The organism is Exiguobacterium sp. s192, from assembly GCF_018618795.1.
In the GTDB taxonomy this organism is placed as follows: Bacteria; Bacillota; Bacilli; order Exiguobacteriales; family Exiguobacteriaceae; genus Exiguobacterium_A; species Exiguobacterium_A undae.
In genome coordinates this window covers 1-57671 of sequence record NZ_JACSMS010000002.1, presented here as the reverse complement: position 1 = coordinate 57671, position 57671 = coordinate 1, and the positions used below count along the sequence as shown (strand labels likewise).

Sequence of the window (57671 nt, the reverse complement as noted above, 5' to 3'; positions counted from 1 at the left end):
GACGGAAATCAATCGTTCCGATTGGGAAACGTTTTTTGTGAATGACATCAAACTTCGGTGATTTCCCGAAATTCCAATCCCAGTTCCCGTAACGTTCTGCTGAAATCGCATGCACTTTCGCCCAGTCTTCTTCCGTCAAAACATAACGTTCCATTTCTTTTTCTTCATAAATCGAAGCCAACAGATGTTCAACAAACTCATCCATTGTCAACGGTTCTGTCAAAAATTCCGAGATGTTTGCGACACGGCTACGGACGGATTTGATTCCTTTTGAACGCATTTTTTCTTCACTGACGACAAGAGCATTGACGACTTCTTCAATGTTTGAATCGAGCATCAATGTGCCGTGGCTGAACATTCGACCCTTCGTCGTAAACTGGGCGTTTCCGCTGATTTTCCGTGTCCCGACATGAATGTCGTTCCGACCTGATAATTCTGCTTCGACTCCGAGTTTATGCAGTGCTTGAACAACCGGTTCCGTGAATTTTTTGTAATTGTTGAAGGAGTCCCCATCATCTTTCGTCAAGAAACTGAAATTCAAGTTCCCCAGATCATGATACACGGCCCCACCGCCCGACAGACGGCGGACGACATGGATCCCGTTCTCTTCGACATACTTTAAGTTTACTTCTTCACTCGTGTTTTGATTCTTCCCGACAATGATCGATGGACCATTGATGTAAAACAGGAAATAATCCTCTTCGCTGACGTTCAGGTTGTTTAAAATGAAATCCTCTACAGCAAGATTAATCCGTGCATCGTGAATTTCTGGATGGAAAATGAATTTCATAAGTTTCATGTTCTCCTTTTACAATCAAATTTAGTTGCAGCCGTCTACACCACAGGCATCACCTTCGGCAACGATTTCTACTTTTTGTTCCTGTTGGACTCGTTCCAATACTTGACTGAATGCCTCTACCGGTTGCGCACCTGAAATCGCATACTTCCGGTCAAATACAAAGAATGGTACACCAGTGACACCTAGTTCACGAGCCATGTCTTCTTCTTGGCGAACTTCATCAGAAGACTCGTCAGATGCGAGAAATGCCTCGACGGTTGCTGTCTCCAGTCCAGCTTCGGTCGCAATCCGCGTCAAAATCGAATCATCATTTAAATTTTCACCGTTCATGAAATAGGCTTGGAACAATCCTTCTGATACCTCATCCATTTTATCATGTTTTTTAGCGAGTTGAGTCAGGCGGTGAGCTTTAAATGTGTTTGCCGGAATGACACGATCCATTTCGTATGCCAGACCATCAGTCTTCGCAGAATCGACGACTCCTTGTGACATTGATCGTGCTTGTTCAACGGATGTTCCGTACTTCGCCGCTAAAATTTCATACAGCCCCATCGTCGGTGTTTCAGGTGCTGCCGGATCAAGCTCAAAACTTTTGAATTCTACTTCGACGTTCGTTGCACCATTTGCCTCAATCGCCTTTTCCAAACGTTTTTTACCGATATAACAAAACGGACATGCGTAATCTGACCAAACTTCTACTTTCATTCTGTTCCATCTCCTTTTAAGTGAGTGTCATGTACATTTAGCATAATCGCCCGGGCAGCCGCTTGCAATGAATCTGATTTCCGGCAACAACAAAAACTCCTTCACCCGAAAGCGAAGGAGTTTTTGTACAAAGAATCATTTTATTCTGTGACGAGCGCGTGTGCCGCATCCTCAATTTCAATGTCGAGTTCTTTTGTATATTCTGCTGTTTGAGCTGACGTCCAGTTCAAATGACGTGCCATTTCTTTGATGGCTGCTTCTTTATGCTGACGTGCCCAAGCAATATCAAAGAAGACTGCGCCCGTCCGACGGATGAAGAAGTCGATTGGACGTGCGACCATCTCGTGATCGATTCCGTAATGAAGCTGCGCATAGACATCACGCGGCAGTTCCGTTTCTGCTGCATCATATTCCGCTGCATAGGCAAGAACATTCGGTAAGTTCGAGCCGTAGCGTTTAGCGAGGAACAAAACTTCCTCCGAAGTTAAACCGTTAGCCGGTGCTTGCGCTTTGAGGAATTTCGCGAATCCGGTCGCTCCTCCGACATGTCCACCTGAAATCGGCATGTTTTTTGTCGAACAACGGGCATATGCCACATTGTTTTCTTGTTTCAAGAGTTTTGCGACGAGATCAACGACGTGCTCGCCCATTTTGCGGTAACCTGTCAGTTTCCCGCCGGCAATCGTAATCAAGCCTGATTCAGACTGCCATACTTCGTCTTTCCGTGAAATTTCTGATGGGTCTTTCCCCTGTTCGTAAATCAACGGACGAACACCGGCCCAACTCGATTCAACATCTTCTGCTGTCACTTTGACGTCCGGGAACATGTAGTGAATCGCATCCAGTACGTATTCTTGATCTTCCACCGTGAACTTCGGATGTGATGTATCTTTGTCGAAGAATGTATCTGTTGTCCCGACATAGGCTTTTCCGTCACGCGGGATTGCAAAGATCATCCGACCGTCCGGTGTATCGAAGTAGACGGCTTGTTTTAACGGGAATTTCGATTGATCGATGACGACGTGAACCCCTTTTGTCAGACGAAGCTGTTTTCCGACTTTCGAGCCGTCTTTTTCGCGCAACTCATCGACCCATGGACCTGTTGCATTGACGACTTTTTTCGCACGAATTTCGTGGACGTCGCCCGTCTCAAGATCCGTCACGCGCATCCCGACGACTTTACCCGCTTCATAAAGAATCTCTTCGGCTTTCGTATAGTTAATGACGCGGGCACCGTGCGCGACCGCTTCTTTCATGACTTCGATCGTCAGACGGGCATCATCTGTCCGGTATTCGACGTAGTAACCGCCGCCTTTAAGACCGTCTTGTTTCACGAGTGGTTCTTTTGCAAGCGTCTCTTTTGACGATAACATCGAACGCCGCTCAGAGCGTTTGACTCCGGCTAAGAAGTCATAGACACGTAAACCGATTGACGTACTGAACGGTCCGAACGTACCGCCTTTGTGCATCGGTAACAACATCCATTCCGGTGTCGTGACGTGTGGTCCGTTCTCATAAACGATGGCACGCTCTTTCCCGACCTCGGCGACCATTTGGATTTCAAATTGTTTCAAGTAACGCAAACCACCATGCACCAATTTCGTTGAACGACTTGACGTTCCGGCTGCGAAGTCCTGCATTTCAACGAGTCCAATTTTCATGCCACGTGACGCGGCATCAAGTGCGATTCCAGCTCCTGTGATCCCTCCACCTACTACAAGTAGATCCAGTTCTTCACGCGTTAATCGATTGTAGACCTCTGCACGGTTTTTGCTTGAAAATGATTGGTTTGCCATGAATAGTTCCTCCTGTTTGGGTTCGAAAAAAAAGAGACCACAACAAACAGGCTGACGGTGTCAACTGTTGCTGTGGTCTCTCCATATTCTCCGACCGGTTTATTAACTTGTCCTTACTATAACATATCTCACATTACTTGAACAACATTGCCGCCTGTACCGCTTTTTTCCATCCGCCGTAGAGTGCTTCACTCTCTTGTTCAGCCATGTCCATCTCAAAACGGCGATCCATCTGCCACTGCGCGGCAATCTGTTCTTGATTTTCAAAGAAGCCGACAGCAAGACCTGCAAGGTAAGCCGCTCCGAGCGCTGTCGTCTCATTGATTTCCGGACGTTCGACCGGTGCTTGAATGATATCACTTTGGAATTGCATGAGGAAATCATTTTTGACAGCACCACCGTCGACACGTAAAGCAGACATCTCAATTCCAGAATCCTGTTCCATCGCCGTCAAGACATCACGTGTCTGATAGGCGAGGGATTCAAGCGTCGCTCGAATGAAGTGCTCTTTTTCGGTTCCGCGCGTCAGACCAAAGACCGCTCCACGGACATCCGAATCCCAGTACGGTGTACCAAGACCAACGAATGCCGGTACGACATACACGCCATCCGAAGATGTCACACGCGTCGCGTAGGCTTCTGTTTCTTTCGCATCGTTGATGAGACGAAGACCGTCACGCAACCATTGAATCGCTGAACCGGCAACAAAGATACTGCCTTCGAGGGCGTATTGGACTTTCCCGTCGATTCCCCAAGCGATTGTCGTCAATAATCCGTGTTCAGACGTCACGGCTTTGTCACCTGTATTGAGCAACATGAAACAACCTGTTCCATACGTGTTTTTGGCCATGCCTTGTTCGAAACAGGCTTGTCCGAATAAAGCCGCCTGCTGATCGCCTGCTGCGCCTGCGATCGGCACAGATTCACCAAAGAAATGATACCCGGCTGTCTGCGCATACACTTCAGACGATGGACGGACTTCCGGAAGCATCGCTTTCGGCACGTCGAGAATGTCCAGTAATTCTTCGTCCCATTTGAGTTCATGAATGTTATACATTAACGTCCGGCTGGCATTGGAGTAGTCTGTGACGTGGGCTTCCCCACCCGACAGTTTCCAAATCAACCACGTATCAATCGTTCCAAAAAGAAGTTCCCCGCGTTCAGCTCGCTCACGTGAACCTTCGACGTGATCAAGGATCCATTTTACTTTCGTACCGGAGAAATACGCATCAATCAACAGTCCCGTTTTCGAACGGAACAGTTCTGCATGCCCGGCCTGGCGCAACTCTTCACAAATTTCAGCGGTTTGTCTCGATTGCCAGACAACTGCATTATGAATCGGTTTTCCTGTCTCTTTCTCCCAGACGACAGCCGTTTCACGTTGGTTTGTGATTCCGATCCCGGCGATTTGTGTCGCCTTGACGTTTGCTTCCGTTAAACACGTCGCAACTACAGCAAGGACACTGCCCCAAATCTCATTGGCGTTGTGTTCGACCCAACCCGGTTTTGGAAAATACTGCGTAAACTCACGTTGTGCCGAATGAACGATTTCCCCGGAGCGATTGAATAAAATCGCCCGTGTACTGGTTGTTCCTTGATCTAGTGACAAAATGTAGTTCTCCATCTCTTCCCCATCCTTTGTATCTAGTAAGTTAAGCTTAAGCTGACTTCGACTTCACTGACGTTGATTTGTTCGGACGAACACCGAACTTATAGCATAAACCTAATATGACAATCGTCACAAGTCCGACGACCACAAATGCCGGTGTATCTTTTCCGGAGAAGACCGAACGGTAAAACAATCCGCCAAGACTTCCGCCAAGGACCGGACCAAGAACCGGAATCCAAGCGTAACGCCAATTAGATGATCCTTTTCCGGCAATCGGTAAGAGGAAATGGGCAATCCGTGGACCAAGGTCACGCGCCGGATTCATCGCATATCCTGTCGTACCGCCAAATGACATCCCAAGACTGACAATCAAGAAACCGACGATCAATGGATTTAAACCGTCCGAAAACGTATTGGCACCAATCGATAAAATCCCGACAACAAGTAAAAATGTCGCAATCAATTCACTCATCACGTTCGCAAACGTATGCGGAATCGCTGGTGAAGTCGCAAAGACGCCCAGTTTCGCCGCTGGATCTTTTGTTTCCGCCCAGTGCGGTAAGTAATGCACAAAGACAATGCTCGCTCCTACAATACCGCCTAGCACTTGCGCGATCACATATCCTGGTACATCTCCCCAGGCAAATGATCCGTCAAAGGCAAGTCCAAGCGTAACGGCCGGGTTAAGATGCGCCCCACTGAACTGTCCGACTGCATACACGGATAAAGCGACCGCAAATCCCCAAGCAAAGGTAATGACGATCCATCCTGCATCTTTCGCATAGGATTTAGATAACGTCACACCTGCTCCAACGCCGTTACCGAGTGCAACAAGCAGTGCTGTTCCTAAAAATTCTGCTAGTACTGGTGACATATGTTCTTCCCCCTTTGTATGTGAAAAAAGCAACAAAAAAAGAGATTCGCGCCTCGGCTTTTTGAATGATCTCAAAAAGCATGAAAGCGTGAATCTCCGATTTCTCCGTCACTTCGTATCAACTTGTTTTCACTATAACAATCGATGAAAACGCTGTCAAACGATTTATGTGATTTTTATCATAGCGTTTTCATTTGTTTGGTTCAAAGTATTTCCACAACTCTTTATTGGATGTCGTGATACTTGAGGCCCCTGCTGCGATCGCTTGCTCCACTTCCTCGACCGTATCAATCAAACCACCGGCAAACACCAATTTCCCGGTTTTTCGTTTGACCTCTTCGATATACTTCGGCATCAGTCCGGGTAAGACTTCGATGTAGTCGGGTTGGGTTCGCTCCATCAAATGGTAACTTTTTTCTAACGAACTCGAATCGAGCAAGAACATCCGTTGCATCGTTTTGACTTTCTTTTGGCGCGCCTTCAGGATGACACTCGCTTTCGTCGAAATGACACCGTACGGCTTCAGTTCTTGACAGACGTATTCCGTCGCGAATTCATCATTTTTTAACCCTTGAACTAAATCCATGTGCAAAAACATTTTTTTATCATAACGGTGAGCCAATTCATACACCGCCTTGAGCCGGGACACATGCATTTCTAGTAATACCCCGTACTCATACGGACTTTTCAGCATTTTCTCAAAGTCTTCTAACTTTCTGACAGACGGCAAAATCTTTTGACCAAAGTACGTCATCTTTTGTCCCCATTTCTTTGATTTGTTCTTAGTATGTCGTTTTTCCACCCGGTTTCGCAATTGTTCTTTTCATGAAAACAAATGAAAGGAACAACTAAAATAGGGTATAGCTTAACGATACAGCTTTGAAATGGAGGTGAGACGTACAGGTCCAGGACCTGTGCCTCGTATGACTCAACAAAAACGCATCATCATTTATTTATTTTCGATTTTGATCAACGCCCTCGGAAACAGCTTTATGGTCACCGCTGCAATCGGCAGTGCGCCATGGACATCCGCCAGTGAGGCGTTGGCCCGCATCTCCCCTTTAACCGTCGGACTCGCCATCGTCGCCTTACATGTCTTGGCACTCGGGAGTGCACTACTCCTTGGCAGTCGGTTTAGCTGGTGGACGATTCTCCTGAGTTTTTCACTCGTCGTTCTGTTTGGTACGGCGATTGATTTCTTTTTATCGATCCACCAACTGCTCTATATCCCGGAAACACTTTGGACACGGCTTCTCTATATGGCAATCGGCATGCCGTTGATTTCACTCGGCTTGGCACTCTACTTACAGATCGGGTTCGTATTGATGCCGCCCGATTACTTGATGAAGTCCCTGATCAGCCGGTTTAAAAGCACATCCATCGGAGCGACCGTCAGCCTGGCGATTCCCTTTCTGATTGCGAGTATTTTGTCGCTCGTTGAACGGGAACTGATTGGAATCGGTGTCGGAACGTTCGTGTTCTTATTGCTGAACGGTCCGCTGATTGAATTTTTCCAAAAAACATTTCCGATTTCCCGTCGTGTCAGATGACGGAAAAAAATCCTGTCTCCGCCGTGGGTTCACGATGGAGACAGGATTTTTTTAAAGATACGATTTTTTTTGGAAGATCAGAATTGAGCCGCCGAATAAAACTAAGATGTGCGCCAGGACGAAGATGACGGAAAACGTCAATGTCGTCCCCATTGTTTCTGCCACACCAAATTCTGCAGCATTCTGGAAATACATCGACCAGTCCAAATGCATGAAGACAATCCATTTTGCGATTTCCGGCTTGAACGCCAGCAACAGGCTCCCGACAATCGAAGTAAAGAACTGGGCAAGAACGGTAAACCCGATGATCATTCCGACGGAGCGGAAGACAAGCGAGAAGAACAACGTCATGAAAATCGTGAAGATCGGATTGACGAGTGCCAAGATCGTGTCGCGCAACTGGAGGGATTCACCCGCTTCAGAAAATGCGAACGAGGCAGCATACGTAATCAAGGCGATAAAGATAAATTGACCGAGCATGATCAAAATCGAAAACAGTAATTTCGAGAAGTAAATCGTCATCCGCGAATACGGACTCATCAGCAGATGTTTCATCGTATCATAGCGGACCTCATTCCCGACCGTCTCCGCCGTGAAGACGATCGTGATGATACCGAGCAACCCAAACAGAACTGCTGAAACCATTGTGTAATATGAACTTTGAGTCAAATCAAAATCATTTGTTTTCGCGATAATCACGATTCCAATGGCGATGACGGCGTATAATGCCAATACGATTTTCGATTTTTTCATCGTCCACCATTTCATCCATTCATTTTGTATGAGCGAAAGCATGTGAATCCCCCTCTTTTTTCGTCACTTGTAAGAATTGTTCTTCGAGTGTCAGACGCTTGACTGTCAGTTCATGCAAATCAGCAATCGGCACGACTAACCGGGCAATCGCCGGTGTGTCACTTTCAGGTGCCGTAATGACGATACTGTCATTCCAGCGTTCTGCCGGGTAATTCGCGACCCGCAACGCCTCGATGACGTCCAGGATATTCGTTTCCGGAACACGGATCAAGATTTTGGCCCCTGTTTCGTTTCGGACGGATTCGACCGATTTGATGACACCTTGATCGATGATGGCGTAACGGTCGCTGATTTGTTCCATCTCACCTAACATGTGGCTGGAGATCAAAATGGCGATATCCTGTTCCCGCGCCATTTTCCGGAGGTATTCACGCAGTTCCGCGATGCCTGCCGGATCAAGACCATTCGTCGGCTCATCCAGAATCAGAACACGCGGGTTATGTAACAAAGCCCTTGCAATCCCGAGTCGTTGTTTCATTCCTAGTGAGTATTCACCGACTTTTTTAGACAACTTTCCTTCCAGTCCAACGAGTTGCGCCAGTGCCTCGTAATCGACCTGAGCCAAACCCGGTATCAGGTTTTTTGCCTGGACGAGGTTTTGTTTTCCTGTCATGTACGGATAAAATGCTGGATTTTCGACAATTGCCCCAATCTGTGTCAAGGCTTTGGACCGCTCTTGCACGACGTCAAACCCGTTAACTGTGACCGTTCCTGCGTCCTGTTCCAGCAGTCCGGTGATGATCCGGATCGTCGTCGTCTTCCCGGCCCCGTTCGGTCCTAGAAATCCAAAAACTTCTCCCGGCGACACTTCAAAACTGACATCCTTTAAGATTTGTTCTTTGCCCAGACGTTTTGAGATATTTTCAATTTTCAGCATCCTGTTTCCTCCTCTTGCTGTTCTTCTTGTTCTAGTGTACGTGATTCAAACTAAAAAAGTTCCGATTCTTACAATTATGTAATCCGTTTCCAATTCAAGCTTTTTATGTTTTGATTAAACTCAAAACCAACAGCAGGTCATATGGTAAAATAATGAGGAAGATCCTACCTACCTCATTTTTGAATTGGAGTTTACTACATGCAGAAGTTGTCTATTCGTTTTGATGTTTTACTGGCTTTACTGATTGCGGTTCTCTTTTTTATCATGACACTCTGTTTAACCTTTCTTATCAGCCATCTGGCGACGGATCGTTTAAAGAAGGAAGTCGGGATGACTTTATCCGCCACGGCTTATCAATTGTCCGATAAACTGGATCATTACATGTGGTCGCGCACAGCTGAAGTCAACGTCTTGCGGACGCTGCCGACGATTCAAGAACAGCGTGATCTCAATGCGACACGTGATACCCTCGAACAACTGCAAAAACAAATTCCCGACTTTTCTTGGATTGGTGTGATCGGTCCCGACGGTCAGGTACTTGCTTCAACCGGGAAAATCTTAGAAGGGCAATCGATCAAAGAACGACCTGTTTTTCAAGAAGCCCAAGACAAACCGTTCATCGGTGACGTCCATGATGCCGTTTTACTCGCAAAACTGCTTCCGAATCCGAGTGGTGAACCGTTACAATTCGTTGATATCAGTACTCCCTTGGTTTCAAACGGCAAGAAAAGTGGTGTCCTTGCGACTCACCTCAGCTTTGAATGGGCCAAGGAAATCGAACAAAGTTTCCAGAGTTCAACGGCTCAAATCAAAGATGTTGAGTTTTTTATCGTCAGCCAACAAAGCCGGACCGTCTTGCTAGGCCCAGCACAGTGGCGCGGTAAAACGTTACCCGCCGCCTGGTTATCCGGGAAACAGACGGGATATCGCGTCTCGACATGGGGTGACGGACAAGAATACCTCACCGGTTCGACTCAAAGTAAAGGCTATAAAAATTATGATGGACTCGGCTGGACCATCCTCGTCCGCCAACCGAGTCACGTCGCTTTTTCAGATGCCAGTGCCTTGAGAGACTACATTTTAATTGCGGGTTTGATCGCTTCTCTCGTCACTGCAGTCATCGGTTGGTTTGTCGCAAGGTTATTGACGCGTCCTTTAAAACAAATCACTCAAGCTGCGAAAGAAATGCAACGGGATCCGTCCAAATCGATTCCGTCCCACACAGGCATTCGGGAAATTGAAGTCTTGTCTGTCGCCCTGCGTCAGTTGACGGCAAAACTTACTCATACCGAACAGGAGAAAACGACATACGAGTCACTCGCCTTGCATGATGCGCTGACCGGATTGCCGAATCGAAACGGTTTATCCGACTATCTAGAGGAATTGACCGTTAAAAATCATACCCAAACGTACTTGTATCTGGATCTCGACGGATTTAAAGCCGTCAATGACCAGTACGGTCATGCGATGGGTGATCTTTTATTAATTGAAGTCGCTGATCGTCTTCGAAGTTCCTTACACTACAAAGGCATCACGGCACGGCTCGGAGGAGATGAATTTTTGATCGTCCTTAATGACCCTCTCTCCATCGAAGACGTGGAACAGTATGCGACAAGCCTCATTCATTCACTCTCCACGCCTTATCTCTTACATCAACAAGTTCTGTACATCGGGGCAAGTATCGGGATTTCCGTCCGTTCGCCTGAAGAATCGATGGAACAAGCCATGCATCATGCGGATATCGCCTTATATGACTCAAAAAAACAGGGCAAAGGACGCTTGACCTTTTATCGTTCCGAATTGCCATTGACAAGACAGAACGTTCTCCGTAATGTGAACGAATAGAAGAACAACACCCAACTACTTACAACGAGGAGCTGACAGCATGAATCAGTGGACACGCGAAGCACGTTACCGCCCGCTTTCCGATCTCGCACCGGAAGTGTATCAACTCATGAAGGAAGAAGTCCGGACATCGCCTTGGCGTTTTTCTTTCCATATCCAACCACCAACCGGTTTGTTAAATGATCCAAACGGTTTTGTTTATCATAACGGCACGTATCATCTCTTTTATCAATGGTTCCCTCTTGGACCCGTTCACGGGTTAAAGTATTGGTACCACATGACATCAAAAGATTTAGTGCATTGGTTTGATGAAGGAGCCGCATTGATTCCAAACGATGATCCGGATTCACACGGCGCCTATTCCGGAAGTGGTTTCATCAAAAATGACCAAGTCCATATCATGTACACCGGCAATAAACGGGATGCGGAGTGGAATCGGCATACAAGTCAAATCGTCGGACACCTTCGTTCGGATGGTCGGATTGAAAAACATCTGCCACCGGCGATTCCGACTGTCCCGGATGGCTATACGGAACATTTCCGGGATCCAAAAGTATTTCAACATCAGGATGTGTGGTACTGCATCATCGGTGCTCAGCGTACTGATTTGACAGGTTGTACAGTCGTGTACCGATCGGAAGACGCTGAACACTGGACATGGATCGGCGAGCTGGATACGCGTTATGATCAGTTTGGTTACATGTGGGAGTGTCCCGACTACTTTGAACTGGACGGGAAAGGGGTATTGTTGTTCAGTCCGCAAGGGATTGAACCACAGGGAGACCGTTATCAAAACATCTTCCAGTCCGGTTACTTGATTGGTGACCCGCTTAACCTTCCGGACGTCACGTTCCAACACGATGATTTCGTCGAACTGGACTTTGGGTTTGACTTTTATGCGCCGCAGACGACACTTGCCGCAGACGGTCGCCGGATTCTCGTTGGCTGGATGGGGTTACCGGACATTGCTTATCCGAGTGACCGGTTCAACTGGGCACATGGCTTAACCTTGCCGCGCGAACTGACACTTGAAAATCAGCAATTGCGTCAAAAACCGGTGCAGGAATTGACCGCGTTACGAAAAGAAACGCTGTACGCGCAAGAGCTGACACTCGAACACCACATCATGCCGGCACAGGCTGAGACGTTCGAACTGGAACTGTCGCACTTGCAGCTGTCATCCGATCAATTGGAATTAAAGGTTCGCGCCAGTGACCAAGAAGAAACGATTCTCCGCTACGAAGCAGAGACGAAACGGTTTACAATTGATCGGTCAAAGTCCGGAGCAGAAGTTCCAGCGGTCGAATTTGGTACGAGCCGTTCCATCACATTGGCTGAACCGTTGCACACGTTACGTCTGTTCGTCGATCGATCCTCCATCGAAGTGTTCCTAAACGACGGGGAAGCGGTTGCCTCATCCCGTATCTTCCCGAAATCGACCAGTCAGGGCATCGTTTTGACAGGTGATGCGACGGCACACCTCGCCATCTATACGCTTTGATCTAAAGTACGATGCGTGGTCTGCTCACAAAAAAAGCACAATTCCTCGCAAATGCTCAGCTGAGGAATGTGCTTTTTTACTGTGGTGTCGTTTCTTTCTGTAAATCAAATGCTAAAATGTGTTGTTCTCCGATGGGTCCCATGACAGATTGTAACGTATCCACATAACCGGTTTTAAAGTATAAAGATTTCGCCGCGATATTTTTTTTATTGACGGCCAGTGTAATCGCCGTCACTTCCGGAAAGTGTGCCTGCACAAAGGCCGGTAACTGCATCATCGCTTCTTTCGCATATCCTTGTTTTTGGTGCCGGGCGTCAATCGAAAAGGCACGCAACAGCACACTGCGTTCATCTGTCCGGTGTGTCTTCGGAGGATTGAGATGGAGGACAAAAAATCCAACGACCTCCAAACCTTTTTTGATGACGACAGGAAACTTATCCGGATTTTCCAACGCTTCTGACACGACCTCTGTCGGGAATGTCGTGAACTGGATCTGCTCCTCAGGAAGAATAAAAGCATCACACTGTTCATAATGTTCGTTGGTATACATAAATAAATTCACTTGTGACATATCTTTTCCGCCTTCCATTCAGTGAAGAGACCACGCCTCTCTCCTTACATCTATTTCCATTTTACACGTTTACGATGTATTTAGCCAACTCTCGTTGAGTTTCAGTCAATGGTTTTATCTTTACTTATATTCCACTTCTTTTGTAGACTTAATCAATTGTCGGACTGAAAATGCTAAACTAAGAAAAGAAAATTGAGTTTATAGAGGTAAGAGGTGAACGGAACAATGTCCCCAGACTTTTTTGAACGAATGGAGATCGAAACTGGGACCAAATTAAATGCTGTACAACGTCAAGCGATCGAGCATGATCAAGGTCCCCTTTTATTACTTGCTTCCCCCGGTTCCGGGAAAACGACAACATTAAACTTTAAAATTGCCTATTTGATTCTTGAAAAAAAGGTGAATCCGCGGGCAATTCTTGGACTAACGTTCAGTAAAGCCGCTGCGCATGAGATGGCAGAACGTTTTCACGATTGGTTCCATCATCTGATTGGAACAACGGCTTCCTTTTCGACGATTCATAGTTTTGCGTTCCAAGTCGTTCGTGACTATGCGGCAGTGAACCGGCTCCACTATACAATCATCGAAGGAACCATCGAAAAGTCGGCTTCTCACCGTCCTGAACAACCATTGCACAAACGAATGGTGCTGCGCCGGATTTTCCAAGAAATCAATCGAAGTGTCATTACGGAAGACCAGATGGATGAACTGCTTCGGATGATTTCTTTCGTCAAAAACCGGTTGCTGCTGCCAAAGGATATCGAGACCTTAAAAACGACGATCAAACATTTTCCTGAGATTTATTCGGCGTATGAACAATTTAAGTTACGGGATCCCCTCCACCCTTTGATGGACTTTGATGATATGTTGACATACGCCAATACGATCCTTGCAGAAAATCCCGAGTTACTCGCTTCTTATCAACGTCGCTTCGAGTATATTTTGACGGATGAAAGTCAGGATACGTCCCTTGTCCAACATCAACTCGTGGAAAAGCTGGCATTGCCCCACAATAATCTCTGTGTCGTCGCCGATGATGATCAGACGCTCTACAGTTGGCGTGGTGCAGATGTCTCGAAGATCATTCATTTTAAAGACACGTATCCGGATGCGACGGTGTTGTACATGGAACAGAACTACCGGTCTTCCCGAGAAATCGTCGAGACGGCCAACCGGTTCATTCAACGGAACAAAGTCCGTCATCCGAAAAAAATGTTTACGGAAAACCCATCTTCTCGTCCAATCGTCGTCGAGACCTTACCGGCTTACGAGGACCAGACACGGTACGTCATTCGTCAGCTGCAGGACGAGACGAATTTTCAAGAAGTTGCCGTTTTATATCGCAACAACTCGTCTTCCATCAATATCATGAATGCACTCGACTTAGCCGGAATCCCGTTTTACATCAAGGATGTGGACCATAAATTCTTTAGCCATTGGGTCTTAAAGGATGTCTTACACTTCATCGAGCTCGCCAATGATCCTTCGGATGTCGATATTTTGGCACAGATTCATACGAAGTTTGCCGGCTACATCTCGAAAGTCCAGTTACAACGTCTGTATGAATTGCGTAACGGGGACAATGTATTTGATTTATTGATTCAGCATGTCGACATGAAGTTTTATCAAAAAAAGCAGTTAAAAACGATTAAATCGGTTTTTGCTGCCATGCAGACAGCCCGTCCTTCCGCTGCCTTGGCACTGATTCGAAATGAGCTCGGGTATGAAAAAAATCTTAAAAAAATGAGTGACAGCCTTGGGTTTAGTATTGATTTTTTACTGGAGATGCTCAATACGATTGAAAATGTCGCCAGTGACCTTCCGACTTCCCTTGCTTTTAAAGAACGAATTTTGCATCTTGAACAGTTGATGCGTCAAGCGAAGTCCAATAAACATCAAAATGCCGTGACGCTGTCAACCTTTCACAGCGCCAAAGGTCTTGAATTCAACCGTGTCTTCATGATTGATTTAATCAATGGCGTGTTGCCGTCTTCTGATAACATCAAGTCTTATAAGGACGGACAATTGGAAGAGATGGAGGAAGCGGTTCGTCTGTTTTATGTCGGAATGACGCGGGCACGGTATGAACTTCACCTGCTTTCTTACCGATACAAGTCAAAGCCGGTTGAAGAATCTCTTTTCCTCGGAAATATCCGGCATATTCTCAATCCGAGTCAGACGGTCAAAAAGGAAATCCGTTATGCGCAACGTTCAACGGAACAAGCATCCGTCCCACTTCTGCCAGTCGAAAAAAACATGCGGATCCGCCATAAATCCTTTGGCGACGGGACGATTATTCATTTGATGGACGATGTCCTCGAGATTCAGTTTGACAAAGGCATCGACAAACAACTCTCACTGCAAGTCTGTTCTGAAAATCATCTGCTGACCATTCTTTAAAAAAAGGCTCACTCTTTCCCGGTAAATGTACTTCCGGTAAAGGGTGAGCCTTTTGTGTTGTGTCCCGTATCCGATTACTCGACCCGTCCATCGTTTTGACGAACGAGGGCATCACGGATTTCCGTGAGTAATTTTTCTTCCGTTGTCGGAACCACCACTTCCTCCGGTGTTTCCTCTTTTCGTCGAAACGCATTGATGCCTTTGACAAACAGGAACAATGCAAAGGCAATCAGGATGAATTCGATGCTTGCCTGCAAGAACTGACCGTACAGTAAGTTGGCGTTACCGACCGTGACGGATAACTCCTTGACGTTAATCCCGCCGATGATGATGCCGATCAGCGGCATGAAGATACTGTCGACCAAGGATTTAATGATCCCGCTGAAGGCTGCCCCTAAGATGACACCGACCGCCAAATCAATTACATTCCCGCGAAACGCAAACTCCTTAAACGCTTTGAACAATGAAACTTACCCCTCTCTTGTTACGTCCAAGCCCGATCGGCCAATTGACGAATCGCATATCCGACCCCATGTTCGTCGTTGGTTTTCGTCACTTGATGCGCAATCGCTTTTGCATCTTCATGTCCATTTCCCATCGCTATCGCCATTCCGGCGACTTTGAACATCGGAACATCGTTTAAGTTGTCTCCGATGACAGCGACCTCTTCGATTGACACGCCCAGGTGCTTCGCCAGTGTTTTGACGGCTGTTCCTTTGTCTGCTCCAAGTGCCATGACTTCGATGTTGTCATGACCGGATGATGTCACATAAATCCCGTCCACTTTTTGTTCGATTTCTTCCCAAATCTTCTTCATCAAGTCCTGATCAAACGAGAAGGAGATGAACTTAAAGACTTGTCCGGCTTGGTTACGAATGAATGAGCGGAATCCATCAATCATCTTGACGTCTTCATTGACGTAATAACGATTGTGGAAAAAGTCGAGTACATCCTTCGCCCGGTCGCTTTCCTGACTCATTTCCTTGAGCGAATCATAGGCGGCGTCAATCGTTGATCCTTGTGCCGTGACAAGACCTTGGTCACAAAACATCTCAAAAAATACTTCGTATTGGCTGATGATGCCATAAATCTGCTGGGCTTGCTCCGATGTCAACGTCGTCGCACTTAACTCTTCACCGTCGACGGTCAAAACGCGTGCACCGTTCGACGCGATGATCGGACACGTGATTCCTGCCTGATCCGTCAATTCTTTTGCATTTAAGTAATTTCGTCCTGTTGCAATCGCAAAATCAATGCCTTGTTCTTTTGCCGCTTCAATTGCCGCAATCGTTTCCGGTTCTATTTTCTGTTTGCTGGATAATACGGTACCATCCATGTCTGAGATCAATAATTTGATTGCTTTTGCCAAAACGTTCACTCTCCTTTGTCTTTTTCAGTTCCACTATACCATTTCTCTTCTCAGTTTCCTGTTCTCATCCTTGTTCCTTTACCAAATCCTCCTTCTTCCTTTACAAAATCGGAGACAGGAGTCTTGAAATGCTCTCTTTGAATTTAATCATCCGGGAGCGCTCTGCATATTTTTCCGCCGTCAACCGCTCACAGACCAGACAATCTTCTTCAAACAGCTGTGCTAATTCAGAGGCGACATGCGGATCGTACACAACCGAATTCATCTCAAAATTTAATCTGAAACTGCGGGCATCGATGTTAGTCGTTCCGACTGAGGCGATTGCTTGATCGACGACAATCGTTTTTGCGTGTAAAAATCCGGGTTCATACGTGTAGATTTTTGCCCCGTAGTCAATCAGTTCTCCAACTGCTGCTGTCGTCGCCCAATAGACAAACGGATGATCCGGTTTATTTGGGATCATGATTCTCAGTTCTACCCCTGATAATAATGCCATCTTGCAGGCATCCATGTAGCTCGCGTCCGGGATAAAATAAGGCGATTGGATATAAACGGATTGTCTGGCTGACGAAATCATCTTGATCAACATATTTTTTAAATGCTCTGTTTTCGAGTTCGGTCCGGATGTTACGATTTGCATCGGCAACGTCTGTTCGACCGAATGCGTGCCATAATGGAAAAATTCTTTGGCCGTGTAACTGTCGCTCGCCTGATTCCAGTCGAGAATGAAACGATCCAACTGGTCGTGCACGACTTCTCCCTCTAACCGGAAATGCGTATCCCGCCAGTACCCAAACTTATCATCAATCCCGAGATATTCGGTCCCGACATTAAATCCTCCGATGTAGCCGATTCTTCCGTCGATGATACACGACTTCCGGTGATTCCGATTGTTGAGCCGAAAGTTGATCAAACCAATCGTCGGTGGGAAAAAGGCAAACACTTCCCCGTCATGAAGCAACAGCTCTTTGAAATCTTTTCGTCCTAAATCCCGCGAACCGACGGCATCATAAAGTAACCGGACTTTTATCCCTTCTTGCGCCTTTTTTGTCAGTGCTGCGATCAACGCCTGTCCCAACGAATCTTTTTGAATGATGTAGTACTGGATATTGATTTCGTATTTCGCGTTCAAGATATCGGTCAGCATTCGATTAAATTTTTGTTCCCCATCCGATAAAATCACGACCTCATTTTTAAAACTGAGTAACGCATCGTTTGACATCAAATTCATTCGGATCAACTGGTCATACCGTACGACAGCAGGATGACGCATCTGTGTCTGCGGATGATTCAGCTCTTCAAGCTGTAATGCCACACGCCGTGCCTGTTCTTGTTTTTCCTTCTCTTCGACATGATAAAAGTCCGTTTTTTTCAAGAGACGTCCGAAAAATAAGTAGATGAGAAATCCAATGAGCGGCACAAAATACAGAATCAAGACCCAGGCCCACGTTGCACCGATATCGCGCCGTTCTAAAAAGATGACGGTGACGACGGCCAACAGATTCATGATGATCAAGCCATACGCCAAAATGACGAGAAACGTGCTTAAAATCTCAAGCAAAGCAATCCCCTCCTTCGTGTCTGTCAGGACTTTTCCCCAATGTATAAGCTATTCCTTATTTTTGTAGAGATTGAAACAAAAAAGTGTACGAAACATCAGAACAATCCTGATGTTCGTACACTTTATGAAAACATGAAAGTCAGTTAATCGACTCGTCCGCATGGGATTCTTCCAATTCAATCGACTCAATCATCGTTTTTGCACTTGCCACACAGTCCGGCAATCCTACTCCATCGTAGGCAAGGCCTGCGAGGTAGATTCCCGGATACTGTGCCAAAACTTCATCCCGGACACGTTGGATGCGCTCGGCATGTCCCACGGTATAAGCAGGAAGACCATCGACCAACCGGCTGATGATGACCTGTTTCGGTTCTAATGTCCGACCACAGATTTTTTCTAAATCCTGCAGCACGGCTTGACGCAATACATCGTCCGACTCATGAACAAGATGGTCATTGCCCGGTCGACCGACAAACGCACGGAGGACCGTATGATCCGGTGCCGAATGATTCCACTTTTGGTCAATCGCTGTACAGGCCGTGATTGAGTACGGTGCCCGGCGATTGACGACAAACCCCGTTCCTTCAATCGGTAAAGATTCTTGTTGATCAAAAATCATCGTCACCGTCGCTGTTGAATGCGTCGTCAACTGCTCGAGTTCCGGTAGATGTGCATCCGGCAGTAAGCGAACGACTTGAGGATGCGGAATCGTCAAGAGAACGTAATCGGCATATTCCGGACCATGGTCCGTTTTCAACCGATACCGACCTGCTTCGCGTGAAATTTCAAGCAACGGCGTTTCGAGACGGACTTCCGAGCGTTCCAACATTTCCTCCAACCGTTCGATCAACGATTCAAGTCCTGTCGTTAACGACAGGAATTGTCCCGTTGCCTTGATCGTTGTTTGCGGACCTTGCGGCGATTGATCGAGTGGACGCATCAAGCGCATACCTTCAAACAGCGAACCCGCTTTCTGTTCGTTGGCAACGAATTGTGGATAGGTTGCAAATGTACTCATTTGATCAATGTTTCCAGCGTAAATCCCTGACAACAATGGTTCAATCAGTTTTTCGACCAACGCATCACCGAGTCTTGGACGTAAATACTCACCGAGTGGAATATCATGTTCCGGAATCTTTAACTGATCGGACGGATGCAACAACAAGTCCGCAACTTCTTGTTTTTCCTGCTCCGTCAGCAACGTTGTTTCTCGAAAGACATCCAAATCCGTCGGAATCCCCATCACTGCTCCTTTCGGAATCGGATGGAGCCCCCCTTGGTCAAGAATGAAGGCTTGGGACGTATTGTTTCGGACCAGCTGTTCACCGAGCCCGATTGCTTCAATCAAATCCGTCAAGATATGCTTTCGCGCGACGTAAGAATCCGGTCCACGTTCAATCGTAAAACCATCTTCTCGATAGGTGGCGACTTTACCGCCAAGACGCTCTCCAGCTTCAAGCACTGTGATATTTAAATCGGGAAAGGCACGTTCTGCGTAATAGGCAGCGGCAAGACCAGTGATACCACCGCCGACGATGACGAGACGTTTACTTGACATAACTACCGACCTGTTTTGAAACAGCCTCTGTCACAGCTTTCATGAAGGCCGGATCTGCATTCGGCATGATCGGACGCGCGTAATGAATTCCGAGCTCGTCACAGACGACTTTACATTCGTAGTCATTGTCAAACAAAACTTCCAGATGATCGGCAACGAACCCGACCGGGACATAGACAAACGCTTCGTAGCCTTTTTCTTCATACACATCACGCGTCAAATCCTGAACGTCCGGTCCAAGCCAAGGCTCTGGTGTTTGTCCGGCTGATTGCCAACCCGTGATCATATGTTTGACACCGGCACGCGCTGCGATCAAGTCTGCTGTTTCTTTTAATTGTTCCGGGTACGGATCACCGTTCGCAATGATTTTTTCCGGCAGACTGTGTGCGGAGACGACCAAGACAGCCTTTTCTTCAGGAACCGGCAACGCATCAAACGTTTTACGGATTTCTGTTCCCCACCAGTCGATGAACGCCTCTTCTTTGTACCATGATTCAACAGAAGCCAGATGAATTCCGTGTTTATCTGCCACTTCTTTTGCACGTCCGTTGTATGAACGGATACTGAACGTTGAATAGTGCGGTGCCAGAACGACTGTGACAGCTTCCGTAATTCCGTCTTTCGCCATCTGTTCGACAGCATCCTCGACGAATGGTTCGATGTGCTTCAGGCCAAGGTACAGTTTGAATTCGATTTCACCGGCATATTTTTCTGTCAGTTGACGGTGTAATTCTTCCGCTTGATCAATCGTGACTTGCGCAAGTGGTGAAACTCCGCCGATGGCTTCATACCGTTCTGTCAGTTCAGCCAATGCTTCTGGAGACGGTTTGCGTCCGCGGCGAATGTGTGTGTAATACCGTTCGATGTCTTCCGGTTTATACGGCGTACCATACGCCATGACAAGTAATCCTAGTGTTTTCATTTCGCTACCTCCATTTTTTCTTTCGAGTAATCATGGATATATGCAGTGAGACGTTTTAAGACTTCCGGATCCACTTCCGGGAAAATCCCGTGTCCCAAGTTAAAGATGAAACCAGGACGTTTCATTCCCATATCAAGAATTTCTTTCGTTTTCGCTTCGAGAATCTCCCATGGTGCAAGCAAATAAGATGGATCGAGATTGCCTTGTAACGTTTTGGTCAGTCCACGCTTACGGGCTTCGTCAACCGACAGGCGCCAATCGAGTCCGACGACGTCCAACGGCAGGTCGTGCCACTCTTCTGCCAAATGACTTGCTCCAACACCGAACATGATCATCGGGACACCCGTCTCTTTCAACTCTTTAAAGATTCGTTCCATCGTCGGTTTGATGTACAGGACATAATCGTTGCGGCTTGTTGTTCCGACCCACGAGTCAAAGATTTGGAAGGCTTGAATGCCTGCATCGACTTGTGCCTTGATATAATCGATGACCATATCTCCGAGTTTCTCCATTAAAGCATGCCATACGTCAGGATGACCATACATCAATGCTTTTGTTTTGTGGTACCCTTTTGACGGTCCACCTTCGATCATATAACTGGCCAGCGTAAACGGTGCACCCGAGAAGCCGATTAATGGCACATCGAGTCGTTCCCGTAACAGTCCGATCGTTTCAAAAATGTACGGGATATCCTCTTTCTTGAACGGTTGAAGGGCTTGTACGTCGTCCATTGTCCGAATCGGATTCGCAATGACGGGACCAATACCACTTTTGATTTCCACGTCAACTCCCATTGAAGGTAACGGCGTCATGATGTCCTTATACAGAATCGCTGCATCGACCCCTAGTTGTTTGACCGGTAGTTCCGTGACATAGGCGCATAATTCTGGATCGTGTGTAATCTCGAATAACGTCCGTGTCTTCTTGATTTCACGATACTCCGCTTGATACCGACCTGCTTGTCGCATATACCAGACCGGTACATGGCTTACCTCTTCGCCACGAATGGCGCGCAAAAATGTATCATTAAACTTCTTCATCATAACTACCCCTTTATACTCGTTCTAACGCCCCAAAATAACGCACGATAAGTTTGTGAACACAGAAACATTATATCTGAAATTCAGAACCGTGTGCCAATAAATCGTTTACAAAATTACAGTTCTGTTACCCGTTCATCAAATGTTCACCGTTTCTTATATAGACCAAACGCAGCATTCAGCTGTCCACGAATCAAATCAGAACGTTGTTGTTCGGTCACTTTGCGTTCTTTTTCACGGATCTCATGCGTCCGCCAGCCGTCTTCGATCTTTTCCGCGACTTCGACTAAACGTTCGATGTCTGTAAACGAGTATTTTCTGGTCTTCCCGTTCGTCCGTTCCGGAAAAATCAACTTCCGTTCTTCATAGTAACGAATCTGCCGTTCCGATAAACCGGTCAATTCACAGACAATACCAATCGTCATCACCTTTTTCTCCCGGTAATTCATCTTCGTCACTCCTTTCCTTCAAAATACCATGTCAGATTTTCTGACACAAGACGTTTCTTGGAAAGGATTTCCGTCTAAAGTAAACACATACTTTAAATTGATAAAGGAGGAACGACGATGAATTTAGAAGAGATGTTAATTTCGGTCGATACGTTTTATGTCTTATTCGCTACTTTATTGGTCTTTACGATGCAAATCGGGTTCTTATTACTCGAGACGGGGATGTTACGCGCTAAAAACGCAGGCCATGTCGCCGTCAAACAATTAATCAGTTTCTCCGTCGCCGCGCTCGCCTTTTGGGCAATCGGTTTCGGATTGACGTTCGGAGACGGACCCGGCTTAATTGGAACGGAAGGATTTTTCCTCCAAGGTGGTTTTTCGAGCCTCGACTGGTCCAACGTGACAATTGATGTTAAGTTCCTGTTCCAATTGTCCTTTGTTGCCGTATCTCTCGCGATCGCCTGGGGTGGTTTTGCCGAACGTGCCAAACTGTCTGTCTACCTGTTGTTCGGAACATTCTTCGTCGCCATCATCTATCCGATCATTGCCCGTTCTGTTTGGGCAGGCGGTTTCCTCGGTTCGCTCGGTATGCAGGATTTCGCCGGATCGACCGTTGTCCACTTACAAGGCGGAATCGCCGCTCTCGTCGCTGCTTTAATCTTGAAAAAGCGAATCGGAGCAGAAAAAACGCCTTTACTTGGTCATAACGTCATCTACTCTGTTGTCGGCGCCTTCATCCTTTGGTTATGTTGGTTCGGATTCAATGCTGGATCGACGCTGACGATCGCTGACGGATTCTTCAGCTATGTTGCTTTGACGACATTGCTTGCGACGGCTGCCGGAGCACTCGGTGCGCTTGCCATTTCCTTCTGGCATCGCCGGGTCGCGGACATCCCGTCGATCATCAATGGGGTCTTGGCTGCGCTTGTCGCCATCACTGCCGCCTGTGCCTTCGTTGAACCGTGGGGAGCCGTCGTGATTGGTTTCCTGGCCGGTATCATCACATACGGCACAAGCATCCTGCTTGCCCGCCGTGTCGACGATCCGTTGTGCGCCTTTTCCGTCCATGGTGTTGCCGGGATTTGGGGAACACTCGCCACTGGATTCTTCGCTTCACCCCGCCTTGTTGAGATCACAGGAATCGGTCAAGCGGGATTATTTTACGGCGGTGGATTCACACAACTCGGTGTTCAAACACTGGGTGTCGTCTTTGCAGTCGTCGTCGTCAGCGTATTGAGTTACGTCTTCCTCAAGTTACTCGATATGACGATTGGTCTCCGGATTACACGCGAAGATGAGTTGCGTGGACTTGATGTCGCGGAACACGGTCAGGCTTCTTATGATCTCCCAGCCCCTGTCAGCAAAGAGCTGCGGACCTCTTATGAAGACGAAGAAACAACTGAAAAAGTTAATTAATCTTGTCAAATACCCCCCGTTCACCTTTTCGTGAACGGGGGGTATTTTTGTTCAATAAGAACGCGTTTTATTTTTTTCGTGCATAGTATTCGCCGATGACAAGTGCTGCGATTGCTCCGACAAACACCGTCGCAAAACCACTGAGGATAAACCCTGCCAGTGATAAGATCACCACTTGGAGGAACGATGCCAGCCGGAGGACTTTTCGCTTCGATGCGGTCGCGTCTCCGAACGGCAACAGTCGCGTTAAGAGATGCGAGTCAATCGCCCGCGTGAACGGAGCAAGCTGAAAACTGGTCAAGCCGCCAAATGCCGGGACGGCCAGCGTGACAAGCCATTCATTGTCCTTACCAAGCCACATGAAGAGGACTCCGATTAACGTCAGACGAACGATCAATCCAATGCCATCCGTGCTTCTGATGAATTGTTTCAGATAGAGGTAATCAAAGGTGCGTTTGTGGTCAAATCCAATTTTTTCAACCAGATGGCTCAACAGACGCCGGCGTTTGTATGTCGTCGACAGCCGGGGCACATCAACAAACCAATTGGCGATGCGATAAAAACGGTCCCGTGATTCTTGCTCAAGTGAAATCCAGTCCATCAGCGGCAACTGATCCTGTTTTTTTAAGTAAATCGTCAGCAGTAACAAACTTGTCACGACGATGCTGAACAGACCCATTCCAAGCATGACAAGAATACCGGCTCCTGTTGCGTACAAGAGCACAATCCGATGACCGACTCCTTCAAGCTTCGATAAGTTTGCTGCCGCTCCAACCATGCTTAGTGCAACAAACAGCACAAACAATTCGACCGGTGTCGTATCTTCCGTTCGCACATATAAAACAGACACTGCCAAAAAGGGGATAATTGCCCGAATCAATCCATAAAAGGCGTTGTAGACCCGAACACGCTTCATATAATTCGCAAGATCCGGCAAGATTGGAAGTAAAAATACTTGATCCGCCTCGACTAAAAATGTCCGGGTCGATCGATAAAAAGCCAACAGTATAAACAAACTGCCCATAATAAGATTTCCGGGGAAATCGGGATTCAATTGATCCAGAAATCGACCGTATACGACAAGCCCATATAAAACGACGAAATAAACCGTAAACAATAATCCGCCGTTCGCCATGTAACGGGTGTACTTCGTCATTTCTGCCATGGCGGTCTGGTAACGGGTTCTCCATAAAACAGAACTCGTCATCTTTCTGCCTCCTCAATCGCCGCTACGTAAATGTCATCAAGTGACCCGTCCGACAATTCGTACCGTTGACGGAGTTCTTGTGTCGTTCCTTCTGCGGCAATCTGTCCCTCATGCAACAAGATGAATCGATTACAATGCCGTTCCGCCGTCTCGAGGATATGCGTCGACATCAAGATTCCTTTTCCGTCCGCTTTCAGTTCACTAAAAATCGTCAACAGCTCACGGATGGCGAGCGGATCGAGTCCGACAAACGGCTCGTCGACGATCAACAGTTCACTGCCTGTAATCAACGCACAGAGAATCATCGCTTTTTGCTTCATCCCTTTTGAGAACACGCTTGGAAACCATTCCAGTTGTTTCGTCATTCGAAGTCGGGCTGCATAGTGCTCGATTCGTTCTTGTGCCAGTTTTTCCTCGACTGCATAGCCTTGCGCCATTAAACGCAAGTGTTCACGCAAGGTCAGTTGTTCATATAACATCGGCTGTTCCGGAATGTAGGCTACTTGTTTACGATACATTTGTTCATCCTGTTCTAAACTGACTCCGTTAATCAAAATCTCACCTGATTTGACGGGCAACAGACCCAAGATATGTTTGATTGTCGTCGACTTTCCGGCGCCATTTAAACCGATTAACCCCACCAATTCCCCTTGGTTTACGGATATATTAATATGATGGAGCACTTTTTTGGAACCATACCCGCCTGATAAATCATTTATTTTTAATAACACGCTGATGCACTCCCTTCATTAACTATCCTAGACAATTCATTCTGACTTTTCTAGTTTGAGTCATTTTTTTATTAAGAAAAGGTTTGAATACATCTTTTTACGGTAATTACTCTAAGTGTAATCGTTACATCAATATATGAAAACGGCTTACAGAATTTGAAAGTAGCATTTTAAATACGAGTTTCTTCAGGAGGTAACTGGTATAATCATCTAGCCATTTTACGTTCGATAATTTATCTCGCTGATTGGAACGACTATTTAAGGGCTTTAATCTTTCAATGTGTTTACAACTGCCTGAAAACAGGTAAATCTAAAGTAAGAAAAGGAGTGTTCCAAATGGGATTCTTATGGGCTTTAATCGTCGGTGGTTTAATCGGTTGGGTAGCTAGTCTCATCATCGGGAAAGACGTACCAGGCGGCATCATCGGTAACATCGTTGCAGGTTTCGTCGGAGCAATGATTGGTCAAGCAATCTTCGGTACAATGGGACCTGTTGTTGGTGGATTCGCAATTATTCCAGCTATCTTAGGTGCAATCATCTTAATCTTCATCGTGTCGTTGATTCTTCGTTCAGTACGTCGTAAATGATTTATTGAAATAATGATCAGTACGTAAATTTTACTAAAGGAGTGTTTTTTAAATGGGATTTTTATGGGCTTTAATCGTCGGTGGATTAATTGGATGGGTAGCTAGTCTCATCATCGGAAAAGACGTACCAGGCGGTATCATCGGTAACATCGTTGCAGGTTTCGTCGGAGCAATGATCGGTCAAGCAATCTTCGGTACAATGGGACCTGTTGTTGGTGGATTCGCAATCATTCCAGCTATCCTAGGTGCAATCATCTTAATCTTCATCGTTTCATTGATTCTTCGTTCAGTACGGCGTAAATAATAGAACTATTAAATTTAAAGGAGTGTTTTAAATGGGATTCTTATGGGCTTTAATCGTTGGTGGTATTATTGGTTGGTTAGCAAGTCTTATTCTCGGTAAAGATGTACCAGGCGGTATCATCGGTAACATCATCGCAGGTTTCGTCGGTTCAATGATCGGTCAAGCATTGTTTGGAAGCTGGGGACCATCAGTAGCCGGTTTCGCAATCGTACCAGCTATCCTTGGTGCAATCATCTTAATCTTAATCGTTTCGTTTATCCTTCGTGCGGTCAACAAACGATAATTCTATCTACTACAAAAACCACTGAAGACGTGATGTCTTCAGTGTTTTTTTTGTGTGACACGTAATTCTTCTTCCTCACCGTATTTCAAGCCACATCTTCCCTGATCGTTCGATGACCCGTTTCTCTGATTTAATGTTCAGCCATCCGAGCAACTCGTCAAAAAAGCTTGCCGGGTACTTCCAGACGATGCCGATCGTTTCTGTTGATTTAGATTCCGGTTTTCCGGCTACGGCTTCCAGTTCGGATGCTGTTTTGTTCAAATCGATTAAAAGACTTTCGACTTCCTGATTCTCGTATGCCACTTCAAATCCGTCATATACTGCTCTATTGGCAATCCGGTTGGTTGGAGGACCAAATGTTTTTTCGAATTCAGATTGACTTTGACCAATATAATCCGTCATCTGCCCCACACTTTTCCCTGTTCTCGCCTTTACTTCCGCCTCCAGTAATTTTTCGATATCGACACCATACTGTTCCTTTTGATCCGGTGCCACTTGCTCCGCCAGTTCAAACGATACTGTGCTCTTTTTTTGATCACCTAGCTGAACAGTTTCACTTGCTCGTCCGGTCTTTCCATTGGCTTCAACACGTGCAGACACGTCATACTCACCCGGAAAACGTTCAACCTTGAATGAAGCGTCCGGATCGGCTTGACCAACCGGCGCATCGTCCACTTGAATCATCGTTGCTTCCGTATCTGTCTTTACTTCTAATGTCTGTTTATTTAAATGAAGGACATAGGTGTCAAACCAGAATCGGCCATCTTGTTTTTTCAATTCGAATATATCTTGTCGTGCCGCTTCTGTTTTTTTCGGATAGTTGCGTTGATCCAACTCGATTTCAGAGATTGTACGTTCAAGTCGCTCCGAATCCGCTTTAAACCAGCTCATCAGACGGTTCGTCTCCGCAAGTTTTAACGGTTGATTGTTCAAATAAACCAATTTTCGGAACGTTTCCCGATCCTGCTCCTGCAGCGCTTTGCGGAAAACTTGTCCCGTGTCTTGTCGTTCCGCAGCAGGCTTAATTTGACTCCAGGCAACCCAGCCGATTATTAGAACAAGTCCTAAGATACCAATAATGAGTCTAATTCGCTGATTCCGCTTTTTCTTTTTTTCATAGTTCGTGATGCGAGAAGGCATCTTCGTTTCCCCTACTTTCTTTTTTTACAGATTTCTTTTAGTTTAGAAACCCTTCATATCCTTGTCAATCGCCCGCAAGACTGATTCAGTCTAGTATACTGAAGGAACATCCAATTAAAGGAGTGATTCGCTTGCAAAAAGAAAACTGTATTTTCTGTAAGATTGCCAAACATGAGGTACCGAGCCATGTAGTATTTGAAAATGAACAGGTCTTGGCTTTTCTCGACTTGTCGCAAGTAACAAAGGGGCATACGCTCGTCATCCCGAAACAACACGCAGATAATGTCTACGATTTATCGGTTGAAGATGCTCAAGCTGTGTTTGCGACCATTCCGGAGATCAGCCGTGCCTTACAGCAGGAAACCGGCGCAGCCGGGATGAATATTCTGTCGAATACAGGCAAAGTGGCCGGACAATCCGTCTCCCACTTCCACCTTCATCTCATTCCACGCCACGACAAACATGACGGATTTGGCGCGAAATGGGAAGTGCACAATGAAGACTACACGGCTGATGAACTGGCCGCTGTCGCCGAAGCCGTCAAAAACCGTCTTTAACGGCTCCTAAATACACGAATTACTGACTCATTTTAGAAATATTGCCGAAATAGGTTTCTAATATCGGATTTTCGGTAAAATAATATGAAACAAATATTTTAATATCAAAAGGAGGTAAAACTATGTCGAAGCGTCCCCAGCGTAACTGGGTCGCTTTTGGTGCTACGCTGTCGCTTGTGACTTTTTACGGTTTGAAGGCGCTTCGCCAAGGTACTAAAAGTGACTCTTCGAATGGTAAACAACGTCGAAATTCTTATTCTACAATCGTAACGAACGTGCAGGATTTAACGCAGGAGGGAAAGAATCTAATAGAGACAGCCAAACTTTCTGGCACGACCTTTAAAGAAGAAGTAACAAAAGATGTCTCTCAGTACCAGTCAGAGGTGCAAGAATCGCTGACACGTCTTCAAAAATTTGCTGATGAGGCAAAACAGGACGTCGATCATCTCACTCCCCAACAGTAACGATCCGCTGCTTCGATTTGTTTTTGTATAGTTTGCATTTTGCGCGTTTGAGCCATTGTCACCTTTCGAAAGGATGAGTCAGATATGGAACACGAAAAATTATATCCTGGACAAGAAGCGCTGTTATACAGTCATAAAATTGTCCAATTAAGCAAAGCACTATGGAAAACGGTAGAAAAAGATTGGCAAAATTGGATTAAGCCGTTTGATTTAAACATCAACGAACACCATATTTTATGGATTTCGCACGCTCTAGGCGGTGCCTCGATTTCCGAAATTGCAAAATACGGTGTCATGCACGTTTCAACAGCCTTTAATTTTTCGAAAAAATTAGAAGACCGCGGTCTTTTGACGTTCTCAAAAAAAGAGACGGATAAGCGGAATACGTATGTCCAGTTGACACCGGAAGGCGAAAGTTTGTTGTTGGAAACGATTCAAGCCTTCCGTCCTGAAGAAAATGGTGTTTTCCGTGCTTCTTTACCGCTCCAAGAGCTTTACGGAAAATTCCCGGAACTGACTGACATATCCGCCATTGTCCGTCGTCTCTACGGCGACAGTTTTATGGACATCTTTGCCGAGACGTCAAAAATGATTACGGAAGAAGCAGATCGGCGTCCACAAGACCCGGTCATCGATTCGATCAAAAAGGCATGACTTTTGCATGACCTTTGATAGTCGGCGTTCTAAGCCTTGAGGCCTAGGACGTTTTTTTGTGATTCTTGAACCGTGACGTTCCGTTTACCGTTCTGTCTCAAAACGTTGCAGGACCTCACAATTTCCCACAAAAATAGTCCTCTCCTCCGGCATCTGATGTGATAGCATGGTGTAAGAGCAACTCACTTTCAATGTTGTGGAAAGCTGTCAAGATAACGAAGATATGATATGATAGAACGGTTGAAATAAATGGTAAATTAGGGGTGTATGTATGAAAAAGAAACTTTTAAGCGTAGCAGCAGTAGCAAGTGTTTTCACATTAGCAGCATGTGGTTCGAATGACGAAGCTGTCATCAACTACAAAGGTGGAGAAGTCAATAAAGCCGACGTTCAAGAAGAAGCGTACGAGAAAGCCGGCGCACAAATTGCTTTCCAACAGACAATGAATGAGTTGCTTGAAAAAGAATACGGCAAAAAAGTAACGGATAAAGAAGTGGATGCAGAAGTCAAGAAAACAAAAGATCAGTTCCCAGATAAGGAACAGTTCAATACGACACTGCAAACTGCTGGAATCAAAAGTGAAAAAGAGTTCGAAAAAGTACTCCGCACACAAATGCTCTTAACAGAAGCAAAATCAGCAAAATCAAAAGTAACGGATAAAGAAATCGAAGATCGTTTCAACCAAGAAAAAGTGGAAGTAAAAGCGAGCCACATTCTTGTTGAAAAAGAAGCAGATGCAAAAGCCATCAAAAAGCAATTGGATGAAGGCGGCGATTTCGCGAAGATTGCCAAATCAAAATCAACAGATACAGGTAGTGCCACAAAAGGTGGAGATCTCGGATACTTCACAAAAGGTAAAATGGTCGAGGAGTTCGAAACTTATGCGTTCAAGGATGGCGTTGAAGGTAAAGTATCAGACCCGATCAAAACACAATTCGGATACCACATCATTAAAGTAACGGATCGTAAAGAGAAAAAAGACTTTACGCTCGAAAAAGAATCGGACCGGATCAAAAAAGCATTGGCTGAAGAAAAAGCCGCTCAAGTCAATCCAAACGATATCTACCGTTCATTGATGAAAAAATACGATGTTGAAATCGAAAACAAAGACTTCAAGGATGCGTTTGACCTTGATAAGCAAGAACAACAACAAATGCAACAACAAATGCAGCAGCAACCACAGCAATAAGCAAAAAATCCCTGCTTCCCAAAACGGAAGCAGGGATTTTTTTATCTGCCGACAGCTGTTAACGAACCGGTGCCCGTTCGTATTGTTTCGGTAAGCTGACCTCGTCCTTCAGTTCCGCTGCCGCATGGTAGACCCAGTACGGTTGCCGCAACAGTTCACGGGCAAGCAAGATGACGTCTGCCCGCTCGCTGCGAATAATCTCTTCGGCAAGCGTCGCTGTCGTAATCAGACCGACCGCACCGGTCTTCATACCGGTTGCCTGTTTAATTTCCGCTGCATACGGAACTTGATAGCCGGGATAAACGTCCGGTACCGCATTCGCGACGACCGCACCTGAACTGCAATCGAGCAGATCAATCTGACGTTTCTGTAACTCTTCTGCTAACGGAATGTAATCCGTTGCCGTCATCCCGCCTTTTGCATGATCTGCCGCTGAAATCCGGACCCACAAGGAAAGAGTGGTCCGCTCCTGAATCGCATCAATGATTTCAAGCAAAAAACGCATCCGGTTTTCCATTGATCCGCCGTATTGGTCTTGGCGTTCATTCGATAACGGAGATAAAAACGTATTGATCAAATAACCGTGCGCACCATGGATTTCAATAAAATCATAGCCCGCTTGTTCGACTCGAAGAGCTGCATCGACGAACTGCTGTTTAATGACATTGATTTCTTCCGTCGTCAGTTCGCGTGGAGACGCATAGGAATCATCAAACTCAATCGCTGATGGTGCGACCGGAGGCGTCGCCGTCGTACTCTTTCGACCGGCATGTGCCAATTGAACGCCCGCTTTCGCTCCTGCTGCCTTGACTTGATCGGCAATCCGTTTTAATCCTTCGATGTGTGCATCCGACCAGACGCCGAGATCGCCGTCTGAAATCCGTCCGTCCGGTGTGACGGCCGTTGCCTCCAAGATGACACCGCCTACGCCGCCGACAGCACGTGACGCGTAATGGGTGACGTGCCAATCTGTCACCATTCCATCTTCTTTTGCACTGTACATACACATCGGTGCCATGATGACACGGTTTCGGAACAACAGGTCTCCGATTTGGACTGCTTCAAATAGCTTGGTTTTCATCTTGCACTCTCCTTACATCGATTTTAGATACTGTTCGTTAGTTTCGTTAACTGATCTCTGTTTTCGTTCATACCTGAATTAAAGTTTCGGGCGATAAAAAGAGCGGTTATCCAAAGCAAAGGAACGTTCCGAGAATTGCCCCGGTTCCACATATTCCAGCAACCGGTCCATCATCGTCATCCGGGCATCCAGATTATCGATCAGGAACAGCACTTCCGCCTCCCGCATTTGTGGTGCGACGGCGGATCCCCATTCCGGACGGCCGTGGTGACTTAACACCAGGTGTTGTAAGACCGTCAATACTTCTGCGTCGATATGCAGCTCTGCTCCAACCTTTTCCAGTTCTGCAACCATTAATGAAATATGTCCCACTAGTTTTCCCGGTAACGTATATTCCGGCGTGACGGGATCCGACAATTCCTTGATTTTCGCGTAGTCATGCAAGACGACACCGGCAATCAACAGATCTCGGTTCAATGTCGGATAAAGACGCGCGATTTGATCCGCAAGCTTCAACATCGACAGGACATGATACGACAATCCTGAGTAAAACGCATGATGATTTTTGACGGCTGCCGGATGGGTGAAGTAAGCATCAAAATCCTTGATGACAAGATGTTTGACGAGTTTTTTCATATCGGAATGATGAATCGACTCAATGAACCCCAATACTTCTGTTTCAATCTGTTCCCGCGGGATCGGCGCAGATTGAATGTATTCTTCGACATTCGTATCCTCAAGCACGGTAATCTGTTTTAATTTCAATTGTGTCCGTCCACGATAATCCATCACTTCCCCGGCTGCATGGACAATGAACTTCGGCGCATATTTAGTAAGATCACTCGTATCCCACATTTTTGTCTCAATTTCGCCTGTCTTATCTGCTAAAATCAATGTCAGATACGGTTTTCCGTTGGCGGCGATTCCTTTTAATGCTTGTTTGATCATGACTCGTTGATCGAGCATCTCTCCCACTGCTAATTGACCGATACCTTTCATTTCACAACACGTCCTTTATAAAAATTCATTTTTCACCGGATAGATCCGCGGATAAATCTGACTACAGTACATACTTTATCATTCTACTATACGGGAGCTCAAAACATGGAATTCAACTCACAATTTACCTGGCATCGTTATCCGTCGATTTCTGCTTATGAACAATACGTCAGTCATCTGGCGGAGATGCCGTCCTTTCAACTGGATTGGCTGAACGAACTTCGGACAAAAGATATGAACTTTACGCGAACTGAACTGGATGTCCTGTACGGTTCAATCGTCACCTGGCAAAATCCGGTCGACCGAAGCGACCGCCGATCCATTTGTTATTACGTTTCAGAGAACGAGTTGATTACGATCGGATTGTCTGAACATATAGTTTCCTTAATCGAACCGTTTAAAACGTCAACCCCGTTCGAAGCCTTTTATGCCATTTTAGCCTTACAGATGAACAACTATTTTACCGGCATTGATAATTTTGAAACCGAACTGTTTTCAAGACAAGACGAACTCCGCGGAAGCATCAATGAAAATTCGCTAGACAGTATTTTCGGTTTACGGGATACGATTGAAAATTGGTCGGACTTGATCGTTCCGTTTCAGGAACTGATTTTGGCAGGTCCGGAAGCCTTTATCCGGCAAACGGATTATGAAGAGGTCCTGCCCTTTCGTCTGGCTGAAAAACGGGTTGCCCGTCTGTTGATGTTGATTGAGCATTATCAAAAAGATATCGAGGTCCTGCTCGATTTATCAACGACCGTTTCAAACTTCAGAGGAAATGAAATCATGAAGGCGCTAACGATTTTCACGGCTGTCGCCACGCCGATGATGGCCCTTGGCGCCATTTGGGGAATGAACTTCAAGGATATGCCGGAACTGGATTGGAAGTACGGGTACGCCGCCTCGCTTTCTTTAATCTTCCTGACTACAGGCGGTATTTTCTACTGGATGAAACGTCGTGGTTGGTTGGGGGCACTCGTCCGGATGCCGGAAAAAAAACAAAAGCGAAAAAAATAGATATCAGAACATAAGTTCGATATACTTATTTTACTTGAACTGGATTCTAAAATGAAGGAGGAAACCTTGATGGGACGGAAAATCATTCATGTGGATATGGACGCCTTCTACGCTTCAGTGGAACAACGCGACCGTCCACACTTAAAAGGAGTGCCTGTCATCGTTGGAGGACCTCCTCATGCCCGTGGTGTCGTCGCTACATGTTCCTATGAGGCGCGGAAGTACGGGATTCATAGTGCGATGCCTTCACGTCGTGCGTTTCAGCTGTGTCCACGTGCTGTTTTCCTGCGTCCCCGTTTTGAAGTGTACCGTGCTGTCAGTGCTCAGATCATGGAATTGTTTCTTGAAGTCACACCGCTCGTCGAACCGCTGTCGTTGGATGAAGCGTATCTCGATGTGACAGAAAATCACCTGAATCTCACCAGTGCAACGCATATCGCGCAATACATCCTGTCTGAAATCACACGGCGAACCGGTTTGACCGCTTCCGCCGGTGTCTCGAACTCAAAACTTGTCGCCAAAATTGCATCCGGTCATCAAAAACCAAGCGGCCTGACCGTCCTTCCGCCAGACGCTGTTCTGCCGTTTTTATCCGGATTAAAGATCGGTGATTTACACGGAGTTGGCAAGGTGACGGAACAAACACTTCGAAAACACGGATTTGAAACGATCTCGGATATCCAACAAGCGCCGCTTACAGAGTTGCGCGGGTTGCTCGGTCGGGATCGGGGAACGGAGTTATATGCGATGGCGCACGGAGAGGACGAGCGCTTGGTTCGCCCACACCGTGAACGAAAATCAATCGGGTCTGAGAGCACCTTCGAAGAAGATACGGAAGACATCGACACCATTTTCGAAACACTAAAACGGGAAGCTCTTTCCGTCGTCAAGACGCTTAATCAAAAGGAATTGGTCTGTCGAACCGTCACACTCAAATGGAAAACAGAAGATTTTCAATCCCGCTCGAAACGTTACACATTTTTGGAAGAAACGGCTGACGAAGAAACATTGCTCCGGATCACGACCAAGCTGTTTAATGAAATTGAATTTTCAGGCCCGATTCGGTTAATCGGCATGAGCGTCAGCCATCTTGAATCCCCCTCCCCCTCCAAACAATTGACATGGCAGGATATTGATTCTTACTTGTAAAATGAACGACTATTCATTACACTTGTATTAGTGAAATACGACAAGGGGGAACCAGCCATGCTTTATACGATTACCGCATTTTCGGATCGGGGAGAAACCTTATTAGATGATACGTTTGACGCTCCGTCGGATTCCGAGGCGCGTCAAGAAGGCATCCGTCGCTTGAAAGAAGCAGACTTGGAGCACCGTGGGGCACGGGTGACACGCGCCGGACAGTTGATTCATTTTGAGCGGGCCTATCTCCCCCGTCTTGTTCCGTCAAAAAATACACCGTAAGAAAAAGCCTCGGTCAGGTAGACCGAGGCTTTTGAATCGATTCGTTTATTGAACGTCGTCTTGATTTTGCTCCATCATCGGTGCATAGAGTTCTTCAAGCGGCTTCATGATGATTTGTGTCACTTCCGTCAACATCGTGTGCATACGTTGTTCTTCCTGCATCAGTTGACCAATCAATGGATTGTTTTGGACTTCTAACATTTTTGCTTGCGCAGATGCCATATCTTCAGGTGTGATTTCTTCACCTTGCATTTGTTTTTGTTGTAACTCCAATTGAACATTTCGGAATGAAGCAAATAGTTCATTTGACATCGGATCCGCGTTGACTTGAGCATAGAGATCTTTTAATGTCGTGTACTCCGATGTTTCGCGGAGTGCACGCTCGAGTGTGTACGCGTGGTCGTATAAGTTTGTTTCAGACATGTTTGAACCCTCCAATTTTGTTAAACGATAAGAAGTATCGCTTGTATCATCCCAATTAAACCACCTAACAGCCCTCCAAGCCAAGTGATAGCCCGGAATTCTCTTCTGGAAATCGACAAGACGATTTCTTCAAGATACGCGGTATCCAGCAGTCCGACTTCTTCCCGGACAATCGTCTCGAGATCGAGTGTCGCCATGATTCGTTCCACCTGTTCCACCATTCGATCGACTAATCGTTTGGCGAGCAGCGGGACCATTTCTTGTGTGATGCGCACCTCAAGCGGCTTCAATATTTCGTGTAGTGGCGTATCGAACATGTTCGTCAGCGGAATACGAGCCAAGATTTCTGCCTTCACCCGCGTGACGAGTTGTTGTTCGGTCTCTGTATCGAGAAGCGAGTCGACCGGGCGCGACAGGAGCAGATTGATCTCTTGTTCAACCATATCGCTGATGAATCGGCGTGTAGACTCTCCTTGTAATACCCGTTTGAGTTCGGGTTGAATCATCTCAACGATATTGATATTGGCGAGCAGCATTCCGAACATCCCGCCGCCTAACTTCCCTTGAATAAAACCGGCGACTGTTTCTTCAAGCTTCATCTTCCCGTCAGGACTCTCAAAATACCGTTCGGTCTGTTGGAGTAACGCATCGACGACTTTAGGGATGGACTCATTGATTTTTGTTGTTCCTGTCTCTCCAATGACTTCAGACAAGCTCGTTGTTTTGATGTTCGTTACCAGTGCCGACAGTTCTTGATCGATCCGTTCTTCGATTTTCTGATGCAACTGTTCTTCCGGATGTTTGACGAATCGTTCCGCCACTTCACGAATCGTCCGGGTGGACCGTGTCCATTTTTGTACTTCCTGTTGCAGCATCTGAATGATGGCATCGTACACGACAGGTTGCTGGAGACGTTTGCTGATGCCTTCTGGTGTCAGTAAATGTTTGACGACTGTCCGCCCAAGGTTCGCGGCCAACTCGTCCCGGCGCTTTGGAATCAATCCCGGTGTGAATGGAATCCGGTACTTTCCGATGTATTTCGCTTCAAGCGGTCGAAACAGCATCCGAATCGCAAGATGATTGGTAACTGCCCCAATCATTGCTCCAATGATGATCATTCCAATTGCTTTGATGACTAAATCGACTTCGACTGGCATAGATCTCGTTCCTTCCGATTTTAGTATTGTGGTAAAGTCTTAATAGGACTTTTTTTAAGGAGGCGCCTCGTATGTTACAACAATTAACCGTCTTGTTTAAAGATCATCTCTCGACTGACCCTGCTGTTTACTCTACCGATAAGTATACCGTATATCAGTTGACCGATGGACTTCGTTTCGGGATCGAAAATACGATTCTTACTGCCCGTGAAGTGGACTTGCTCGACTTGCTGGCCGAACGGGTCGTCACATCCACTTCCGATGATACTGTTTCATGGCGGCGTCGACTGGAACAGACGCACAGTGAAGAAGCCGAACCGTTTCGAATGGTTCACTTCTTATTTGAACAGCTCGATGCCCGGACAGGAGAAGATTTACAACAACTGCTCCGTTCCTTTTTCCACGCACCGAGTGCCGTCATCCCGCTGACGGCCAATCGCTTCGTCGTCATCGAACGGGAAGAATTCGTCTCGGAGAACGATTTACATGACTTCTTCACCGCTTTGCAATCTGATTTTTTAACAGATGGAAAAGTCTTGATTGGTCAACAACGGAAATCAGGTGATCTTGCCGTTCAGTTTCGATTGGAACAAGCCGCCTTACGGGAAACCCCTTTGTTGCACATCGAGCGGTTTCTTCCCGCATTAACGCGGTTGACGTTATTATCGACGGACATACGCCAGGAACTGATTGAACGGTTTATCACTCCTCTTGAATATGAGTCGCGTGAAACGATTGATGCCTTTTGCCGCGCCAACTTAAATGTCTCATTGACGGCAAAACATCTCTTTTTACATCGAAACAGTCTTCAGTACCGACTGGACCGGCTGACAGAACAAACCGAAATCGACATCCGGTCGTTTGAAGGGGCAAGTTTTTTGTACACCCTTTTACGCGTAGCATAGTGAACAAATGATAACGGTTACATTCAGTCATGTTGTCCATATGTTTTTTGCTTCGTTTCTCCTATACTAATTCTTGTAAGCGTTATTTTAATCGACTACTTAATTTACAGGGGGATGTACACATGGCAGATATTCGTCTTGAGCATATTGATAAAGTTTATTCTGGAACAGCAAAAGCGGTTGATGACTTCAACCTTCATATTAAAGATAAAGAATTCATCGTCTTCGTTGGACCATCAGGTTGCGGTAAATCAACGACGCTTCGAATGATTGCCGGTCTCGAAGAAATCTCAGGCGGAGATTTCGTCATCGACGGCAAACGAATGAATGATGTGGCACCAAAAGACCGTGATATCGCCATGGTTTTCCAAAACTATGCTCTTTATCCACATATGAACGTCTTCGACAACATGGCTTTCGGATTAAAGCTTCGTAAATTCCCGAAAGACGAAATCAAGCAACGTGTAGACAATGCTGCCCGTATTCTTGGTCTTGAAGAATACTTGGAGCGTAAACCAAAAGCCCTCTCTGGTGGACAACGCCAACGTGTTGCCATCGGTCGTGCCATCGTCCGTGATGCAAAAGTCTTCTTGATGGATGAGCCGCTCTCGAACTTGGATGCTAAACTCCGTGTTCAAATGCGTAAGGAAATCATCCAGTTGCACAAACGTCTCGAAACGACGACGATTTACGTAACGCACGATCAGACGGAAGCAATGACTCTCGCGACTCGAATCGTCATCATGAAAGCTGGTCTGATCCAACAAGTCGGTACACCAAAAGAAGTCTATGACCACCCGGACAACATGTTCGTTGCTGGTTTCATCGGTTCTCCATCGATGAACTTCCTGACAGGAAAACTCGCGGAAGACGGTCTCTTCCATGTCACAGGCACAGAAGAGAAATTTGAAGTGCCTGAAGGCAAAATGAAAGTACTCCGCGAACGTGGATACACAAGCAAGGATCTTGTCCTCGGTATTCGTCCGGAAGATATTCACGCCGAGTTGATCTACCAAGACACGAAAACAGCCCACCGCTTCCCGGCGCATATCGAAGTTTCTGAGCTTATGGGAGCCGAGTCTTACCTCTACTCGAAAGTCGGCAACCAAGCCTTCACGGCACGTGTTGATTCACGTTCACACGTCGAGATGGGTTCAGATTTGGATCTGTTCTTCGATATGACAAAAGCACATTTCTTTGATGCGGCAACAGAAGCAACAATTCGTTAATTTTCAGGATTCAGTGAGCGTAGTCAGGCTGTCCATTCATGGGCAGTCTTTTTTATTGACAGACGTTCCTGTAACTTTGTATGATACTGCTTGTAGTCTTAAATTAATCCTATTCGAAAACTAGGAATTGAAATCATTTATTATTAAAGGAGAGAGCGCTATGAAACACGGACTAAAGCTAGCAGTAGCAGCACTATCAACAGCGGGGGTGTTAGCGGCGTGCGGCGCTTCTAACGAAGAAGCAAGCAAAGATGAAAAAATCGTGACAGTTGGGACGGAAGCAACGTACCCACCATTTACGTATAAAGAAAAAGGAAAACTTACTGGTTATGACATCGAAGTCATGGACGAAGTTGCAAAACGTGCCGGCTACAAAGTCGAGTACAAAGCGATGGACTTCAAAGGATTGATCCCGGCACTCGATTCAAAACGAATCGATGTCATCGCGAACCAAATGGGCATCACAGACGAGCGGAAAGAAAAATACGCGTTCTCTGATGCATACACGGTTTCCGGTTCAACAATCATCGTCAATAACAAAACAGACGATATCAAAACACTTGAGGACTTGAAAGGCAAAACGGTTGGTTCGACACAAGGATCACTTTATGCCAAAACAGCTGAAGAAGCAGGCGCAAAAGTGAAGTACTACAAAGGCGCAAACCAAGTCTTAAAAGATCTTGAAGCAGGTCGTGTCGACGCTGCGATGAACGACCGTCTGTTTGTTTTGACAGAACTTAAAAAAGCCGGTTATAAAGTGAAAGCTGTCGGTGAGACGTTTGATAAAAACGAATCAGGTCTGATGATGGCGAAGAACAGCAAATATACTGAAGACTTCAACAAGGCACTCGCAGAGATGCAAGAAGACGGCACACTCGCAGATCTTGGGAAAAAATACTTTAACGAGGACATCAGTAAATGATGGAATTGTTTACAATCGTCCGTGATAATGCGGACGTTTACGGAAAGGCGATTGGCACTACACTTCTTGCAAGTGGATTTGCCATCGTCTTTGCGCTTTTTCTTGGTTTGATTCTTGCGGTCATGCGGGATAGCCGTTTCGCCGTCTTAAGCGGCTTCGCACGATTGTACGTCTCCTTTTTCCGAGGAACACCTTTGTTGCTGCAAATCTTGATTTTGTATAATGGTCTGGTCGTTCTTCAACTGACCGGTTTCCAAGCGCTGGCTTTTGGTCTATCGCTTCACTTTTCGGCCTATATCTCGGAATCGTTCCGTGCCGCCATCTCCTCTGTCGATCGTGGACAATGGGAAGCAGCGGATTCACTTGGTATTCCACGCCGGAAGACATTTAAGGATGTCATTCTTCCGCAGGCTTTGTCGCGGGCGATTCCGCCTCTTTCGAACTCGGTCATCGATATCATTAAATCGACGTCCCTCGGAACGATTGTAGCCGTCGAAGAACTGACGTATGTATCCGACCAAATCTCGGCAACGACCTATCTTGTCATGCCGTTGTTGCTGTTCTCAGCTGCGATTTATTGGATCATGTCCACGTTGATTCAAGGGGTTCAGCACCGACTCGAAGCTCGATTCAGTATTCCAGAATAAAAGTAAGGCACTTGGGAGCGCGACACATTCCAAGTGTTTTTTTTAATCTTTTTAAGGTTTAATACTAGTCATCCCGGGAATAATCAAGTATACTAATAAAAATCAGAATTATCTGATAACTTTAAAAGGAGCGTGGCCGAGATGAAACAAGTAATTGAAGCTTTCCGTAGACAAGATGCAGAGCAGCGGATTCCAGTGCTACGCCTCGAAATCGATTATGAGCTCAGTACGCTCTTCGATGCTATCCAAGTCAGTGATCAAGCAGCTGTTGTCGCCAGTAAAGAACGTTTAGATAAATATCGTCAGGAAATGCTTCGTCTCGAAGCATAACCCTATAGATACTCCCATCTCAACTCCCCCTTGAGATGGGACTTTTTTTTGCACAAAAAAATAGCCCGAAGGCTATTTTTTAATCAACGTCCCGTCCGCGGGAAGCTTTTAAGATTTCAAACCATTGTTCACGCGACAGTTCAAGACGTGTCGCCCGGACAGCAGATTCAATCCGTTCAATTTTTCCTGAACCGACGATTGGCATGATGCGCGCCGGATGTTTGAGCAACCAGGCATAGGCTACTTCGTCAATCTCTTCCGCTCCGATGTCACGTCCAATCTCCTCGAGTTTTTCACGAAGCGGCGCATATTGTTCTTCGTTGAATAATCGTCCTCCGGCAAGCGGACTCCATGCCATGAGCGGCATTTCATTTTCGTGGCATAAATCAACCGAACCGTCTTCAAAATGTTTCAGTTCGGCGACAGACAGCTCAAGCTGGTTCGTGACGAGCATAAACGGCAGTCGTGATTGAATCAAACTTTGTTGAGCCGGTGTATGGTTCGACAATCCAAACGTCCGCACTTTTCCAGATTCTTTTAATTCGACGAATGCTTCGGCGATTTCGTTTGGATCCATTAATGGATCGGGACGGTGAATCAGTAACGTATCGATGTAATCGACACCGAGTTCTTTTAATGAACGGGTCGCCTGTTCAATGATATGTTCTTTTGTCGTGTCATAAAATGAAAGCTTTTGATCCGAGAAATGGTTTCCTTTCATTTTGATCCCGGTTTTTGTGACGATTTCCATCCGTTCACGTAATTCAGGTTTCAGTGCCAACGCTTCACCAAACAGTCCTTCATTCGTATAATCACCATAAATATCGGCATGGTCAAATGTCGTAATTCCTAATGCTAAACATTGTTCAATTAATTCGAGTCGTTCTTGTGCCGTCATGTTCCATTCATTCAGACGCCATAGTCCATGAATGACTCTCGAAAATGAAAGTTCTTCCGTTAATTGTATCCGTTCCATGTATACTCATCTCCCTATCTTTCAATCATACTTCACCGTTCACTTTACATGAATTTGATAACGGTTGCACGAGTTACGCCCTTCTCCGACAAATAGACAAAAAAACTGGCAGAGACGGATTGTCTCTTTGCCAGTTTTCGTGTTCGCGGTTTACCTGATTATTGAATTTGCTCGACTTCCTGCATCACTTCATCTTCAATCAACTGACGTTTGCGTGTTGTCTCTGCAGCGTCCGGTGATGTCACACTGAAATAGAATTTGATTTTTGGTTCAGTCCCTGATGGGCGAAGGCAGAACCACGAACCGTCTTCTAACGTAAATTTCAAGACGTTTGATTTCGGTAGATTGATGGGTGATGGTTGATGTTGGATCAAATCATGCGAGATGCTGGCATCATAATCTTCAAATAAGACGACCTTTTCACCTGCCACTTGTTTAGGCGGATGCTCCCGGAACGTATCCATGATGCGTCCGATTTGTGCAACACCGTCTTTACCTTTCAGCGTCAACGAGCGAAGTGACTCTTCGAAGTAGCCGAACTGCTCATAGATGGCTTGTAACGCCTCATACAGCGTTCGTCCTTCCTTCTTGTGATACGCTGTCATCTCAGCAGCCAGCAAGCATGCTTGGACGGCATCCTTGTCACGGCAGAAGTCCCCAATCAAGTAACCGTAACTTTCTTCATAACCAAACAGATATTCATATTCCCCGGATTCATTGTATTGTTTGATTTTTTCACCGATGAATTTAAAGCCGGTTAATGTGTTTTCAACGTGTAAGTCGTAATGTCTTGCAATCAATGCTCCAAGTTCCGATGTGACAATCGTTTTCGCTACAAAACCATTTTTCGGCAATGTCCCTTGAGCCGATTTTTGTGACAAGATGTAATCAAGCAGTAACGCACCTGTCTGGTTTCCTGTGAGGACGACCCATTCTCCGTCCGCATCACGTGTCGCAACACCAACACGGTCGGCATCCGGATCCGTCGCAAGTAACACATCCGCATCGACACGATTTCCGTACTCGATTGCCAACTTAAAGGCCGCATGCTCTTCCGGGTTCGGAGAAGAAACTGTCGGGAACGCACCATCCGGCTTCGCTTGTTCTTCGACGACCGTTACATGCTCAAAACCATAATTCTTTAATCCTACCGTTACTGGTACAAGACCTGTCCCGTGAAGCGGAGTAAAGACGATTTTTAACGGGTCCGCCAACTCGTCTTGAATCGTCGGTAAAACACGAATCGTTTTGAGTTGTTCTTGGTACGCGTCATCGAGTTGTTCTCCGACACGAACGATCAAGCCGTTCGCCCGCAAGACTTCTTCAGCTTCAAGTTCGATTGAAAGTTCATCTTCAACTTGATCGACGTACGACACGAGATCATCCGCTTCTTTCGGCGGCAACTGTCCACCATCATTCCCGTAGACTTTATAGCCGTTATATTCTGGTGGATTGTGGCTCGCCGTAATGACGATGCCGCCTGCTGCACGGAGTTCACGCACGGCAAATGACAGTTCCGGTGTTGGACGGAGTCCGTCGAACAAGTACGCTTTAATCCCGTTACTCGCAAGTGTCTTAGCCGCTTCTAAGGCAAACTCAGGTGAGTAGTGCCGTGAGTCATGGGCGATGACGATGCCTTGGGCGACCGCTTCTGCCCCTTCAGCTTTGATGAAATCGGCAAACCCTTGTGAGGCTTTACGAACGGTATAGACGTTCATCCGGTTTGTTCCGACGCCGATTTCTCCTCGCATTCCGCCTGTTCCGAATTCTAATTCTTTGTAGAAGGCTTCTTCTGCTGCTTTTTCATCTTCTGCGAGTGCGACCAATTCTTCTTTGAGTTCTGTTTCCAGACCCGAGAATTGATTCCATTTTTGATACGTTTCTTTCCATGACATACGCTGTCCACTCCTTCAAATTTGTTTAAACGAAAATTTCTTGCGACTTGCGGGAACGTCTCACCTTTCATATGATTACTTTAGAAAGGGTCAAGGTGATGTTTATGTTTCCAACCATTCAAATGACAGACTTACAGCAACTTGTTCATACGGATCAGATCCGCTGGTTTGATTGCCGTTATGATCTGCAAGATCCGGATTACGGTCGTGACGCTTTTAAAACGAGTCATGTGCAACGGGCACAATATCTAGACTTAGCGCGGGATTTATCGGGACCACGGTCTGAAACAGGAGGACGTCATCCGTTGCCGTCTAAAAAGCAATGGATTCAGACACTCGAATCACTTGGCGTCCATCGCGACGATTTCATCGTCTTGTACGATGACGGTTTCCCGTATGCCGCCCGCGCCTGGTGGTTATTCAAGTGGGCTGGTCATGAACGTGTGGTCGTCCTTGAAGGCGGACTATCGTCTTATCTTGCCTTTGATTACCCGATGAGCACGGAGACGACGACGTTTGACCAATCGACATATCAAGCTGATTTTCAGGATGAGATGCTTGTTCAGTTCGAAGAGGTGAAAAACCGCCCGCCGGAAACCCGGCTCGTCGACTCACGGTCCCCGGATCGATTCCGTGGTCAGAATGAAACGATCGATGCGATTGCCGGACACATTCCAGGTGCCGTGAACTGCTTCTTTGGAGAAGCGATTTCACCGGACCGACGATTAAAAGACGCGGAAGATCTCAAAGAGCTGTATGCTGATCTGCTCGATGCCGATTCTCCGATCTTGTATTGCGGTAGCGGCGTCACGGCGTGTGTCAATGTGTTAGCCCTGCATGCCCTCGGAAAAACCGATGTTCGTTTATACGCCGGGTCATACAGCGACTGGATCAGTCAAACGGATGAAGTGACACAATAAGCCAGACGAAAGTCCGATCTTGATCGGACTTTTTTTAGATTTGAACCGGTTTGATGTTCCAGATGGCGTTGGCATATTCCTTGATTGTCCGGTCACTGGAGAAGACACCGGATTTCCCGATGTTCATGATGACCATCTTGTACCATTTTTCCGGATCTTGATAAGCCCGGCCAATTCGTTCTTGTGCTTGTTGGTAAGACAAAAAGTCTTTGAGGATTAAATATTCATCATTGTATGTCAACAATGAATCATAGATTGCCTGAAATTCACCTGTCGGGAAGATTGATCCGTCTACAAGCCCATCAATCACACGACGGAGTTCAGGTTGCGCGCTGTATTGGTCGTAAGCACTGTATCCTCCGTACTTCTTATAGTTCATGACTTCTTGCGGAGTCAGTCCGAAGATGAAGATGTTGGCATCTTCGACCTCATCCCGAATCTCGATGTTGGCACCGTCGAGCGTCCCGACGGTCAAGGCACCGTTCATCATGAATTTCATGTTTCCGGTTCCGGAAGCTTCGTAACTTGCCGTTGAAATCTGCTCACTGACATCACTTGCCGGGAAGATTTTTTCAGCGAGTGAGACACGGTAGTTCTCAAGGAACACGACTTTCATGTACGGACTGACCTCCGGATCCGAATTAATCAGTTTGGCAAGGGCATTGATATAGCGAATGACTTCCTTGGCATAGTGATAACCCGGAGCGGCCTTCGCCCCGAAAATGAATGTCCGTGGCGTCATCTGGAATGATTTATCCTCTTTCAGACGGTAGTACAGAGAATGAATGTGAAGCGCGTTAAGTAACTGTCGTTTGTACGCATGCAGCCGTTTGACTTGGACATCAAAAATCGAATGTGGATCAACGACGATTCCCGTCTCGGTTTCAATCAATTCAGCCAATTCCTTTTTACTCGCTAATTTGATCGACCGGATGTCTTGCTGAAGCGTGACATCATCCGCAAACTTCGTCAGCTTTTGTAAATCGGACGGATGATTGATCCAACTGTCCCCGATGGCTTCTGTCACGCGATCCGCAAGCTGTGGATTCGATAACAGGAACCAACGGCGGTGCGTGATTCCGTTCGTTTTATTATTAAAACGTAACGGGAACATCTCATAAAACAGCCGCATCTCGCGCTGCTTCAGGATTTCCGTATGAATTTGGGCAACTCCGTTCGTCGAATGCGTCCCGACGACCGCCAAGTTTGCCATATTGATCATGCCGTCAGCAATGATTGCGATGTCCCGCATATTCGGTTCCAGATGCGGATAATTATCGAGCACATCCTTGCAGAACCGGCGATTGATTTCTTCAATAATGAGATAAATCCGTGGCAACAAATCGCGGAACAAATCGACCGGCCAGCGTTCTAACGCTTCCGACAACAACGTGTGGTTCGTAAACGACATGACGCTTTTCGTAATCCGCCACGATTCTTCCCACGAATATTCCTCTTCATCAATCAAAATTCGCATTAATTCAGGAATTGCCACGACAGGATGCGTATCGTTGATATGAATCGCAATTTGATTCCCCAAATGTTTTAACGACGTATTACGTTTTTTATGTGATAACAAAATACTCCGTAATCCGGCTGAGACGAAGAAATATTGCTGTTTCAGACGCAAGACCTTACCTTCGTATGTCGTATCGTCCGGATACAAGAATTCAGAAATCGTCTGAATCGCTTGTTTATGGATCAGCAAGTCTTTGTAGTTGCCCCGGTGTTGGTTTAACAATTCATCGTCGTCGTACGGCGATTCAGCGCTCCAGAGACGCAGGTTATTCACGATCCCGTTCTGATACCCGACGATCGGCATATCATAAGGGACCGCACGAACGATTTCTGCCGGTTCATGATGGACGCGATACTTGCCGCCTTCGACTTCTTCCAACCAGACATGTCCACCGAATGGAATGTCGACCGCTTTGTCGGAACGTCGAATTTCCCACATGTTTCCGTTCTTCAACCAGTTATCCGGCAGCTCGACTTGATATCCATCGATGATTTTTTGTTTGAATAATCCGTACTGATAACGAATGCCGTTACCATGTCCCGGTAATCCAAGTGCTGCAAGGGAATCAAGGAAACACGCGGCCAGTCGACCGAGTCCGCCGTTTCCAAGACCCGGTTCCGGTTCTTCTTCGGTCAAATCCGCCAAGTCATAGCCAAGCTCCGCAAGCCCGCTTCGAACATCCTCCAGGACATTCAGGCTTAACAAGTTGTTGTACAGAAAACGCCCGAGTAAAAATTCCAGTGAAAAGTAATAGACTTGCTTACTTTTCTTATGGATGTAGGTTTCCTTTGTCCGCATCCAGTCCGTTGTGACATATTCCCGCACCATGTAAGCGAGTGTCTGATAGACATCATTTTCAGTCGCATCTTCCAATGCCTTACCATGCATCGAAATAAACCGTTCATTAAACCTCTTCTTGAACTTCTCTTTGTCTTTGAACATTCCAAAACCCCATTTCCCGTAATCCCAATCAGTCAGCAGACGGTGCGATTAAACGATAGAGCGCCAAATATTCATCAGCGGATCGAATCCAGCTAAAGTCTTCTTGCATTGCTGTTTCAACCAGATGCTTAAATACCGGTTTATCATGATACGTCTCAATCGTACGTTGGATCGCATCAAGAAACTCTTGCGCATTATAATTCGAGAACGAGAAGCCATTTCCCTCTAATGTGAACTGATTAAATGGTTGGACTGTATCACGCAGACCACCGGTTTCACGAACCACAGGCAACGAACCGTATTTCATCGAAATCAATTGACTGAGACCACATGGTTCAAAGCGGGACGGCATGAGGAACGCGTCACTGCCGGCATAAATCCGTTGCGCCAGACCAACATCAAAACCGATATACGATGCCACCTTATCCGGACGGATCGTCGATGCGTGTTGGAATAATCCTTCATACTCAGCCTCTCCTGAGCCAAGAATGATGAACTGTGCATCCAGTTCAAACAGATCCGGCAGGATGTGGGCGAGTAAATCAATTCCCTTTTGATCGACTAGACGTGAAACGAATCCGAATAACGGAACGTCCGGATTAACCGGTAACCCAAGTTCTTTTTGCAACGCTTCTTTGTTCGTTGCTTTTCCTGCTTCAACCGTCTTCACATCGTAGTTTTCCACTAAATGTTCATCCGTATCCGGACTAAACTGACGGTAGTCGATTCCGTTCAATATTCCGCGAACGTCGACTGCCCGGTGCTGTAAGACCGGCTCTAATGTTTCACCGTAATATGGATCCATGATTTCATCACGGTATGACGGACTGACCGTCGTGATTTGATTGGCGTGGACGAGACCCGCCTTCATGTAATTGACAAGGCCGTTATGTGCGAGACCTTCTGCCGTAAAGTGTTCGTGGCTGAGACCTAGAAGATCGCCGAGGACCTCTTCCGGGAACACTCCTTGGTATTGCAGGTTATGAATCGTAAAGACCGTCTTGATTTCTTGATAACGGTTGAGATGTTGGTAATGAATCCGTAAGAACGCCGGTAAGACACCTGTCTGCCAATCGTGACAATGAATGACGTCAGGTACTTCTTCCGCATCCACACGTTGGATCATCTCAAGCACTGCCCGTGAGAAGTAGGCAAACCGTTCAGCATCATCGTAATGACCATAAATCACACCATCACGTTTAAAATAATATTCGTTATCGATAAAATAGAACGTTACACCGTCCTGCTTTAATCGTAAAACGGCTCCAAACTGTTGCCGCCAACCGACCGGGACGATGAAATCAAATAAAAATTCCATTTCCGACTTGTACTGTTCTTTAATTTGACCGTAATTCGGTAAAATGACCGAAACTTCCGCACCCTCTTCAGCAAGCGCTAAAGGGAGCGAGCCGACGACGTCAGCTAGCCCCCCTGTCTTGATGAATGGTGTCGCTTCTGTGGCAGCAAACCATACCTTCATGATGACATCCCCTTTAAACGATTGTTTGTTTTTTGATGACAATCGGCTCTTCGGCTGTTCCACGGATGACTTGTCCGCGTTTAACCGTTACCTCTTTGTCAAGGATCGCGTATTCAACGACAGCGCCTTCTTCGATCACTGATTTTTGCATGATGATCGAGTTTTTGACACGAGCATGTTTTCCGACTTTGACACCACGGAAGAGGATACTGTCCGTCGCTGTTCCCTCAAGTTTACAACCGTTCGCAACAAGTGAGTTCTTGATCGTTGATCCCGGCAAGTAACGTGTCGGCGGTTCGTGCTTGATTTTCGTATAGACGTGTTGGAAATCATTGATTGCGCCCCACTGTTCCAGCAACAGCATGCTTTCGCGGTAATACGAGCGTAAGGAATGGATGACCTGTGACGTCCCTGTATATTCATAACCGTGAACGTGCAGACGGTTCAGCTGCGAGCGGATAATGCTTTGCAACAAGTCATACTCGCCGCGCCCGATCGCTTCGTCGACGAGACGGACAAACAGGTTTTTCGAAAGGACGACCGTTTCCATGTAGAACGTTTCATCAGACGGTTCATAACCACGTGAACCGATTGCCGTCACACGGTTTTGTTCGCTGAAGCGAATCGGACGGCAGTAGTTGCATGGCAGCTCACGTTTTGTATAAACGACTGTGATGTCCGCATTCGATGCCTTATGTTCACGCAACACGTCACGATAGTCCACTGCAGATAAAATGTTTGAGCCCGAAATCACGACATAGTTTTCTTTACTCCGTAAGAAGAAATCACGGTGCAAATGGAAATTCGATAAGTCGCCGCGGAACTCATGTGCATCTTGAGACAACGCCGGGGGGAAGATATAGAGTCCGCCGTTCGAACGGTCTAAATCCCACTCCTTACCAGATCCAAGGTGATCCATCATCGCACGGTATTTTTCGAGCGTAAAGACGCCGATATTCGCAATCTCGTTCTGAACCATGTTCGTCAACGTGAAATCGATTAATCGATATCGTCCTGCAAACGGTACGGCAGCCAAGTTACGGTGTTCTGTCAATTCCTTAAAGAACCCTTCTTCGCCGCTGAGATTGATAACCCCTAGTAAATCTGCTTTCATCGGTACTTCCCCCTTATTGAATCGCTTCTTTGACGACTTCATTTTTCTGGATGATACTGTTTGCCTCAATGACGAACACTTCGCCGTTTGGTGTTCCGATTGTCGCACCATCTTCTACGACCACACCATCCGCGAGAATCGCGCGATGAATCGTGACGTCTTTTCCGATTTTCACGTTCGGGAAAATGACGGAATCTTTTACGAGTGAGCCTTCTGCGACATCAACGCCATAAAATAAGACCGAGTGGTTGATTTCCCCTTCGATGTGGCAGCCTTCATTGATGATCGATGTCTCGATTGCCGCATTATTGCCGATGTATTGTGGTTGTTGATTTGGGTTTACTGAGTGAACTTTCCATGACGGTTCATACAAGTCAAACTCCGGATCGGCTGCGAGCAAGTCCATGTTTGCTTCCCAAAGTGACTGGATTGTTCCGACGTCTTTCCAGTATCCCTTGAATTTATAAGCGCGAATGTTCAGATTCTCAAACAGCATGTTCGGAATGATGTTTTTACCAAAGTCAAAGCTCGACTCGGCATCGCCTGCATCTTGAATCAAGTGGCGTTTCAAAACATCCCAGTTAAAGACATAGATCCCCATCGAAGCTAAATTTGATTTCGGATTTTCCGGTTTTTCTTCAAACTCGTTGATTCGAAGATCGTCATCTGTATTCAGGATTCCGAAGCGCGGTGCTTCTTCCCAAGGGACTTCACGAACGGAAATCGTCACATCCGCTCCTCCTTGACGATGTTCTTCGATCATTTTTTCGTAGTCCATTTTATAAATGTGATCCCCTGATAACACGAGCACATAGTCTGGATCGTATTGGTTGATGTAACTCATATTGCGGTAAATGGCATTTGCTGTCCCCTCGTACCAGTTCTTGCCGTTTTGTGCTTGATACGGTGGTAAGATTGTCAATCCACCATTGCGTCGGTCGAGGTCCCATGCACTTCCGATTCCGAGGTAACGGTTAAGCTCCAGTGGTTCGTACTGTGTCAAAACCCCTACTGTATCGATTCCTGAGTTCGTACAGTTTGATAACGGGAAATCAATGATCCGGTATTTCCCTCCAAACGCGACCGCCGGTTTTGCAGTGTGTTTCGTAAGTGCTCCTAGACGTTTTCCTTCTCCGCCAGCAAGCAACATCGCGACGACATTCTTTTTAGCCATTTCGTCCCCTCCAGTTTATGCTCTTTTTTTCAATAATCATTTGTTCCAACTTTTATACAGGTATTTATACAGATACTCTTATATACCCACCTTTTCTCTTTTTAATATAACATTCCTGCAAAATAGATTTATTAAAATACAAATTTCTAAAAAATTATACTGTTTTCGTCAAAAAAGACCGATAATAAGGATGAAATGCCCTTTGAAAGGAGTTTACATGAGAATTACGACAGGATATTTTTTATTATTTGCGTTGGCTTTTGGTTTAGTGCTAACACTTTTTTCAGTTCGTGACCAATTGGATGTCGCAAAAGAATTATTCACATGGGCCGATCAACAGACGACTGAACGTCCGCTTGCCTCTTACCAACCGATTACTGTCGCCTATCAGGATGAACGTGTGGAGTTATACGACGGGTTACGCCGAAATGATTTAACGTCGAACGCGCTTCCGGCTAAGGTCGAAAAGACCTTCGTTGCAATCGAGGACCGCCGGTTTTATCAGCATGACGGCTATGACATCACGGGAATTTTACGTGCCTTCACAGAAAATCAATCTGGAGACAGCAAAGGTCAGGGCGGCAGTACGATCACGCAACAATTAGCCCGGATGACATATCTCTCAACCGAAAAAACCTATACTAGAAAAATAAAAGAGATTTTAATTTCGATTTCTTTGGAACAAAAATACTCAAAAAAAGAACTCTTGACCGCTTATGTCAATCAAGCCTATTTTGCCAACAACATTTATGGCATCGAACTGGCTGCGACGTCTTATCTCGGGAAACCGGCCAAGGATTTGAACTGGGCGGAAGTCAGTTATTTAGCAGCGATTCCAAACAATCCCTCACTCTATGATCCGTTACGTTTTCCGAAAAATACGGCTAAACGACAACAACGGATCTTGAAAGAGTTACGAAATATTCGGGAAATTCCGAAAAAAACATCTGTTAAACCGGTGCAAGTTGCTTTTAAAAAGCCGGTCATCCGTTATCCGGATTATATCGACGCAAGTGTCGCTGAAGCCATTCGCCAAACGGCTGCTTTAAAAAACGTGAGCCCGATCGAGGCTAAACAATACTTACACCAACATGGCGCTGTCATTCAGACGTACTTGGATCCCGTTGAACAGGCACGGGCCAAACAGTCGATTCAAAGTCTACCGACACCAATCGAAGGGGCTTACGTCGGAATTGACGGAAAATCACGAGGTGTCACGGCACTCGTCGGCAACAAATCGACGTTACCCGGTCAACTCAATCGGGCCGTCCAGTCCTACCGGCAACCCGGTTCGACGCTAAAACCTCTCCTTGTGTACGGACCGTATCTCGAAAAAACAAAAAAGACGTTAACGAGCCGTCTTGACGGAAGTCCGGTTTGTTTCGACGGATATTGTCCACAAAACAGCAGTAACCGGATACTCGGAGATGTCACGATTGCCGATGCCATCGCCTATTCTTACAATACGCCGGCTTTGCGTGCTTTTGCCGTTTCCTTCAACGAAGGGCTCAAAGCAATCCGACCATTTCGCTTCAGCCAGTGGACGGATGAGGACAACTCGTACAACAGCGCACTCGGTGGCTTAAAATATGGCGTCAGCCCTCTCGAATTGACGAATGCCTACACGACGTTCGTCAACGACGGGTTATACAGCCCTTCTTCCATGATTCGCACGATCACGACAGATGAAGGAACACTGTACCGGCATACACTTGAAGCAGACCGCATCTGGTCCAAACGGACAAACCAGCTGCTGCGTAAAGGACTGACAAACGTCATGACCTATGGAACCGGCCGTCAGGGGTATGATACACGCCCGGCTTACATCGGTGGAAAGACCGGTACGACTAACGACAACAAAGATATGTGGTTCGTCGGTATCAAAGATCAACACGTCGGGGGTATTTGGCTCGGTGCGGATATTCCGCGTGCTTTCCCGACTGAAGCCAACACAACGTTGCAAGTGAAAACATGGGCTGCGATCCTTCCCTGATTCACTTAGGGAACAAAACGGCTTCCCCAAGTGAATTGAATAAACTTAAACCAACCCAGGAAAGACCGGCTAACAACAAGCCCCAAGCTAAAAAGAGAAACACTATTAAACCGATTGCACCGGCTGAGGTCGTCATCTTACTGATTTGAAAAACGTAAAAGAAGAAATAGATGACAAATGAGCCGGTCAAGACGAGACAGACGAGTGGAAATGACGTCATGAAGGCAAAACTGATACATCCTCCGATCAATAACAAAATGCTTCCGGGACGTAACATGCTTAAAGTCGTCCCTACCTGCTCTTTGATGAAAAAAGCAAAACCAAGTTGATTGATCGTATCAGAAATCAACTTGAGTGAACTGAAAATCATGAAATAAACAATTAAAAAGCCGAGCCAGACAAGCAGTTTCGTATTTCGGGCACTGAGTATCTGTAACAGCTCATCGTACACTCCGACATCATTTAACCACGCCAGGGCAAGCTCTGACGTCGCGATTGCAAGTGAAGTGCTGAATAACAGGATGCTGATGAGCGGGGCATAACTTAATAAGTAAACGTTCGTGCGCATTTCAGGTCTCCATTCATAGAAATTTCATATGTAGCACACAATTACAGGAGCAAGTATACTATAATAGATTATATCGGTTATTGAGACTAAAGGGGGAAGCAAAAATGGCATTTATTTTAATGGTAGGCGTTAGTCTCGCTTTCTTGACAGCGATTTTCACAGCAGGCTACAACAAAAAACCTGAAGGTAACGAATAACAAAAAGCCTTGTCCCTACAACTTCTTGGGACAAGGCTTTTTTTATTTATTAAAGCAAATTGGCGTACCCTTGCTGACGCAACGCTTCATAAACGATGATGGCTGCTGTATTGGAGACGTTCAGTGAACGAACAAGGTTCGACTGAGGAAGACGGATACAACGCTCCAGATTCTCATCGATGACGTTTAAAGGTAATCCTTTCGTTTCTCGTCCGAACACAAAAAAGTAATCTTCTTCAACATTCGACAGATCAATTTGACTCGGATACTTTTCGCCGTACTTCGTAATGTAATAAAACGTCCCGTCCGGATGTTTACTCCATAACTCTTCTAACGAATCATGATACCGCACATCGACGAACTCCCAATAGTCCAGTCCCGCCCGTTTTAATTGTTTATCGTCCGTCGAAAATCCCAGTGGACGAATCAAATGAAGAACGGAGTGTGTCGCTGCACACGTTCTCGAAATATTTCCTGTGTTTTGTGGAATTTCTGGTTGGTACATCACTACATGAATAGCCATTAACTGTTCTCTCCTAACTCATGCGCAAGTAGCGCTTCTTTATGGGCGATGCCGCTAGCAAAACCTGTCATCTTGCCTGTTGCCCCGATGATCCGGTGGCATGGATAAATCAACGCGATCGGATTACGATTTAAGGCTCCGCCGACCGCACGGGCTGCCTTCTCCGAGCCGATCATCCGTGCGAGTTGCCCGTAACTTGCCGTCTGTCCAAACGGAATCGTTCGTAAAGCGGTCAGGACACGCCGTTGAAAATCGGTCACCTGTAGCCGGCAAGGAATACCATCCAATGCTTCGGGGTGCCCTTTTTCATATGATCCCAGTGCAACGGCAAGGAATTCCGGTAAAGCTGCTTCGAAATAAGCGTCTTGCTGCAGATATTGTCTAAGACGTGTCATATCGTGTCCGAAGTCGAGATAAACGACCGTCTCGTCTTCCCAGGCGACAACGAGTTCGCCAAAGGTACCGCTGACTTTTTTATACGGCACGTTCCGTCCTCCATTCACTCAATAGTCGTTCGCCCTCGATCTGGACGTCGGTTGCAGAATCAACGAGCAAACGTGCTTCGATGTAGTCTTTTTCCTCTTGTCCTGCAATCCGTCCGATTGCCCAAATCGCCAGCGCACGCATGTCTTCCCGTTGATCTGTTTCCGCCATCACACGTAATGCCTCCAGCGCCGTCCGGTCCTGATAATGAACGAGTGCACAGACCGCGTTACGCTGAATTGGTTTTTTCCCGCGCCATGCTCCGGACAACGAACCGAATCGTGTCTTGAATTCACGGTTACTGAGCGAAAGCAGTGGAATCAACAAGGGTTTGACCTGTTCCGGATCCGGTTGCAGCTCACTGTGTTGTGTGGCATGTTTTTTTCGATTGTAAGGACAAACCTGCTGACAGGTGTCACAGCCATATAATCGATTTCCGAGGGCATAGCGGAAGTCTTCCGGAATCAGTGTCTTCGTCTGTGTAATGAACGAGATGCATCGTTTCGCATCGATGACGCCCGGTTCGACAAGAGCATCTGTCGGACAGGCATCGAGACATTTGTTACATGAACCGCACAACTCTTCGACCGGTTCGTCCGGAGGCAGGTATTGATCTGTAATCAATTCTCCTAAATAAAGATAAGAACCATGCTCCTCACTGATGATGGAACAGTTTTTCCCGCTGAATCCGATTCCGGCCCGTTCTGCGACCGCGCGATCGACCAATTCTCCCGTATCGACCATCGAACGTGTTTGGGCACCCGGACACAACACCTGAATTTTTTCCTCCAGTAATGTAAGTCGTTGCTTCAACGCTTGATGATAATCCAGTCCCCAAGAAGAGCGTCCAAAAATCCCGCGGCGTTCCCCTTCTCTGCCACGCGGAGCATCCTTGAGCTTGCTTGGATAAGCGACGGCGATTGCGATGATCGAGACGGCATCATCCAGTAACAGCGTAGGTGTCGTCCGTCGTTCAAGATCAGGCTCTTCGAATCCGGAAGCATATCCTTTTTCTTGTTGCTGAACGAGACGCTGTTTCATCACCAAAAAGGGATCAGCCGTCGTGATGCGGCATTCATCGATTCCAATCTCTTTGGCATACCTCTGCAATTCTTGTTTCAACAATTCGCCCTGCATCGTATCTCTCCTTTCGCTAGTTCGCTCGTTTATCTCCATGCTAAACAAAAAGAGCAATGTGTCAATTAAAAACGACACGTTGCTCTTTTCAGGTAAGCGGGTGAAGAGAATCGAACTCTCATCATCAGCTTGGAAGGCTGAGGTTTTACCACTAAACTACACCCGCATAATCAGGTAATTATTGAATGAGATCGTACAAAGGTAAAAGCGGGTGAAGGGAATCGAACCCTCATCATCAGCTTGGAAGGCTGAGGTTTTACCACTAAACTACACCCGCAAGATACCGGTGGTCGGAATCGAACCGACACTCCAAAGGAACACGATTTTGAGTCGTGCGCGTCTACCAGTTCCGCCACACCGGCACAATCTCTTGCAAAACTATTCAATTAAGAATTATTGGAGGCGCCAGTCAGAATCGAACTGACGATAGAGGAGTTGCAGTCCTCTGCCTTACCACTTGGCTATGGCGCCACTCATTGGAGCGGAAGACGGGATTCGAACCCGCGACCCCGACCTTGGCAAGGTCGTATTCTACCACTGAACTACTTCCGCACAAAAGCTGGGCTGGAAGGGATCGAACCTTCGCATGCTGGAATCAAAATCCAGTGCCTTACCACTTGGCCACAGCCCAATAATAAAAGGGCGACTGATGGGAATTGAACCCACGAATGCCGGAATCACAATCCGGTGCGTTAACCACTTCGCCACAATCGCCATAATAATAAAACAGGGGCAGCAGGAATCGAACCCGCGCTGACGGTTTTGGAGACCGTAGTTCTACCGCTAAACTATGCCCCTAAAGTGGTGGGGGGGGGCGGATTCGAACCGCCGAACCCGAGGGAGCGGATTTACAGTCCGCCGCGTTTAGCCACTTCGCTACCCCCCCACAATGGGAAAATCAGTTAAAAAATCATATGGTGGCTTTGGACGGAATCGAACCGCCGACACGAGGATTTTCAGTCCTCTGCTCTACCGACTGAGCTACAAAGCCTTAACAATGGCGGTCCTGACGGGATTCGAACCCGCGATCTCCTGCGTGACAGGCAGGCATGTTAACCGCTACACCACAGGACCGTATGTAATTGCGGGGGCCGGATTTGAACCGACGACCTTTGGGTTATGAGCCCAACGAGCTACCAGACTGCTCCACCCCGCGCTAATAAAAATGGTGACCCGTACGGGAATCGAACCCGTGATACCGCCGTGAAAGGGCGGTGTCTTAACCGCTTGACCAACGGGCCATTATAAAGTGAAAAATGTTATGGCGGAGAGCAAGGGATTCGAACCCTTGAGACGCTTATGACGCCTACACGATTTCCAATCGTGCTCCTTCGGCCACTCGGACAGCTCTCCATTGCATGTGGTGAAGAAGTAATATAATGGCTCCGCAAGTAGGATTTGAACCTACGACCTACCGGTTAACAGCCGGTTGCTCTACCACTGAGCTATTGCGGAACGATCGCCTGGCAGCGTCCTATCCTCACAGGGGGAAGCCCCCAACTACTTTCGGCGTTCAAGTGCTTAACTTCCGTGTTCGGCATGGGAACGGGTGTGACCACTTGGCTATCGCCACCAGACATCTATTATCTTAACATTATGTTTCCATAACGTCAAGACCTTTTTTGAAAAGCTCGCGCCCTCAAAACTGAAGTCATCAACAATGCATCTGCTAGAACAAGGCCTCGACCGATTAGTATCACTCAGCTCCGCATGTCGCCATGCTTCCACCCGTGACCTATCTACCTCATCGTCTCTGAGGGGTCTTTCTTGATTACTCAAAGGGAAATCTCATCTTGGAGGGGGCTTCATGCTTAGATGCTTTCAGCATTTATCCCGTCCGCAC

General features: G+C 46.5%; 55 protein-coding genes, 15 tRNA genes and 2 rRNA genes (1 of these 72 running past the window's edge). 22 read left to right on the top strand and 50 right to left on the bottom strand.

The genetic code is table 11. The annotated features are described in order from the left end of the window. The 6 genes from lplA to KNP87_RS05250 all read right to left on the bottom strand — a co-directional run. On the bottom strand, positions 1-790 hold the 5' portion of the coding sequence (gene lplA / locus KNP87_RS05275; RefSeq protein WP_214721059.1) for a lipoate--protein ligase. It extends 200 nt beyond the left edge of the window; 790 of the gene's 990 nt are visible here — the first part of the coding sequence; its start codon is at positions 788-790; its stop codon lies beyond the left edge, outside the window. A gap of 30 nt (positions 791-820) precedes the next feature. Next, entirely contained in the window at positions 821-1504 is a 684-nt protein-coding gene (locus KNP87_RS05270; RefSeq protein ID WP_026833729.1) for a DsbA family oxidoreductase, read from the bottom strand. Positions 1505-1644: 140 nt separating this feature from the next. After that, complete coding sequence (locus tag KNP87_RS05265) at positions 1645-3300, bottom strand: glycerol-3-phosphate dehydrogenase/oxidase (protein ID WP_214721058.1); 1656 nt, start codon at positions 3298-3300, stop codon at positions 1645-1647. A gap of 133 nt (positions 3301-3433) precedes the next feature. Next, the gene (gene glpK, locus KNP87_RS05260) at positions 3434-4924 is read right to left on the bottom strand and encodes a glycerol kinase GlpK (RefSeq protein WP_214721057.1); all 1491 of its coding nucleotides are present in this window, start codon (positions 4922-4924) and stop codon (positions 3434-3436) included. A 34-nt stretch (positions 4925-4958) separates the two neighbouring features. Further along, positions 4959-5783, bottom strand: coding sequence for an MIP/aquaporin family protein (locus KNP87_RS05255; RefSeq protein WP_119922430.1), 825 nt, complete (start codon positions 5781-5783; stop codon positions 4959-4961). Positions 5784-5973: 190 nt separating this feature from the next. Next, on the bottom strand, positions 5974-6537 hold the full coding sequence (locus tag KNP87_RS05250) for a glycerol-3-phosphate responsive antiterminator (RefSeq protein ID WP_026833733.1): 564 nt from the start codon (positions 6535-6537) through the stop codon (positions 5974-5976). A 169-nt stretch (positions 6538-6706) separates the two neighbouring features. Between KNP87_RS05250 and KNP87_RS05245 the strand changes: the two genes are divergently transcribed. Next, positions 6707-7333, top strand: a complete 627-nt coding sequence (locus tag KNP87_RS05245; RefSeq protein WP_028106851.1) for a YczE/YyaS/YitT family protein — start codon at positions 6707-6709, stop codon at positions 7331-7333. A 51-nt stretch (positions 7334-7384) separates the two neighbouring features. Here the strand turns inward: KNP87_RS05245 and KNP87_RS05240 are convergent, their stop codons facing one another. Both KNP87_RS05240 and KNP87_RS05235 read right to left on the bottom strand, forming a co-directional pair. Beyond that, the gene (locus KNP87_RS05240) at positions 7385-8128 is read right to left on the bottom strand and encodes an ABC transporter permease (RefSeq protein ID WP_214721056.1); all 744 of its coding nucleotides are present in this window, start codon (positions 8126-8128) and stop codon (positions 7385-7387) included. Beyond that, positions 8106-9023: an ABC transporter ATP-binding protein gene (locus KNP87_RS05235; protein ID WP_026833736.1), complete on the bottom strand. Its 918-nt coding sequence runs from the start codon at positions 9021-9023 to the stop codon at positions 8106-8108. Before KNP87_RS05235 ends, KNP87_RS05240 begins: the two co-directional genes overlap by 23 nt. Positions 9024-9221: 198 nt before the next feature. Here KNP87_RS05235 and KNP87_RS05230 point away from each other — a divergent pair, with 198 nt between their 5' ends. Continuing rightward, positions 9222-10868 carry a sensor domain-containing diguanylate cyclase gene (locus tag KNP87_RS05230; RefSeq protein ID WP_214721055.1) on the top strand — a complete coding sequence of 549 codons (1647 nt, stop codon included), beginning with the start codon at positions 9222-9224 and terminating at the stop codon, positions 10866-10868. A gap of 40 nt (positions 10869-10908) precedes the next feature. After that, positions 10909-12369: a glycoside hydrolase family 32 protein gene (locus KNP87_RS05225; protein WP_035387663.1), complete on the top strand. Its 1461-nt coding sequence runs from the start codon at positions 10909-10911 to the stop codon at positions 12367-12369. 76 nt (positions 12370-12445) lie between these two features. On the opposite strand, the gene KNP87_RS05220 is transcribed toward KNP87_RS05225, so the two are convergent. Next, the gene (locus KNP87_RS05220; protein ID WP_026833737.1) at positions 12446-12940 is read right to left on the bottom strand and encodes a GNAT family N-acetyltransferase; all 495 of its coding nucleotides are present in this window, start codon (positions 12938-12940) and stop codon (positions 12446-12448) included. A gap of 249 nt (positions 12941-13189) precedes the next feature. Between KNP87_RS05220 and KNP87_RS05215 the strand changes: the two genes are divergently transcribed. Beyond that, the gene (locus KNP87_RS05215) at positions 13190-15340 is read left to right on the top strand and encodes an ATP-dependent helicase (protein WP_251135461.1); all 2151 of its coding nucleotides are present in this window, start codon (positions 13190-13192) and stop codon (positions 15338-15340) included. Between the two features lie 74 nt (positions 15341-15414). Here the strand turns inward: KNP87_RS05215 and mscL are convergent, their stop codons facing one another. From mscL to KNP87_RS05180, 7 genes are all read right to left on the bottom strand, one after another. Further along, a complete protein-coding gene (gene mscL / locus KNP87_RS05210) occupies positions 15415-15804 on the bottom strand; it encodes a large-conductance mechanosensitive channel protein MscL (protein ID WP_119922425.1) in 390 nt (129 codons plus the stop codon). Positions 15805-15824: 20 nt separating this feature from the next. Beyond that, positions 15825-16718 carry a Cof-type HAD-IIB family hydrolase gene (locus KNP87_RS05205; RefSeq protein WP_233550605.1) on the bottom strand — a complete coding sequence of 298 codons (894 nt, stop codon included), beginning with the start codon at positions 16716-16718 and terminating at the stop codon, positions 15825-15827. A gap of 91 nt (positions 16719-16809) precedes the next feature. Next, positions 16810-18270 carry a cardiolipin synthase gene (cls, locus tag KNP87_RS05200; RefSeq protein ID WP_028106857.1) on the bottom strand — a complete coding sequence of 487 codons (1461 nt, stop codon included), beginning with the start codon at positions 18268-18270 and terminating at the stop codon, positions 16810-16812. Positions 18271-18409: 139 nt separating this feature from the next. Beyond that, entirely contained in the window at positions 18410-19828 is a 1419-nt protein-coding gene (hemG, locus tag KNP87_RS05195) for a protoporphyrinogen oxidase (protein ID WP_214721054.1), read from the bottom strand. After that, positions 19818-20750 (bottom strand): ferrochelatase, encoded by a 933-nt coding sequence (hemH, locus tag KNP87_RS05190; protein WP_119922422.1) that lies wholly within the window; start codon positions 20748-20750, stop codon positions 19818-19820. Before hemH ends, hemG begins: the two co-directional genes overlap by 11 nt. Next, positions 20747-21793, bottom strand: coding sequence for a uroporphyrinogen decarboxylase (gene hemE / locus KNP87_RS05185; RefSeq protein WP_026833744.1), 1047 nt, complete (start codon positions 21791-21793; stop codon positions 20747-20749). The genes hemH and hemE overlap by 4 nt, the downstream gene beginning before the upstream one ends. Before the next feature lie 143 nt (positions 21794-21936). Continuing rightward, positions 21937-22239 (bottom strand): MerR family transcriptional regulator, encoded by a 303-nt coding sequence (locus KNP87_RS05180; protein WP_012369603.1) that lies wholly within the window; start codon positions 22237-22239, stop codon positions 21937-21939. Between the two features lie 117 nt (positions 22240-22356). Here KNP87_RS05180 and KNP87_RS05175 point away from each other — a divergent pair, with 117 nt between their 5' ends. Then, on the top strand, positions 22357-23655 hold the full coding sequence (locus KNP87_RS05175) for an ammonium transporter (protein ID WP_214721053.1): 1299 nt from the start codon (positions 22357-22359) through the stop codon (positions 23653-23655). A gap of 67 nt (positions 23656-23722) precedes the next feature. Here KNP87_RS05175 and KNP87_RS05170 read toward each other — a convergent pair whose 3' ends face one another. Next, positions 23723-24862 (bottom strand): ABC transporter permease, encoded by a 1140-nt coding sequence (locus tag KNP87_RS05170; RefSeq protein WP_214721052.1) that lies wholly within the window; start codon positions 24860-24862, stop codon positions 23723-23725. Continuing rightward, a complete protein-coding gene (locus tag KNP87_RS05165) occupies positions 24859-25599 on the bottom strand; it encodes an ABC transporter ATP-binding protein (RefSeq protein WP_214721225.1) in 741 nt (246 codons plus the stop codon). The genes KNP87_RS05170 and KNP87_RS05165 overlap by 4 nt, the downstream gene beginning before the upstream one ends. Before the next feature lie 330 nt (positions 25600-25929). Between KNP87_RS05165 and KNP87_RS05160 the strand changes: the two genes are divergently transcribed. From KNP87_RS05160 to KNP87_RS05150, 3 genes are read left to right on the top strand one after another with little or no spacing between them, the layout of a single operon-like run. Continuing rightward, positions 25930-26181, top strand: a complete 252-nt coding sequence (locus KNP87_RS05160; protein WP_026833749.1) for a GlsB/YeaQ/YmgE family stress response membrane protein — start codon at positions 25930-25932, stop codon at positions 26179-26181. Between the two features lie 52 nt (positions 26182-26233). Then, positions 26234-26485: a GlsB/YeaQ/YmgE family stress response membrane protein gene (locus KNP87_RS05155; protein WP_026833749.1), complete on the top strand. Its 252-nt coding sequence runs from the start codon at positions 26234-26236 to the stop codon at positions 26483-26485. Between the two features lie 31 nt (positions 26486-26516). Beyond that, positions 26517-26768 (top strand): GlsB/YeaQ/YmgE family stress response membrane protein, encoded by a 252-nt coding sequence (locus KNP87_RS05150; protein WP_026833750.1) that lies wholly within the window; start codon positions 26517-26519, stop codon positions 26766-26768. A 75-nt stretch (positions 26769-26843) separates the two neighbouring features. Here the strand turns inward: KNP87_RS05150 and KNP87_RS05145 are convergent, their stop codons facing one another. Beyond that, positions 26844-27908 carry a TcaA second domain-containing protein gene (locus tag KNP87_RS05145; RefSeq protein WP_214721051.1) on the bottom strand — a complete coding sequence of 355 codons (1065 nt, stop codon included), beginning with the start codon at positions 27906-27908 and terminating at the stop codon, positions 26844-26846. Positions 27909-28039: 131 nt separating this feature from the next. On the opposite strand from KNP87_RS05145, the gene KNP87_RS05140 reads away from it, so the two are divergent. The 4 genes from KNP87_RS05140 to KNP87_RS05125 all read left to right on the top strand — a co-directional run bounded on the left by KNP87_RS05140 (position 28040) and on the right by KNP87_RS05125 (position 30772). Further along, positions 28040-28465 carry an HIT family protein gene (locus KNP87_RS05140; RefSeq protein ID WP_119922417.1) on the top strand — a complete coding sequence of 142 codons (426 nt, stop codon included), beginning with the start codon at positions 28040-28042 and terminating at the stop codon, positions 28463-28465. A 122-nt stretch (positions 28466-28587) separates the two neighbouring features. Next, positions 28588-28929, top strand: coding sequence for a hypothetical protein (locus KNP87_RS05135; RefSeq protein WP_026833753.1), 342 nt, complete (start codon positions 28588-28590; stop codon positions 28927-28929). Positions 28930-29013: 84 nt separating this feature from the next. Continuing rightward, a complete protein-coding gene (locus KNP87_RS05130) occupies positions 29014-29583 on the top strand; it encodes an HTH-type transcriptional regulator Hpr (RefSeq protein WP_012369593.1) in 570 nt (189 codons plus the stop codon). Between the two features lie 271 nt (positions 29584-29854). Next, a complete protein-coding gene (locus tag KNP87_RS05125; protein ID WP_119922416.1) occupies positions 29855-30772 on the top strand; it encodes a peptidylprolyl isomerase in 918 nt (305 codons plus the stop codon). 58 nt (positions 30773-30830) lie between these two features. Here KNP87_RS05125 and namA read toward each other — a convergent pair whose 3' ends face one another. Both namA and KNP87_RS05115 read right to left on the bottom strand, forming a co-directional pair. Next, positions 30831-31853, bottom strand: a complete 1023-nt coding sequence (namA, locus tag KNP87_RS05120) for an NADPH dehydrogenase NamA (RefSeq protein WP_028106865.1) — start codon at positions 31851-31853, stop codon at positions 30831-30833. Positions 31854-31931: 78 nt separating this feature from the next. Beyond that, a complete protein-coding gene (locus tag KNP87_RS05115; protein WP_214721050.1) occupies positions 31932-32852 on the bottom strand; it encodes an HD domain-containing protein in 921 nt (306 codons plus the stop codon). A gap of 105 nt (positions 32853-32957) precedes the next feature. Here KNP87_RS05115 and KNP87_RS05110 point away from each other — a divergent pair, with 105 nt between their 5' ends. The 3 genes from KNP87_RS05110 (at position 32958) to KNP87_RS05100 (ending at position 35294) form a co-directional block, all read left to right on the top strand. Next, positions 32958-33869 carry a magnesium transporter CorA family protein gene (locus KNP87_RS05110; RefSeq protein ID WP_214721049.1) on the top strand — a complete coding sequence of 304 codons (912 nt, stop codon included), beginning with the start codon at positions 32958-32960 and terminating at the stop codon, positions 33867-33869. A 69-nt stretch (positions 33870-33938) separates the two neighbouring features. Next, a complete protein-coding gene (gene dinB / locus KNP87_RS05105; protein ID WP_233550604.1) occupies positions 33939-35018 on the top strand; it encodes a DNA polymerase IV in 1080 nt (359 codons plus the stop codon). 57 nt (positions 35019-35075) lie between these two features. Continuing rightward, entirely contained in the window at positions 35076-35294 is a 219-nt protein-coding gene (locus tag KNP87_RS05100) for a YhzD family protein (RefSeq protein WP_026833759.1), read from the top strand. A 45-nt stretch (positions 35295-35339) separates the two neighbouring features. Here KNP87_RS05100 and KNP87_RS05095 read toward each other — a convergent pair whose 3' ends face one another. Both KNP87_RS05095 and KNP87_RS05090 read right to left on the bottom strand, forming a co-directional pair. Next, a complete protein-coding gene (locus tag KNP87_RS05095; protein WP_012369586.1) occupies positions 35340-35717 on the bottom strand; it encodes a YlbF/YmcA family competence regulator in 378 nt (125 codons plus the stop codon). A gap of 20 nt (positions 35718-35737) precedes the next feature. After that, positions 35738-36874 carry a DUF445 domain-containing protein gene (locus KNP87_RS05090; RefSeq protein WP_026833760.1) on the bottom strand — a complete coding sequence of 379 codons (1137 nt, stop codon included), beginning with the start codon at positions 36872-36874 and terminating at the stop codon, positions 35738-35740. A 71-nt stretch (positions 36875-36945) separates the two neighbouring features. Here KNP87_RS05090 and KNP87_RS05085 point away from each other — a divergent pair, with 71 nt between their 5' ends. From KNP87_RS05085 to KNP87_RS05065, 5 genes are all read left to right on the top strand, one after another. Beyond that, positions 36946-37779: a PucR family transcriptional regulator gene (locus KNP87_RS05085; protein WP_026833761.1), complete on the top strand. Its 834-nt coding sequence runs from the start codon at positions 36946-36948 to the stop codon at positions 37777-37779. Between the two features lie 122 nt (positions 37780-37901). Beyond that, positions 37902-39008 (top strand): ABC transporter ATP-binding protein, encoded by a 1107-nt coding sequence (locus KNP87_RS05080; RefSeq protein ID WP_012369583.1) that lies wholly within the window; start codon positions 37902-37904, stop codon positions 39006-39008. Positions 39009-39168: 160 nt separating this feature from the next. After that, positions 39169-39930 carry a transporter substrate-binding domain-containing protein gene (locus tag KNP87_RS05075; protein ID WP_026833762.1) on the top strand — a complete coding sequence of 254 codons (762 nt, stop codon included), beginning with the start codon at positions 39169-39171 and terminating at the stop codon, positions 39928-39930. Continuing rightward, on the top strand, positions 39927-40577 hold the full coding sequence (locus KNP87_RS05070; RefSeq protein WP_014969670.1) for an amino acid ABC transporter permease: 651 nt from the start codon (positions 39927-39929) through the stop codon (positions 40575-40577). The genes KNP87_RS05075 and KNP87_RS05070 overlap by 4 nt, the downstream gene beginning before the upstream one ends. 141 nt (positions 40578-40718) lie before the next feature. Beyond that, positions 40719-40907, top strand: a complete 189-nt coding sequence (locus tag KNP87_RS05065) for a hypothetical protein (protein WP_014969669.1) — start codon at positions 40719-40721, stop codon at positions 40905-40907. A gap of 79 nt (positions 40908-40986) precedes the next feature. Here KNP87_RS05065 and KNP87_RS05060 read toward each other — a convergent pair whose 3' ends face one another. Together KNP87_RS05060 and KNP87_RS05055 are read right to left on the bottom strand one after the other, a co-directional pair. Continuing rightward, positions 40987-41883, bottom strand: a complete 897-nt coding sequence (locus tag KNP87_RS05060) for an aldo/keto reductase (protein WP_214721048.1) — start codon at positions 41881-41883, stop codon at positions 40987-40989. 158 nt (positions 41884-42041) lie between these two features. Beyond that, entirely contained in the window at positions 42042-43778 is a 1737-nt protein-coding gene (locus tag KNP87_RS05055) for a phospho-sugar mutase (protein WP_214721047.1), read from the bottom strand. A 98-nt stretch (positions 43779-43876) separates the two neighbouring features. Between KNP87_RS05055 and KNP87_RS05050 the strand changes: the two genes are divergently transcribed. After that, the gene (locus KNP87_RS05050) at positions 43877-44698 is read left to right on the top strand and encodes a sulfurtransferase (protein ID WP_119922410.1); all 822 of its coding nucleotides are present in this window, start codon (positions 43877-43879) and stop codon (positions 44696-44698) included. Between the two features lie 34 nt (positions 44699-44732). Here the strand turns inward: KNP87_RS05050 and KNP87_RS05045 are convergent, their stop codons facing one another. From KNP87_RS05045 to KNP87_RS05030, 4 genes are read right to left on the bottom strand one after another with little or no spacing between them, the layout of a single operon-like run. Further along, on the bottom strand, positions 44733-47159 hold the full coding sequence (locus KNP87_RS05045; protein WP_214721046.1) for a glycogen/starch/alpha-glucan phosphorylase: 2427 nt from the start codon (positions 47157-47159) through the stop codon (positions 44733-44735). A 28-nt stretch (positions 47160-47187) separates the two neighbouring features. After that, complete coding sequence (gene glgA, locus KNP87_RS05040; RefSeq protein WP_026833767.1) at positions 47188-48639, bottom strand: glycogen synthase GlgA; 1452 nt, start codon at positions 48637-48639, stop codon at positions 47188-47190. Between the two features lie 13 nt (positions 48640-48652). Then, on the bottom strand, positions 48653-49753 hold the full coding sequence (gene glgD / locus KNP87_RS05035) for a glucose-1-phosphate adenylyltransferase subunit GlgD (protein ID WP_026833768.1): 1101 nt from the start codon (positions 49751-49753) through the stop codon (positions 48653-48655). Positions 49754-49766: 13 nt separating this feature from the next. Continuing rightward, entirely contained in the window at positions 49767-50927 is a 1161-nt protein-coding gene (locus KNP87_RS05030) for a glucose-1-phosphate adenylyltransferase (RefSeq protein ID WP_026833769.1), read from the bottom strand. Between the two features lie 217 nt (positions 50928-51144). Between KNP87_RS05030 and KNP87_RS05025 the strand changes: the two genes are divergently transcribed. Continuing rightward, the gene (locus KNP87_RS05025) at positions 51145-52920 is read left to right on the top strand and encodes a transglycosylase domain-containing protein (protein ID WP_214721045.1); all 1776 of its coding nucleotides are present in this window, start codon (positions 51145-51147) and stop codon (positions 52918-52920) included. Between the two features lies 1 nt (position 52921). Here KNP87_RS05025 and KNP87_RS05020 read toward each other — a convergent pair whose 3' ends face one another. The 21 genes from KNP87_RS05020 to KNP87_RS04920 all read right to left on the bottom strand — a co-directional run. Then, entirely contained in the window at positions 52922-53488 is a 567-nt protein-coding gene (locus tag KNP87_RS05020) for a DUF5366 family protein (RefSeq protein ID WP_026833770.1), read from the bottom strand. A gap of 246 nt (positions 53489-53734) precedes the next feature. Next, entirely contained in the window at positions 53735-54208 is a 474-nt protein-coding gene (gene trmL / locus KNP87_RS05015; RefSeq protein WP_026833771.1) for a tRNA (uridine(34)/cytosine(34)/5-carboxymethylaminomethyluridine(34)-2'-O)-methyltransferase TrmL, read from the bottom strand. Beyond that, on the bottom strand, positions 54208-54693 hold the full coding sequence (locus KNP87_RS05010) for a methylated-DNA--[protein]-cysteine S-methyltransferase (RefSeq protein ID WP_353049355.1): 486 nt from the start codon (positions 54691-54693) through the stop codon (positions 54208-54210). Before KNP87_RS05010 ends, trmL begins: the two co-directional genes overlap by 1 nt. Next, positions 54683-55828, bottom strand: a complete 1146-nt coding sequence (gene queG / locus KNP87_RS05005; protein ID WP_214721044.1) for a tRNA epoxyqueuosine(34) reductase QueG — start codon at positions 55826-55828, stop codon at positions 54683-54685. Before queG ends, KNP87_RS05010 begins: the two co-directional genes overlap by 11 nt. 95 nt (positions 55829-55923) lie before the next feature. Continuing rightward, positions 55924-55994, bottom strand: a tRNA-Gly gene (locus tag KNP87_RS05000). Between the two features lie 40 nt (positions 55995-56034). Continuing rightward, positions 56035-56105 (bottom strand) — tRNA-Gly (locus KNP87_RS04995). A 4-nt stretch (positions 56106-56109) separates the two neighbouring features. Next, positions 56110-56190 (bottom strand) — tRNA-Leu (locus KNP87_RS04990). 35 nt (positions 56191-56225) lie between these two features. Further along, positions 56226-56299, bottom strand: a tRNA-Cys gene (locus KNP87_RS04985). A gap of 6 nt (positions 56300-56305) precedes the next feature. Next, positions 56306-56380, bottom strand: a tRNA-Gly gene (locus KNP87_RS04980). Positions 56381-56387: 7 nt separating this feature from the next. Next, positions 56388-56459 (bottom strand) — tRNA-Gln (locus KNP87_RS04975). A gap of 10 nt (positions 56460-56469) precedes the next feature. Continuing rightward, a tRNA-His gene (locus tag KNP87_RS04970) sits at positions 56470-56542 on the bottom strand. Between the two features lie 13 nt (positions 56543-56555). Beyond that, positions 56556-56626: transfer RNA gene (locus KNP87_RS04965), tRNA-Trp, on the bottom strand. 4 nt (positions 56627-56630) lie between these two features. After that, positions 56631-56714 (bottom strand) — tRNA-Tyr (locus KNP87_RS04960). A 29-nt stretch (positions 56715-56743) separates the two neighbouring features. Next, positions 56744-56819 (bottom strand) — tRNA-Phe (locus KNP87_RS04955). 7 nt (positions 56820-56826) lie between these two features. Beyond that, positions 56827-56902: transfer RNA gene (locus KNP87_RS04950), tRNA-Asp, on the bottom strand. A gap of 8 nt (positions 56903-56910) precedes the next feature. After that, positions 56911-56984 (bottom strand) — tRNA-Met (locus KNP87_RS04945). A gap of 10 nt (positions 56985-56994) precedes the next feature. After that, positions 56995-57069 (bottom strand) — tRNA-Glu (locus KNP87_RS04940). Between the two features lie 21 nt (positions 57070-57090). Further along, a tRNA-Ser gene (locus KNP87_RS04935) sits at positions 57091-57181 on the bottom strand. Positions 57182-57208: 27 nt separating this feature from the next. After that, positions 57209-57283 (bottom strand) — tRNA-Asn (locus KNP87_RS04930). Positions 57284-57289: 6 nt separating this feature from the next. Beyond that, positions 57290-57405 (bottom strand): 5S ribosomal RNA (gene rrf / locus KNP87_RS04925). A gap of 93 nt (positions 57406-57498) precedes the next feature. Next, positions 57499-57671 (bottom strand): 23S ribosomal RNA (locus KNP87_RS04920); the annotation flags it as partial.

Bases quoted from the DNA above. Each gene is read 5' to 3' on its own strand.
- KNP87_RS05070 (WP_014969670.1), top strand. From the start codon at position 39,927: ATGATGGAATTGTTTACAATCGTCCGTGATAATGCGGACGTTTACGGA.
- namA (WP_028106865.1), bottom strand. From the start codon at position 31,853: ATGAAAACCAAGCTATTTGAAGCAGTCCAAATCGGAGACCTGTTGTTC.
- KNP87_RS05230 (WP_214721055.1), top strand. From the start codon at position 9,222: ATGCAGAAGTTGTCTATTCGTTTTGATGTTTTACTGGCTTTACTGATT.
- KNP87_RS05085 (WP_026833761.1), top strand. From the start codon at position 36,946: ATGTTACAACAATTAACCGTCTTGTTTAAAGATCATCTCTCGACTGAC.
- KNP87_RS05265 (WP_214721058.1), bottom strand. From the start codon at position 3,300: ATGGCAAACCAATCATTTTCAAGCAAAAACCGTGCAGAGGTCTACAAT.
- KNP87_RS05175 (WP_214721053.1), top strand. From the start codon at position 22,357: ATGAATTTAGAAGAGATGTTAATTTCGGTCGATACGTTTTATGTCTTA.
- dinB (WP_233550604.1), top strand. From the start codon at position 33,939: ATGGGACGGAAAATCATTCATGTGGATATGGACGCCTTCTACGCTTCA.
- KNP87_RS05065 (WP_014969669.1), top strand. From the start codon at position 40,719: ATGAAACAAGTAATTGAAGCTTTCCGTAGACAAGATGCAGAGCAGCGG.
- KNP87_RS05245 (WP_028106851.1), top strand. From the start codon at position 6,707: ATGACTCAACAAAAACGCATCATCATTTATTTATTTTCGATTTTGATC.
- KNP87_RS05060 (WP_214721048.1), bottom strand. From the start codon at position 41,883: ATGGAACGGATACAATTAACGGAAGAACTTTCATTTTCGAGAGTCATT.
- KNP87_RS05145 (WP_214721051.1), bottom strand. From the start codon at position 27,908: ATGCCTTCTCGCATCACGAACTATGAAAAAAAGAAAAAGCGGAATCAG.
- KNP87_RS05180 (WP_012369603.1), bottom strand. From the start codon at position 22,239: ATGAATTACCGGGAGAAAAAGGTGATGACGATTGGTATTGTCTGTGAA.
- hemE (WP_026833744.1), bottom strand. From the start codon at position 21,793: ATGATGAAGAAGTTTAATGATACATTTTTGCGCGCCATTCGTGGCGAA.
- hemG (WP_214721054.1), bottom strand. From the start codon at position 19,828: ATGTCAAGTAAACGTCTCGTCATCGTCGGCGGTGGTATCACTGGTCTT.
- KNP87_RS05030 (WP_026833769.1), bottom strand. From the start codon at position 50,927: ATGGCTAAAAAGAATGTCGTCGCGATGTTGCTTGCTGGCGGAGAAGGA.
- KNP87_RS05160 (WP_026833749.1), top strand. From the start codon at position 25,930: ATGGGATTCTTATGGGCTTTAATCGTCGGTGGTTTAATCGGTTGGGTA.
- KNP87_RS05270 (WP_026833729.1), bottom strand. From the start codon at position 1,504: ATGAAAGTAGAAGTTTGGTCAGATTACGCATGTCCGTTTTGTTATATC.
- KNP87_RS05055 (WP_214721047.1), bottom strand. From the start codon at position 43,778: ATGTCATGGAAAGAAACGTATCAAAAATGGAATCAATTCTCGGGTCTG.
- KNP87_RS05115 (WP_214721050.1), bottom strand. From the start codon at position 32,852: ATGAAAGGTATCGGTCAATTAGCAGTGGGAGAGATGCTCGATCAACGA.
- KNP87_RS05080 (WP_012369583.1), top strand. From the start codon at position 37,902: ATGGCAGATATTCGTCTTGAGCATATTGATAAAGTTTATTCTGGAACA.
- KNP87_RS05090 (WP_026833760.1), bottom strand. From the start codon at position 36,874: ATGCCAGTCGAAGTCGATTTAGTCATCAAAGCAATTGGAATGATCATC.
- KNP87_RS05235 (WP_026833736.1), bottom strand. From the start codon at position 9,023: ATGCTGAAAATTGAAAATATCTCAAAACGTCTGGGCAAAGAACAAATC.
- glgD (WP_026833768.1), bottom strand. From the start codon at position 49,753: ATGAAAGCAGATTTACTAGGGGTTATCAATCTCAGCGGCGAAGAAGGG.
- KNP87_RS05020 (WP_026833770.1), bottom strand. From the start codon at position 53,488: ATGCGCACGAACGTTTACTTATTAAGTTATGCCCCGCTCATCAGCATC.
- KNP87_RS05150 (WP_026833750.1), top strand. From the start codon at position 26,517: ATGGGATTCTTATGGGCTTTAATCGTTGGTGGTATTATTGGTTGGTTA.
- KNP87_RS05095 (WP_012369586.1), bottom strand. From the start codon at position 35,717: ATGTCTGAAACAAACTTATACGACCACGCGTACACACTCGAGCGTGCA.
- glpK (WP_214721057.1), bottom strand. From the start codon at position 4,924: ATGGAGAACTACATTTTGTCACTAGATCAAGGAACAACCAGTACACGG.
- KNP87_RS05250 (WP_026833733.1), bottom strand. From the start codon at position 6,537: ATGACGTACTTTGGTCAAAAGATTTTGCCGTCTGTCAGAAAGTTAGAA.
- queG (WP_214721044.1), bottom strand. From the start codon at position 55,828: ATGCAGGGCGAATTGTTGAAACAAGAATTGCAGAGGTATGCCAAAGAG.
- KNP87_RS05110 (WP_214721049.1), top strand. From the start codon at position 32,958: ATGGAATTCAACTCACAATTTACCTGGCATCGTTATCCGTCGATTTCT.
- KNP87_RS05100 (WP_026833759.1), top strand. From the start codon at position 35,076: ATGCTTTATACGATTACCGCATTTTCGGATCGGGGAGAAACCTTATTA.
- KNP87_RS05050 (WP_119922410.1), top strand. From the start codon at position 43,877: ATGTTTATGTTTCCAACCATTCAAATGACAGACTTACAGCAACTTGTT.
- glgA (WP_026833767.1), bottom strand. From the start codon at position 48,639: ATGAAGGTATGGTTTGCTGCCACAGAAGCGACACCATTCATCAAGACA.
- KNP87_RS05075 (WP_026833762.1), top strand. From the start codon at position 39,169: ATGAAACACGGACTAAAGCTAGCAGTAGCAGCACTATCAACAGCGGGG.
- KNP87_RS05125 (WP_119922416.1), top strand. From the start codon at position 29,855: ATGAAAAAGAAACTTTTAAGCGTAGCAGCAGTAGCAAGTGTTTTCACA.
- KNP87_RS05045 (WP_214721046.1), bottom strand. From the start codon at position 47,159: ATGTTCAAAGACAAAGAGAAGTTCAAGAAGAGGTTTAATGAACGGTTT.
- KNP87_RS05135 (WP_026833753.1), top strand. From the start codon at position 28,588: ATGTCGAAGCGTCCCCAGCGTAACTGGGTCGCTTTTGGTGCTACGCTG.
- hemH (WP_119922422.1), bottom strand. From the start codon at position 20,750: ATGAAAACACTAGGATTACTTGTCATGGCGTATGGTACGCCGTATAAA.
- KNP87_RS05255 (WP_119922430.1), bottom strand. From the start codon at position 5,783: ATGTCACCAGTACTAGCAGAATTTTTAGGAACAGCACTGCTTGTTGCA.
- KNP87_RS05170 (WP_214721052.1), bottom strand. From the start codon at position 24,862: ATGACGAGTTCTGTTTTATGGAGAACCCGTTACCAGACCGCCATGGCA.
- KNP87_RS05025 (WP_214721045.1), top strand. From the start codon at position 51,145: ATGAGAATTACGACAGGATATTTTTTATTATTTGCGTTGGCTTTTGGT.
- KNP87_RS05130 (WP_012369593.1), top strand. From the start codon at position 29,014: ATGGAACACGAAAAATTATATCCTGGACAAGAAGCGCTGTTATACAGT.
- KNP87_RS05155 (WP_026833749.1), top strand. From the start codon at position 26,234: ATGGGATTTTTATGGGCTTTAATCGTCGGTGGATTAATTGGATGGGTA.
- KNP87_RS05225 (WP_035387663.1), top strand. From the start codon at position 10,909: ATGAATCAGTGGACACGCGAAGCACGTTACCGCCCGCTTTCCGATCTC.
- KNP87_RS05220 (WP_026833737.1), bottom strand. From the start codon at position 12,940: ATGTCACAAGTGAATTTATTTATGTATACCAACGAACATTATGAACAG.
- KNP87_RS05215 (WP_251135461.1), top strand. From the start codon at position 13,190: ATGGAGATCGAAACTGGGACCAAATTAAATGCTGTACAACGTCAAGCG.
- trmL (WP_026833771.1), bottom strand. From the start codon at position 54,208: ATGGCTATTCATGTAGTGATGTACCAACCAGAAATTCCACAAAACACA.
- KNP87_RS05240 (WP_214721056.1), bottom strand. From the start codon at position 8,128: ATGCTTTCGCTCATACAAAATGAATGGATGAAATGGTGGACGATGAAA.